Source organism: Streptomyces sp. NPDC001532, from assembly GCF_040298625.1.
Classification (GTDB): Bacteria; Actinomycetota; Actinomycetes; order Streptomycetales; family Streptomycetaceae; genus Streptomyces.
Map to the genome: position 1 here is coordinate 1 of NZ_JBEPAL010000018.1, position 56,448 is coordinate 56,448.

The 56,448-nt window shown below is 71.3% G+C and carries 53 protein-coding genes, 1 rRNA gene, 1 pseudogene and 1 riboswitch (1 of these 56 only partly in view); of the genes and pseudogenes, 36 read left to right on the plus strand and 19 right to left on the minus strand.

The features are described 5' to 3' along the window. The 11 genes from rrf to ABT232_RS18175 form a co-directional block, all read left to right on the plus strand. A 5S ribosomal RNA gene (rrf, locus tag ABT232_RS18125) occupies positions 1–105 on the plus strand; the annotation flags it as partial. Positions 106–217: 112 nt separating this feature from the next. Then, complete coding sequence (gene clsA / locus ABT232_RS18130) at positions 218–826, plus strand: cardiolipin synthase ClsA (protein WP_351840943.1); 609 nt, start codon at positions 218–220, stop codon at positions 824–826. A 115-nt stretch (positions 827–941) separates the two neighbouring features. After that, the gene (locus ABT232_RS18135; protein WP_351840945.1) at positions 942–3,437 is read left to right on the plus strand and encodes a sugar phosphate nucleotidyltransferase; all 2,496 of its coding nucleotides are present in this window, start codon (positions 942–944) and stop codon (positions 3,435–3,437) included. Between the two features lie 99 nt (positions 3,438–3,536). Continuing rightward, positions 3,537–4,466 carry a DUF881 domain-containing protein gene (locus ABT232_RS18140; RefSeq protein ID WP_351840947.1) on the plus strand — a complete coding sequence of 310 codons (930 nt, stop codon included), beginning with the start codon at positions 3,537–3,539 and terminating at the stop codon, positions 4,464–4,466. Beyond that, positions 4,463–4,795 carry a small basic family protein gene (locus ABT232_RS18145; protein WP_003988855.1) on the plus strand — a complete coding sequence of 111 codons (333 nt, stop codon included), beginning with the start codon at positions 4,463–4,465 and terminating at the stop codon, positions 4,793–4,795. Before ABT232_RS18140 ends, ABT232_RS18145 begins: the two co-directional genes overlap by 4 nt. 5 nt (positions 4,796–4,800) lie before the next feature. After that, the gene (locus tag ABT232_RS18150; protein WP_351840949.1) at positions 4,801–5,634 is read left to right on the plus strand and encodes a DUF881 domain-containing protein; all 834 of its coding nucleotides are present in this window, start codon (positions 4,801–4,803) and stop codon (positions 5,632–5,634) included. 62 nt (positions 5,635–5,696) lie between these two features. After that, the gene (locus tag ABT232_RS18155) at positions 5,697–6,659 is read left to right on the plus strand and encodes a zinc-ribbon and FHA domain-containing protein (protein WP_351841191.1); all 963 of its coding nucleotides are present in this window, start codon (positions 5,697–5,699) and stop codon (positions 6,657–6,659) included. Positions 6,660–6,703: 44 nt separating this feature from the next. Further along, complete coding sequence (gene ftsR / locus ABT232_RS18160) at positions 6,704–7,441, plus strand: transcriptional regulator FtsR (RefSeq protein ID WP_351840951.1); 738 nt, start codon at positions 6,704–6,706, stop codon at positions 7,439–7,441. Positions 7,442–7,596: 155 nt separating this feature from the next. After that, entirely contained in the window at positions 7,597–8,070 is a 474-nt protein-coding gene (locus ABT232_RS18165; protein WP_026281837.1) for a bifunctional nuclease family protein, read from the plus strand. A 252-nt stretch (positions 8,071–8,322) separates the two neighbouring features. Then, entirely contained in the window at positions 8,323–9,006 is a 684-nt protein-coding gene (locus ABT232_RS18170) for a MerR family transcriptional regulator (protein WP_351840953.1), read from the plus strand. Between the two features lie 131 nt (positions 9,007–9,137). Next, positions 9,138–10,535 (plus strand): DNA polymerase IV, encoded by a 1,398-nt coding sequence (locus tag ABT232_RS18175; RefSeq protein ID WP_351840955.1) that lies wholly within the window; start codon positions 9,138–9,140, stop codon positions 10,533–10,535. A 582-nt stretch (positions 10,536–11,117) separates the two neighbouring features. Here the strand turns inward: ABT232_RS18175 and ABT232_RS18180 are convergent. Next, positions 11,118–11,489 (minus strand): PRC-barrel domain-containing protein, encoded by a 372-nt coding sequence (locus ABT232_RS18180; RefSeq protein ID WP_351840957.1) that lies wholly within the window; start codon positions 11,487–11,489, stop codon positions 11,118–11,120. Between the two features lie 113 nt (positions 11,490–11,602). After that, positions 11,603–11,698, plus strand: a riboswitch (glycine riboswitch). A gap of 178 nt (positions 11,699–11,876) precedes the next feature. On the opposite strand from ABT232_RS18180, the gene gcvP reads away from it, so the two are divergent. Next, positions 11,877–14,762, plus strand: coding sequence for an aminomethyl-transferring glycine dehydrogenase (gene gcvP, locus ABT232_RS18185; protein ID WP_351840959.1), 2,886 nt, complete (start codon positions 11,877–11,879; stop codon positions 14,760–14,762). A 189-nt stretch (positions 14,763–14,951) separates the two neighbouring features. Here gcvP and ABT232_RS18190 read toward each other — a convergent pair whose 3' ends face one another. The 3 genes from ABT232_RS18190 to ABT232_RS18200 form a co-directional block, all read right to left on the minus strand. Further along, positions 14,952–15,509, minus strand: a complete 558-nt coding sequence (locus tag ABT232_RS18190) for a hypothetical protein (protein ID WP_351840961.1) — start codon at positions 15,507–15,509, stop codon at positions 14,952–14,954. Positions 15,510–15,680: 171 nt separating this feature from the next. After that, complete coding sequence (locus tag ABT232_RS18195) at positions 15,681–15,887, minus strand: DUF5999 family protein (RefSeq protein WP_351840963.1); 207 nt, start codon at positions 15,885–15,887, stop codon at positions 15,681–15,683. A 293-nt stretch (positions 15,888–16,180) separates the two neighbouring features. Continuing rightward, positions 16,181–16,774 (minus strand): hypothetical protein, encoded by a 594-nt coding sequence (locus ABT232_RS18200; RefSeq protein ID WP_351840965.1) that lies wholly within the window; start codon positions 16,772–16,774, stop codon positions 16,181–16,183. A 587-nt stretch (positions 16,775–17,361) separates the two neighbouring features. Here ABT232_RS18200 and ABT232_RS18205 point away from each other — a divergent pair. Next, positions 17,362–18,879, plus strand: coding sequence for a glutamate-cysteine ligase family protein (locus tag ABT232_RS18205; RefSeq protein ID WP_351840967.1), 1,518 nt, complete (start codon positions 17,362–17,364; stop codon positions 18,877–18,879). A 148-nt stretch (positions 18,880–19,027) separates the two neighbouring features. Then, positions 19,028–19,828, plus strand: coding sequence for a CPBP family intramembrane glutamic endopeptidase (locus ABT232_RS18210; RefSeq protein WP_450871819.1), 801 nt, complete (start codon positions 19,028–19,030; stop codon positions 19,826–19,828). A gap of 159 nt (positions 19,829–19,987) precedes the next feature. Here ABT232_RS18210 and ABT232_RS18215 read toward each other — a convergent pair whose 3' ends face one another. Then, the gene (locus ABT232_RS18215) at positions 19,988–20,815 is read right to left on the minus strand and encodes a PhzF family phenazine biosynthesis protein (protein ID WP_351840969.1); all 828 of its coding nucleotides are present in this window, start codon (positions 20,813–20,815) and stop codon (positions 19,988–19,990) included. Positions 20,816–21,009: 194 nt separating this feature from the next. Between ABT232_RS18215 and ABT232_RS18220 the strand changes: the two genes are divergently transcribed. The 4 genes from ABT232_RS18220 (at position 21,010) to ABT232_RS38470 (ending at position 24,393) form a co-directional block, all read left to right on the plus strand. After that, entirely contained in the window at positions 21,010–21,642 is a 633-nt protein-coding gene (locus ABT232_RS18220; protein WP_351840971.1) for a helix-turn-helix transcriptional regulator, read from the plus strand. Positions 21,643–21,901: 259 nt separating this feature from the next. Next, the gene (locus ABT232_RS18225) at positions 21,902–22,486 is read left to right on the plus strand and encodes a Clp protease N-terminal domain-containing protein (RefSeq protein WP_351840973.1); all 585 of its coding nucleotides are present in this window, start codon (positions 21,902–21,904) and stop codon (positions 22,484–22,486) included. A gap of 60 nt (positions 22,487–22,546) precedes the next feature. Further along, the gene (locus ABT232_RS18230) at positions 22,547–23,566 is read left to right on the plus strand and encodes an EamA family transporter (RefSeq protein ID WP_351840975.1); all 1,020 of its coding nucleotides are present in this window, start codon (positions 22,547–22,549) and stop codon (positions 23,564–23,566) included. Positions 23,567–23,973: 407 nt separating this feature from the next. Continuing rightward, the gene (locus ABT232_RS38470) at positions 23,974–24,393 is read left to right on the plus strand and encodes a LysR family transcriptional regulator (RefSeq protein WP_502975418.1); all 420 of its coding nucleotides are present in this window, start codon (positions 23,974–23,976) and stop codon (positions 24,391–24,393) included. Positions 24,394–24,836: 443 nt separating this feature from the next. Here the strand turns inward: ABT232_RS38470 and ABT232_RS18245 are convergent, their stop codons facing one another. Beyond that, positions 24,837–25,520: a pyridoxamine 5'-phosphate oxidase family protein gene (locus tag ABT232_RS18245; protein ID WP_351840977.1), complete on the minus strand. Its 684-nt coding sequence runs from the start codon at positions 25,518–25,520 to the stop codon at positions 24,837–24,839. Between the two features lie 35 nt (positions 25,521–25,555). Between ABT232_RS18245 and ABT232_RS18250 the strand changes: the two genes are divergently transcribed. From ABT232_RS18250 to ABT232_RS18260, 3 genes are all read left to right on the plus strand, one after another. Beyond that, positions 25,556–26,887 carry an aminotransferase class I/II-fold pyridoxal phosphate-dependent enzyme gene (locus tag ABT232_RS18250; protein ID WP_351840979.1) on the plus strand — a complete coding sequence of 444 codons (1,332 nt, stop codon included), beginning with the start codon at positions 25,556–25,558 and terminating at the stop codon, positions 26,885–26,887. A 381-nt stretch (positions 26,888–27,268) separates the two neighbouring features. Continuing rightward, positions 27,269–27,442: a hypothetical protein gene (locus ABT232_RS18255; protein ID WP_351840981.1), complete on the plus strand. Its 174-nt coding sequence runs from the start codon at positions 27,269–27,271 to the stop codon at positions 27,440–27,442. Positions 27,443–27,517: 75 nt separating this feature from the next. Continuing rightward, a complete protein-coding gene (locus tag ABT232_RS18260; protein WP_351840983.1) occupies positions 27,518–27,697 on the plus strand; it encodes a hypothetical protein in 180 nt (59 codons plus the stop codon). Between the two features lie 1,383 nt (positions 27,698–29,080). Here ABT232_RS18260 and ABT232_RS18270 read toward each other — a convergent pair. After that, entirely contained in the window at positions 29,081–29,437 is a 357-nt protein-coding gene (locus ABT232_RS18270) for a hypothetical protein (RefSeq protein ID WP_351841205.1), read from the minus strand. Between the two features lie 77 nt (positions 29,438–29,514). Further along, positions 29,515–30,447, minus strand: a complete 933-nt coding sequence (locus ABT232_RS18275) for a DMT family transporter (RefSeq protein WP_351840985.1) — start codon at positions 30,445–30,447, stop codon at positions 29,515–29,517. 97 nt (positions 30,448–30,544) lie between these two features. On the opposite strand from ABT232_RS18275, the gene ABT232_RS18280 reads away from it, so the two are divergent. Beyond that, entirely contained in the window at positions 30,545–31,498 is a 954-nt protein-coding gene (locus tag ABT232_RS18280; RefSeq protein WP_351840987.1) for a LysR family transcriptional regulator, read from the plus strand. Here ABT232_RS18280 and ABT232_RS18285 read toward each other — a convergent pair. Together ABT232_RS18285 and ABT232_RS18290 are read right to left on the minus strand one after the other, a co-directional pair. After that, complete coding sequence (locus ABT232_RS18285; protein WP_351840989.1) at positions 31,440–31,928, minus strand: pyridoxamine 5'-phosphate oxidase family protein; 489 nt, start codon at positions 31,926–31,928, stop codon at positions 31,440–31,442. The two genes, ABT232_RS18280 and ABT232_RS18285, sit on opposite strands and share 59 nt — an antisense overlap. Positions 31,929–32,057: 129 nt before the next feature. Beyond that, positions 32,058–32,468, minus strand: coding sequence for a Rieske (2Fe-2S) protein (locus tag ABT232_RS18290; protein ID WP_351840991.1), 411 nt, complete (start codon positions 32,466–32,468; stop codon positions 32,058–32,060). A gap of 169 nt (positions 32,469–32,637) precedes the next feature. Between ABT232_RS18290 and ABT232_RS18295 the strand changes: the two genes are divergently transcribed. Both ABT232_RS18295 and ABT232_RS18300 read left to right on the plus strand, forming a co-directional pair. Continuing rightward, positions 32,638–33,411 carry a HipA family kinase gene (locus ABT232_RS18295; RefSeq protein WP_351840993.1) on the plus strand — a complete coding sequence of 258 codons (774 nt, stop codon included), beginning with the start codon at positions 32,638–32,640 and terminating at the stop codon, positions 33,409–33,411. Then, a complete protein-coding gene (locus tag ABT232_RS18300; protein WP_351840995.1) occupies positions 33,408–33,824 on the plus strand; it encodes a DUF3037 domain-containing protein in 417 nt (138 codons plus the stop codon). Before ABT232_RS18295 ends, ABT232_RS18300 begins: the two co-directional genes overlap by 4 nt. Before the next feature lie 331 nt (positions 33,825–34,155). On the opposite strand, the gene ABT232_RS18305 is transcribed toward ABT232_RS18300, so the two are convergent. Continuing rightward, on the minus strand, positions 34,156–34,635 hold the full coding sequence (locus tag ABT232_RS18305; protein WP_351840997.1) for an excalibur calcium-binding protein: 480 nt from the start codon (positions 34,633–34,635) through the stop codon (positions 34,156–34,158). 237 nt (positions 34,636–34,872) lie between these two features. Between ABT232_RS18305 and fabG the strand changes: the two genes are divergently transcribed. The 5 genes from fabG (at position 34,873) to ABT232_RS18330 (ending at position 39,636) form a co-directional block, all read left to right on the plus strand. After that, positions 34,873–35,634 carry a 3-oxoacyl-ACP reductase FabG gene (gene fabG / locus ABT232_RS18310; protein ID WP_351840999.1) on the plus strand — a complete coding sequence of 254 codons (762 nt, stop codon included), beginning with the start codon at positions 34,873–34,875 and terminating at the stop codon, positions 35,632–35,634. A 13-nt stretch (positions 35,635–35,647) separates the two neighbouring features. Then, positions 35,648–36,400: an SDR family oxidoreductase gene (locus tag ABT232_RS18315; RefSeq protein WP_351841001.1), complete on the plus strand. Its 753-nt coding sequence runs from the start codon at positions 35,648–35,650 to the stop codon at positions 36,398–36,400. A 241-nt stretch (positions 36,401–36,641) separates the two neighbouring features. Continuing rightward, on the plus strand, positions 36,642–38,222 hold the full coding sequence (locus tag ABT232_RS18320; RefSeq protein ID WP_351841003.1) for an ABC transporter substrate-binding protein: 1,581 nt from the start codon (positions 36,642–36,644) through the stop codon (positions 38,220–38,222). Between the two features lie 81 nt (positions 38,223–38,303). Then, entirely contained in the window at positions 38,304–38,987 is a 684-nt protein-coding gene (locus ABT232_RS18325; RefSeq protein ID WP_351841005.1) for a uracil-DNA glycosylase, read from the plus strand. A gap of 112 nt (positions 38,988–39,099) precedes the next feature. After that, on the plus strand, positions 39,100–39,636 hold the full coding sequence (locus tag ABT232_RS18330; RefSeq protein WP_351841007.1) for a hypothetical protein: 537 nt from the start codon (positions 39,100–39,102) through the stop codon (positions 39,634–39,636). Positions 39,637–40,679: 1,043 nt separating this feature from the next. Here ABT232_RS18330 and ABT232_RS18335 read toward each other — a convergent pair. Further along, positions 40,680–41,189 carry a hypothetical protein gene (locus tag ABT232_RS18335; protein ID WP_351841009.1) on the minus strand — a complete coding sequence of 170 codons (510 nt, stop codon included), beginning with the start codon at positions 41,187–41,189 and terminating at the stop codon, positions 40,680–40,682. Between the two features lie 198 nt (positions 41,190–41,387). Continuing rightward, entirely contained in the window at positions 41,388–42,023 is a 636-nt protein-coding gene (locus ABT232_RS18340) for a TetR/AcrR family transcriptional regulator (protein ID WP_351841011.1), read from the minus strand. Between the two features lie 103 nt (positions 42,024–42,126). Between ABT232_RS18340 and ABT232_RS18345 the strand changes: the two genes are divergently transcribed. Both ABT232_RS18345 and ABT232_RS18350 read left to right on the plus strand, forming a co-directional pair. Next, positions 42,127–43,308 carry an FAD-dependent monooxygenase gene (locus ABT232_RS18345; RefSeq protein ID WP_351841013.1) on the plus strand — a complete coding sequence of 394 codons (1,182 nt, stop codon included), beginning with the start codon at positions 42,127–42,129 and terminating at the stop codon, positions 43,306–43,308. A 10-nt stretch (positions 43,309–43,318) separates the two neighbouring features. Beyond that, positions 43,319–44,233, plus strand: coding sequence for a Gfo/Idh/MocA family protein (locus tag ABT232_RS18350; RefSeq protein ID WP_351841015.1), 915 nt, complete (start codon positions 43,319–43,321; stop codon positions 44,231–44,233). On the opposite strand, the gene lnt is transcribed toward ABT232_RS18350, so the two are convergent. The 4 genes from lnt to ABT232_RS18370 form a co-directional block, all read right to left on the minus strand. Further along, positions 44,148–45,734 carry an apolipoprotein N-acyltransferase gene (lnt, locus tag ABT232_RS18355; protein ID WP_351841017.1) on the minus strand — a complete coding sequence of 529 codons (1,587 nt, stop codon included), beginning with the start codon at positions 45,732–45,734 and terminating at the stop codon, positions 44,148–44,150. The genes ABT232_RS18350 and lnt overlap by 86 nt on opposite strands. 67 nt (positions 45,735–45,801) lie before the next feature. Further along, the gene (locus ABT232_RS18360) at positions 45,802–46,278 is read right to left on the minus strand and encodes a nuclear transport factor 2 family protein (protein ID WP_351841019.1); all 477 of its coding nucleotides are present in this window, start codon (positions 46,276–46,278) and stop codon (positions 45,802–45,804) included. Positions 46,279–46,451: 173 nt separating this feature from the next. After that, on the minus strand, positions 46,452–48,512 hold the full coding sequence (locus tag ABT232_RS18365; RefSeq protein ID WP_351841021.1) for a restriction endonuclease: 2,061 nt from the start codon (positions 48,510–48,512) through the stop codon (positions 46,452–46,454). A gap of 494 nt (positions 48,513–49,006) precedes the next feature. Beyond that, on the minus strand, positions 49,007–49,186 hold the full coding sequence (locus ABT232_RS18370) for a hypothetical protein (protein ID WP_351841023.1): 180 nt from the start codon (positions 49,184–49,186) through the stop codon (positions 49,007–49,009). Between the two features lie 469 nt (positions 49,187–49,655). On the opposite strand from ABT232_RS18370, the gene ABT232_RS18375 reads away from it, so the two are divergent. After that, complete coding sequence (locus ABT232_RS18375; RefSeq protein ID WP_351841025.1) at positions 49,656–50,213, plus strand: hypothetical protein; 558 nt, start codon at positions 49,656–49,658, stop codon at positions 50,211–50,213. Between the two features lie 170 nt (positions 50,214–50,383). On the opposite strand, the gene ABT232_RS18380 is transcribed toward ABT232_RS18375, so the two are convergent. Beyond that, positions 50,384–51,259 (minus strand): undecaprenyl-diphosphate phosphatase, encoded by an 876-nt coding sequence (locus tag ABT232_RS18380; protein ID WP_351841027.1) that lies wholly within the window; start codon positions 51,257–51,259, stop codon positions 50,384–50,386. Positions 51,260–51,577: 318 nt separating this feature from the next. On the opposite strand from ABT232_RS18380, the gene ABT232_RS18385 reads away from it, so the two are divergent. The 3 genes and pseudogenes from ABT232_RS18385 to ABT232_RS18395 all read left to right on the plus strand — a co-directional run bounded on the left by ABT232_RS18385 (position 51,578) and on the right by ABT232_RS18395 (position 54,583). Further along, entirely contained in the window at positions 51,578–52,903 is a 1,326-nt protein-coding gene (locus ABT232_RS18385) for a Gfo/Idh/MocA family protein (protein WP_351841029.1), read from the plus strand. Continuing rightward, positions 52,900–53,835, plus strand: a complete 936-nt coding sequence (locus tag ABT232_RS18390; protein ID WP_351841031.1) for a DUF6807 domain-containing protein — start codon at positions 52,900–52,902, stop codon at positions 53,833–53,835. The genes ABT232_RS18385 and ABT232_RS18390 overlap by 4 nt, the downstream gene beginning before the upstream one ends. Continuing rightward, positions 53,829–54,583 (plus strand): annotated as a pseudogene (locus ABT232_RS18395) (cupin domain-containing protein). The gene ABT232_RS18390 and the pseudogene ABT232_RS18395 overlap by 7 nt, the downstream one beginning before the upstream one ends. A gap of 269 nt (positions 54,584–54,852) precedes the next feature. Here ABT232_RS18395 and ABT232_RS18400 read toward each other — a convergent pair. Continuing rightward, the gene (locus ABT232_RS18400) at positions 54,853–55,323 is read right to left on the minus strand and encodes a winged helix-turn-helix transcriptional regulator (protein WP_351841033.1); all 471 of its coding nucleotides are present in this window, start codon (positions 55,321–55,323) and stop codon (positions 54,853–54,855) included. 106 nt (positions 55,324–55,429) lie between these two features. Between ABT232_RS18400 and ABT232_RS18405 the strand changes: the two genes are divergently transcribed. Further along, on the plus strand, positions 55,430–56,448 hold the 5' portion of the coding sequence (locus ABT232_RS18405) for a thiolase family protein (protein ID WP_351841035.1). Its footprint extends 151 nt past the window's final position; 1,019 of the gene's 1,170 nt are visible here — the first part of the coding sequence; its start codon is at positions 55,430–55,432; its stop codon lies beyond the right edge, outside the window.

Sequence of the window (56,448 nt, forward strand, 5' to 3'; positions counted from 1 at the left end):
AGCGTGAGGGAAACGCCCGGTTACATTCCGAACCCGGAAGCTAAGCCTCACAGCGCCGATGGTACTGCAGGGGGGACCCTGTGGGAGAGTAGGACACCGCCGAACTCCTCTTGATAAAGCTCCGGTTCTTGGGCAGACAGCCCGAGAACCGGAGCTTTTTTGCGTTGCGGTAAGGTCAGGGGGCATCGTCGGTACGTTTCCCACAGGAGGCCCCCGGGTGGAGGTCCAAGAGACCCGTGTTCAGACAGACCGGGTACTCACCATCCCGAACATCCTCAGCATGGCGCGGCTCGTCGGCGTGCCCGTCTTCCTGGGGCTGATCCTCTGGCCCGAGTTCGGCGGTCCGAAGAGTGACGGCTGGGCGCTGCTGGTGCTGGCTCTCAGCGGGGTCAGTGACTATCTGGACGGCAAGCTGGCGCGGCGCTGGAACCAGATCAGCAGCCTTGGCCGGCTTCTGGATCCCGCGGCGGACCGGCTCTACATTCTCTCGACACTGGTCGGTCTCACCTGGCGGGAGATCCTGCCGCTGTGGTTGACCGCTGTACTGCTGGCGCGGGAACTGGTCCTGCTGGTGATGGTGGGCATCCTCCGCCGACACGGCTATCCGCCGCCCCAGGTGAACTTCCTCGGCAAGGCCGCCACCTTCAACCTGATGTACGCCTTCCCCTTGCTGTTGCTCAGTGACGGAACTGGATGGATCTCGTCACTCGCTGCTATTTTCGGATGGGCGTTCGCCGGATGGGGTACAACGCTGTACTGGTGGGCAGGAGTTCTCTACGTGGTCCAAGTCCGCCGTCTCGTTCGCGCGGACGTCAAGGCCGATTGAGCTCACTGATTGCTGCGGTCGCAACGGTGCGATGGCCCGCCGGGGGAAAGTGCGGGACAATTCGGGTGGGTGAAGTCGGCTAGACCGTCGTCTCTTCGAGGAGGACGCTTCCGACATGAAGGCCGTCGTGATGGCCGGAGGCGAAGGCACGCGCCTTCGTCCTATGACCTCAAGCATGCCCAAGCCGCTCCTGCCGGTGGCCAACCGGCCGATCATGGAGCACGTTCTGCGGCTGCTCAAAAGGCATGGGCTCAACGAGACCGTCGTCACCGTGCAGTTCCTCGCCTCACTGGTGAAGAACTACTTCGGTGACGGCGAGGAGCTCGGAATGGAGCTCACCTATGCCAACGAGGAGAAGCCACTCGGTACCGCGGGAAGCGTGAAGAACGCCGAGGAGGCGCTGAAGGACGACACCTTCCTCGTCATCTCCGGTGACGCTCTCACCGACTTCGACCTCACGGACCTGATCAACTTCCACAAGGAAAAGGGCGCGCTCGTCACGGTCTGCCTGACGCGCGTGCCGAATCCTCTGGAATTCGGCATCACCATCGTCGACGAAGAGGGCCGGGTCGAGCGTTTCCTGGAGAAGCCGACCTGGGGTCAGGTCTTCTCGGACACGGTGAACACCGGCATCTACGTGATGGAGCCCGAGGTCTTCAACTACGTCGAGCCCGATGTGCCGGTCGACTGGTCGGGCGATGTCTTCCCCCAGTTGATGAAGGAAGGCAAGCCGATCTACGGCTATGTCGCCGAGGGCTACTGGGAGGACGTCGGCACCCACGAGAGCTATGTGAAGGCGCAGGCCGACGTCCTTGAGGGCAAGGTCGACGTCGAGCTCGACGGCTTCGAGATCTCTCCCGGCGTGTGGGTGGCCGAGGGTGCCGAGGTGCATCCCGACGCCGTTCTGCGAGGGCCGCTCTACGTCGGTGACTACGCCAAGGTGGAGGCCGGCGCGGAGATCCGCGAGCACACCGTGGTGGGCTCGAACGTCGTCGTCAAGAGCGGTGCGTTCCTCCACAAGGCCGTGGTGCACGACAACGTGTACGTCGGGCAGCACAGCAATCTGCGGGGCTGCGTGGTCGGTAAGAACACCGACATCATGCGGGCCGCGCGGATCGAGGACGGCGCCGTCATCGGCGACGAGTGCCTCATCGGCGAAGAATCGATCGTGCAGGGGAACGTCCGGGTCTACCCGTTCAAGACGATCGAGGCCGGCGCCTTCGTCAACACCTCGGTCATATGGGAATCGCGGGGACAGGCGCATCTCTTCGGTGCCCGCGGCGTCTCCGGCATCCTGAACGTCGAGATCACCCCCGAGCTGGCGGTCCGGCTGGCCGGTGCCTACGCCACCACGCTGAAGAAGGGCTCGACCGTCACCACGGCCCGTGACCACTCCCGAGGCGCCCGAGCACTGAAGCGGGCGGTCATCTCCGCGCTCCAGGCCAGCGCCATCGACGTACGGGACCTGGAGAACGTGCCGCTGCCGGTCGCCCGGCAGCAGACGGCGCGAGGGAGCGCCGGCGGCATCATGATCCGGACCACGCCCGGAGTGCCGGACTCCGTGGACATCATGTTCTTCGACGGCCAGGGCGCGGACCTCTCGCAGGGCAGTCAGCGCAAGCTCGACCGGGTGTTCGCGCGGCAGGAGTACCGGCGTGCGTTCCCGGGTGAGATCGGCGATCTGCACTTCCCGGCGAGCGTCTTCGACTCGTACACCGGATCCCTGCTGCGGAACGTCGACACGACCGGGATCGCCGAGTCCGGGCTGAAGGTCGTCGTCGACGCGTCGAACGGCAGCGCGGGACTGGTGCTGCCGAGCCTGCTGGGCAAGCTCGGTGTGGACTCGCTGACCATCAACCCCGGTCTCGACGAGTCGAGGCCCACCGAGTCCGCGGAGACGCGGCGCAAGGGCCTGGTGCGGCTCGGAGAGATCGTCGCGTCCGCGCGAGCGGCGTTCGGCGTGCGTTTCGACCCGGTCGGCGAGCGGCTGTCGCTGGTCGACGAGAAGGGGCGGATCGTCGAGGACGACCGCGCGCTGCTGGTGATGCTGGACCTGGTGGCCGCCGAGCGGCGCAGTGGGCGGGTGGCCCTGCCGGTGACCACGACTCGGATCGCCGAGCAGGTGGCGGCCTATCACGGGACCCAGGTGGAGTGGACCACGACCTCGCCCGACGATCTGACGCGGGTCGGGGCCGAGGAGTCGACCATCTTCGGCGGTGACGGCAAGGGCGGATTCATCGTCCCGGAGTTCAGCAGCGTCTTCGACGGCACGGCCGCCTTCGTACGGCTGATCGGGCTGGTGGCGCGGACCCAGCTCACGCTGAGCCAGATCGACGCCCGGATCCCGCGGGCGCACGTCCTCAAGCGGGACCTGGCGACTCCGTGGGCCGTCAAGGGCCTGGTCATGCGGCGGGTCGTCGAGGCGGCCGGAGACCGCTTCGTGGACACCACCGACGGCGTCCGCGTGGTGGAGGCCGACGGGCGCTGGGTCATGGTGCTGCCCGACCCGGCCGAGGCCGTCACCCATCTGTGGGCCGAAGGGCCGGACGACGCCTCTGCGCAGGCACTGCTCGACGAGTGGTCGGCCGTCGTGGACAGCGCCGGACGGTAGGAACACCCGCACACGCGTAATCCCGGACAGGCCTCCCAGCGGGGGCCTGTCCGGCACGTGGGCAGGGCCATTCGGAGGTAGTGGGCGCGACGTGCGACGATGTGCGGCATGCCGCAGCAGCCCCCCGTTCGGAGCACGTCCACGCGCCCACCCTCGCGTCCGGACGCTTCCATGTCGCTGCTCAACAACGTCATGGATCACAGCCTCGACGACGGGTACGCCGAGGCGGCGGCCCGCAAGAAGGCCGCGGGTGACGGGGGCATGCCCAAGACGCTCCGGGCGCGGCTCGGTCTCGCCGCCGGCCTGGTGCTGGCGGCGCTCGTCGTCACCGTGGGGGCCGCCCAGGCCCGGGTGGCCGCTCCCGCTCTGGCCAAGGAGCGCGAGGAGCTGATCGACCGCATCGACCGCGAGACCGAGGCCGCCGACGAGCTGGAGACCGCCGTCGACAAATTGCGCGACGAGGTCGGCGCGCGGCAGCGGGAGGCGCTGAAGGAGAGCGGCGGCGGGGACCGGACGGAGCTGATGGGCATCCTGTCGGGTGCCGCCGAGGTGCACGGCCCCGGCGTACAGCTGGTCGTGAACGACGCGAAGGAGGCCGGCACCGACAGTGACGGCAATCCTCGCGGGGCCTCGGGTTTCTCCGACACCGGACGGGTGCGCGACCGGGACATGCAGCGGGTGGTCAACGGGCTGTGGGAGTCCGGTGCCGAGGCCGTCTCGATCAACGGCCAGCGGCTGACCGCGCTGTCGGCGATCAGGGCCGCGGGCGACGCCATACTGGTCGACAACCGGCCGCTCGTGCCGCCGTACACGGTCCTCGCGGTGGGGGACGGCGAAGAGCTGAGCAACCGCTTCCAGAACAGTGCGGACGGGCTCTATCTGCATGCCCTCCAGGAGAACTTCGGCATCCGTACCGGAATCTCCGTGGAGGACGACCTCCGGCTGCCGGCCGCGCCGAGCGTGACCGTGCGCACCGCACAGCCGAGATCCGAGTCAGCAAAGCCGACAAGTGAGAAGGGCACATCGTGATCGCCGTACTGGGCCTCGTCGTGGGAGTCGTGGCCGGCCTCTTGGTCCGGCCCGAGGTTCCGGCGGTCGTCGAGCCTTACCTGCCGATCGCCGTCGTCGCGGCACTCGACGCCGTCTTCGGCGGCCTGCGGGCCATGCTCGACGGCATCTTCGACGACAAGGTCTTCGTGGTGTCGTTCCTGTCGAACGTGGTCGTCGCCGCGCTGATCGTGTTCCTGGGCGACAAGTTGGGCGTCGGTGCCCAGCTGTCGACGGGTGTCGTGGTCGTGCTCGGCATCCGTATCTTCTCCAACGCCGCGGCGATCCGCCGGCACGTGTTCCGGGCGTGAGGCCGATGAGCACCCAGGACGAGACGGGCGAGAACCGGCTGCGCAAGGAACTGCCCGAGGAGGCGCCGGCGGCGGCGCCGCAGGCCGAAGCACCCCGGCCGACGGCCGAGCCCGGACTGACCGGCCGGCAGCGGCTGGTGAAGGGGCTGTGGCCGCCGCGCGTCACGCGGGCCCAACTCATCGTGGCCCTGCTGCTGTTCGGGCTGGGCTTCGGTCTGGCCGTCCAGGTCGCCTCGAACAGCGACGGTGACAGTGCTCTGCGCGGAGCGCGCCAGGAGGATCTGGTCCGCATCCTCGATGAACTCGACGACCGTACTCAGCGTCTTGAAGACGAGAAGCGAGGGCTCGAGGAGCAGCGGGACGAGCTGGAGAACAGCTCGAACCAGGCCGAGGAGGCCCGCAGGCAGACGATCGAGAAGGAACGGCAACTGGGCATCCTCGCGGGCACCGTGGCGGCGGAGGGCCCCGGCATCACCATCACCATCGAGGACACGAAGGGAACGGTCGAATCGGACATGCTGCTCGACGCGATCCAGGAGCTGCGCGCCGCCGGCGCGGAGGCGATCCAGGTGAACGGCGTGCGGGTGGTCGCGAGCACCTTCCTGACGGATTCCGGCAAAAGCGTGAGTGTCGACGGGAACAAGATCAACGCGCCCTATCGTTTCAAGGTCATCGGCAAGCCGCAGGACCTCGAACCGGCCCTCAACATCCCTGGAGGCGTGGTGCAGACGCTGGAGAAGGAGCAGGCCACCGTGACGGTGCAGCGGTCGAGCAAGATCGTCGTGGACGCCTTGCGAGCCGCGGAGCGACCTGACTACGCTCGGTCGTCCTCCCAGTGAACCGGCGGTGCATGCCGACCGTCCGGCGAGGGCATGAGGTTGCGGGGGGGTCGCCGCACCGATTGGGTGGTGCGTGGTGGAAACTGTCTGGTGGACACGGACGTTGTGAGGATGTCCGGCTCGGCCAGTGTGTGCAATCAGGGTTCGTCCTGCCCCACGGGCGGGTCTGTTTCGGTCAAGGGGAATCGCCCGTGAAGTTGTTTGCGAAGTTGTTCGGCAAGAGCGCGCGAGAGGGTAGCGACAGCAACGCGACCGCTCGGCATCGCGCGCAGCCTGACGCGGAGGGCCAGCGCCCGCTGTTCCGGGACCAGGTGGCTGGTCCGGGCGGTGACATTTCGGGAGGTCAGGGCGCGCCGTCTGTTGACCCTGCCCAGTCCGGCGGCATAGGTTTCGGGCAACCGTCAACCTCAAGTACGGGTGGAGGGTTCTCCTCTGGTCCGTACGCGTCCAATGCCCCGGCGGGGCAGCCGCGGCAGGAGGATCCGTCCATGTCGGTCCTGGTGTGTACGAGGTGCGGTAACCGCAACGCGGAGAGCAGCCGCTTCTGTTCCAACTGTGGCGCGCCGCTGCGGGCGGGCGCGACGCCGGAGCGTCCGTCGGAGACGACCTCCACAATCTCGATCAGCGGTCTGGAGGCCTACGACGCCGAGGCCACCGGCCAGACGCCGATGCCCACCCTCTCCCCGGAGGCGCAGGCCGCCGTCGACGCGCTGCCGCTGGGCTCCGCGCTGCTGGTGGTGCGCCGGGGGCCGAACTCGGGCAGTCGCTTCCTGCTGGACAGCGACCTGACCACGGCCGGGCGGCACCCGCAGAGCGACATCTTCCTGGACGACGTGACGGTCTCCAGGCGGCACGTGGAGTTCCGGCGCAGCCCGGACGGGTCGTTCACGGTGGCCGACGTGGGCAGCCTCAACGGCACGTACGTCAACCGCGAGCGGATCGACCAGGTCGCCCTGTCCAACGGTGACGAGGTGCAGATCGGCAAGTACCGGCTGGTCTTCTACGCGAGCCGGCAGGGCATCTGACCCTCCCCCAGACGCAGTCCGGGGGGAAACCCCAGGGAAGGTCCATGCTTCAAACACCGAGCGGCGGTGCCGGGAGCGGTACCGCCGCCGCGGACAGTGGGCTGATGAGCATCGGCACGGTGCTGAACACGCTGCGCGAGGAGTTCCCCGAAGTCACCATCTCCAAGATCCGTTTCCTGGAGTCGGAGGGGCTGATCGAGCCGCAGCGGACCCCCTCGGGGTATCGCAAGTTCAGCCCCGGTGACGTCGAGCGTCTCGGCCATGTCCTGAGGATGCAGCGGGACCACTATCTGCCGCTCAAGGTGATTCGTGAGCACCTGGACGCGGTGGAGCGCGGCGAGGAGGTACGCCTGCCCACGGTCGGCCGGCAGCGCGACGGGGAAGCGGGACCGGAGCCGGCCGAGGCGCCCACGGCGGCGAGGATCGGGCGGGCGGAGTTGCTCGCCGCCGCCGGGATCGACGACCGGCAACTGGCCGAGTGGGAGTCGTACGGGCTGATCACGGCGCTGGCGGAGGGCGTGTACGACGCCGAGACGGTCACCGTGGCCGGGCTGGTGGCCGAACTGGGGCGGTTCGGGATCGAGCCGCGGCATCTGCGGTCGATGAAGGCCGCCGCCGACCGTGAGGCCGGGCTGGTGGACCAGGTGGTGGCCCCGCTGAAGCGTCACCGCAATCCGCAGACCAGGACGCTCGCGGAGGCCCGCACGAAGGAGCTGGCGGGGCTCGCGGTGAAGCTGCACGCGGCCTTGGTGCAGATCGCGCTCGGAGTGCGGCTGCCCTGACCTGGGGCGCACCGCGCGGTGGGATGGATCGGGCGCTGTCGCGGGAGGCGACAGGGGCCTACGGGCGGATGTGCCGGGAGGCTCGGACGGCCGGATCGGGAGCCTGATACCGGCCCGACTACCCAAACATCCCGAGCACGGCCTAGGGTTGCTGTGTGAACGAGCTCGATGTCGTAGGTGTCCGGGTCGAGATGCCCTCCAACCAACCGATCGTGCTCCTGCGTGAAGTGGGAGGCGACCGCTACCTCCCCATCTGGATCGGGCCGGGGGAGGCGACGGCGATCGCCTTCGCCCAGCAGGGCATGGCCCCCGCACGACCGCTGACCCACGACCTGTTCAAGGACGTGCTGGAGGCCGTCGGCCAGGAGCTCACCGAAGTGCGCATCACCGATCTGCGTGAGGGCGTCTTCTATGCCGAGCTGGTGTTCGCCAGCGGCGTCGAGGTGAGCGCCCGCCCATCCGATGCCATAGCGCTGGCCCTGCGCACCGGAACGCCGATCTACGGCAGTGACGGGGTGCTCGACGACGCCGGTATCGCGATCCCGGACGAGCAGGAGGACGAGGTGGAGAAATTCCGCGAGTTCCTGGACCAGATCTCGCCCGAGGACTTCGGCAGCAGCAGCCAGTGAAATGGGGGCGGCCCGGCGGACTTTCGGTCGGCCGGGCCGCACTCCGCCCTGTGCCGACGTCGGCAATTGCCAGCGGCGAGTGAGAGCGTCCTGCGGCTCCGGCCGAGAGCATTCGGCTAGCCTTTCCCCGCGGTGGGGTGCGGGAAACCACTCCTAGGGTGATTATCACTCGGCGTGCCGAGTGTGGCGATCGTTGACGCACCCTTGGTGACTGCCTACCGTCGAGAAGGCAGGTCAAGGACGGAGGTCGGCGTGAGAAGCAGCGGCGACGGTACGGCTGGGGGTGCCCCCGGACGCAGTCTCGGGGAGAGCGGTCCGTACCCTCCCCCCGGTTCTCAGCTGCGGTCGGGCAGGGGGTATCCGCAACCCGGCAGGGCGACCGACCGCGTTCCCCAGCGGCCCACGGTGGTGCCCGGCGGTGAGGGCGCGGCGTCCGAGGAGCCCGAGGAGGTCGGCTACCGAGGTCCGACGGCCTGTGCGGCCGCCGGAATCACCTATCGGCAACTGGACTACTGGGCGCGCACCGGACTGGTCGAGCCGAGCGTACGACCCGCCTACGGGTCGGGGACCCAGCGGCTGTACAGCTTCCGGGACGTCGTGGTCCTGAAGATCGTGAAGCGGTTTCTCGACACGGGGGTGTCGCTCCAGAACATTCGCACCGCCGTGCAGCATCTCAGAGAACGCGGTTTCCGTGATCTCGAGCGTATGACCCTGATGAGCGACGGTGCGACGGTGTACGAGTGCACCTCGCCCGACGAGGTCCACGCGCTGCTCCAGGGCGGGCAGGGGATCTTCGGGATCGCGGTCGGCGTCGTGTGGCGGGACGTCGAGAGCGCCTTGTCGCAGCTGCACGGGGAGCGCATCGACACCGGAGAGACGCTGGTCGGGCACAACCCGGCCGACGAACTGGCCCGGCGTCGCAACCGGGCGGTCTGAGGGGCCGCCGGAGCCCCACGCGGGTCCGGGACGCGCTGCACGGGGCGCGAGAGGCCTGGTGAGGGCCCCGGCGTGCGGTGGGTCAGCGGTGTACCGCCGCATTGTCAGTGGCGTGGTGCAGCATCGGAGATGTGAGAACCGCGCCCACGATCCTGCATCTCGACATGGATGCCTTCTTCGCCTCGGTGGAGCAGGCGTCGAAGCCGAGCCTGCGCGGGAAGGCCGTCGTCGTGGGCGGGCTGGGACCGCGCGGAGTGGTCGCCACCGCGTCCTACGAGGCCCGGGTCTTCGGGGTGCATTCGGCGATGCCGATGGGGCAGGCGCGGCGGCTGGCGCCGAACGCCGCGTATCTGGTGCCGCGCTTCGGGTTCTACCGGTCGATCAGCGAGCAGGTGATGGCGCTGCTGCGGTCGCTGTCGCCGCTGGTGGAGCCGCTGAGTCTCGATGAGGCTTTCGTGGATCTGGAGGCCGGGGGAGCGGCCTGGGACGAGATGTCGGCGCGGCTGGCGGGGACGAAGCTGCGCGCGGACATCCGGGAGGTCACCGGGTTGACCGGGTCGGTCGGGCTGGCCGCCTCCAAGATGCTCGCGAAGATCGCCTCGGAGGAGGCCAAGCCGGACGGGCTGCTCGTGATCGAACCGGGAACGGAGCGGGCACTGCTCGGGCCGATGTCGGTGCGGACGCTGCCGGGGGTGGGGCCGGCGACGGGAGACCATCTGCGGCGGGCCGGGATCACCACGGTCGAGGAGCTCGCCGAGGCGGGTGAGGACGAGCTGGTGCGCCTGGTGGGCAAGGCGCATGGGCATGCCCTGTACGCGATGGCGCTGGCGCGGGACGAGCGGCCGGTGGTCGCCGAGCGCGAGACGAAGTCGGTGTCGGTCGAGGACACCTACGACGTGGACATCCACGACCGGCTCCGGGTGGGGCTCGAGGTGCAGCGGCTCGCGGACCGGTGCGTGCGGCGGCTGCGGGGGGCGGGGCTGTCCGGGCGGACCATCGTGCTGAAGGTGCGCCGATACGACTTCTCGACGCTGACGCGCTCCGAGACGCTGCGCGGGCCCACGGACGACCCGGCGGTGGTCCGTGAGGCCGCGGCGCGGCTGCTGGAGGCCGTGGACACGACGGGCGGCGTCCGGCTGCTCGGGGTCGGCGTCAGCGGACTCGCGGACTACACGCAGGAAGACCTGTTCGCCCAGGCCGCGGGGGAACGGGAGGATGGGCCCGCGGAGGAGGCGGCGGCCGAGGAGCACGCGCCCGGGGAGGTGGAGCCGGTCGAGCGGCGCTGGTCGGCGGGGCACGATGTGCGGCACGCCGAGTACGGGCACGGCTGGGTGCAGGGCAGCGGGCTCGGGAGGGTGACCGTGCGGTTCGAGACGCCCTGGTCGGAGCCGGGGCGGGTGCGGACGTTCCGGGTGGACGATCCGGCGCTGGAGCCGGCGGAGCCGTTGCCGCTGGTGCCGGTGAGGCCTGAGCGGGGTGGTGTGGTGCCGGGGGACGGCGCGAGGGTGGTGCCGGGAGTGCGTGAGTGAGTGGCTAAGCGGCTGTGGAGCGTGGTCGAGCGGGCTGGGTGGGTGCGGTCGGGGTGTGCGGCTCGGTGGGGCTGAGTAGGGGGACGGCGGGGTGCGGGGCAGTGGGCCGGGGAGGGTGCCTGTGCGGTGCTCGGCGGCCTCGTCCGGGCCGGGGCGGGTCGGGTCGGATGCGGACGTTCCGGGTGGGCGATTCGGTGCTGGAGTCGGCGGAGCCGTTGTCGCTGGTGCCGGTGAGGATCGAGCGAGGTGAGGTGGTGCCGGGGGCGGCGCGACGGTGGTGCCGGGAGTGAGTGGGTGAAGTCGGGGTGTGCGGCTCGGCCGGGCCGAGTAGGGGTACGGCCGGGGAGGGTGCGCCTGTGCGGTTCTCGGTGCCCTCCGGGCCGGGTCGGTGCGGACGTTTCGGGTGGGCGATTCGGTGTTGGAGTCGGCGGAGCCGTTGTCGCTGGGGCTGCTGAGGCCTGAGCGTGGTGAGGCAGGCGGTGCCGGGTGTGCATTGCTGAGGGACTGGGGAGGCCGAGCGGGCTGGGTGGGTGAAGTCGGGGTGCGCGGCTCGGCCGGGCTGGTGGCTCTCCTTCGGTCGGGTCAGGGCTCGTCCGTGCCCGCCAGCTTGCCGAAATCGTGGTCCGGCAGGGCGGGTGGGGCCGCGATGTCCAGACCGTAGTGGTGGTAGAGCTGCAGTTCCTGCTCCGGGGAGAGATGACGGCCCACGCCGAAGTCCGGGGCGTCCTTGATCAGGGCGCGGTCGAAAGGCACGTGGAGGCTGCCCTCGATCATTTCGCTGGGTTCCAGCGGGACGAAGGCATCCCTGCTGAACAGGCCGGTCCGTATGGCGGCCCACTCCGGCACGCCGGTCGCGTCGTCGAGATAGACCTCGTCGATGGTGCCGATCTTGGTGCCGTTGCGGTCGAACGCCTTGCGGCCGATCAGGTTGCGCGGATCGATATCGGTCAGCACGGGCCCTCCACGTCGTCGCAACTCATCCGTAAGCACTACGAAAGAGCACAATGGTGAACCCGGCCACTCGAACGCCTGGGCGTTGACCTCGCTGGTAGGCTGACAACGGCTGCTGACCCCGTGCGGGAGAGTCCTCCGGAGATCACCGGAGGCGCCGAAGGAGCAAATCCTCCCCGGAATCTCTCAGGCCCATGTACCGCACGGACGAGGTCACTCTGGAAAGCAGGGCGGGTGTCGACGGCTTCCGCTCTCACCGACGGTGAAAGCCGGATCCCCCTAGGGCGGGTCCGGTGAAACTCTCAGGTTGAGATGACAGAGGGGGAGGCCGTCCGGGCACCCGCGCCGTGGTGCCCCTCGCAGGTCGCGTCAGACCAGGAGGCCTCCGCAATGACCGAGCATCGCATTCCGCTCTCCGAGCTCGAACAGGGCACACCGTTCGAGCAGCGCCACATCGGACCCGACCACGAGGCTCGGGCGAAGATGCTCGCGCAGGTCGGTTACGGCTCGCTGGACGAGCTCACCGCCGCCGCGGTCCCGGATGTGATCAAGAACGCCGACGCCCTGGACCTGCCGGGTGCGCGGACCGAGGCCGAGGTGCTGGCCGAGCTGCGAGGGCTGGCCGACCGCAACCAGGTCCTCGACTCCATGATCGGACTCGGGTACTACGGCACCTTCACGCCGCCCGTGATCCTGCGCAATGTGATGGAGAACCCGGCCTGGTACACGGCCTACACGCCGTACCAGCCCGAGATCTCCCAGGGGCGCCTGGAGGCGCTGCTGAACTTCCAGACCGTGGTCGCCGACCTCACCGGCCTGCCGACCTCCGGCGCCTCGCTGCTCGACGAGGGCACGGCCGCGGCCGAGGCGATGGCGCTGTCCCGGCGCATGGGCAAGAACAAGAAGGGCCTGTTCCTGGTCGACGCGGACGCGCTGCCGCAGACCATCGCCGTGATCCAGACCCGCGCCGAGCCGACCGGCGTCGAGGTCGTCGTCGCCGACCTCGACGAGGGCATCCCGGCCGAGCTGGACGGGCGGGAGATCAACGGCGTGCTCGTCCAGTACCCCGGCGCCTCCGGTGCCGTACGGGACATCAAGCCGCTCATCGACCAGGCCCACGAGCGGGGCGCGCTCGTCACCGTCGCCGCCGACCTGCTCGCGCTGACGCTGCTGAAGTCGCCCGGTGAGCTGGGTGCCGACATCGCCGTCGGGACCACGCAGCGCTTCGGTGTGCCGATGGGCTTCGGCGGGCCGCACGCCGGCTACATGGCCGTCCAGGAGAAGATGGCCCGCAGCCTGCCCGGGCGGCTCGTGGGTGTGTCCGTGGACGCCGACGGGAACAAGGCGTACCGGCTGGCGCTGCAGACCCGCGAGCAGCACATCCGCCGTGAGAAGGCGACCAGCAACATCTGCACCGCGCAGGTGCTGCTCGCGGTGATGGCCGGTATGTACGCCGTCTACCACGGCCCCGAGGGGCTGCGGGGCATCGCGCGGCGCACCCACCGGTACGCGTCGATCCTGGCCGCGGGCCTGGCGAAGGGCGGGGCCGAGATCGTCCACGGCGCCTTCTTCGACACCCTGACCGTGCGGGTGCCGGGCCGGGCCGCCGAGATCGTGGCCGCCGCCCGGGTGAACGGCGTCAACCTGCGGCTCGTCGACGCCGACCAGGTGTCGATCGCCTGCGACGAGACCACCTCGCGGGCCCAGCTGGCCGCGGTGTGGAACGCCTTCGGCGTCGAGGGCACCATCGACGCGCTGGACGCGACCACCGAGGACGCCCTGCCGGACGCCCTGCTGCGCACCGACGACTTCCTCACCCACCCGGTCTTCCAGCAGTACCGCTCCGAGACCGCGATGCTGCGCTACCTGCGTCGGCTCGCCGACCGGGACTACGCGCTGGACCGCGGCATGATCCCGCTGGGCTCCTGCACCATGAAGCTCAACGCGACCACCGAGATGGAGCCGGTCACCTGGCCGGAGTTCGGGCAGCTGCACCCGTTCGCGCCCGAGGAGCAGGCGCAGGGCTACCTCACGCTCATCCGCGAGCTGGAGGAACGTCTCGCCGAGGTCACCGGCTACGACAAGGTGTCGCTCCAGCCGAACGCCGGATCGCAGGGCGAGCTGGCCGGTCTGCTGGCCGTGCGCGGCTACCACCGGGCCAACGGCGACGAGCAGCGGACCGTGTGTCTGATCCCGTCCTCCGCGCACGGCACCAACGCCGCCAGCGCCGTGATGGCCGGGATGAAGGTCGTCGTGGTGAAGACCGCCGAGGACGGCGAGATCGACGTCGACGACCTGCGGGCGAAGATCGAGCAGTACCGCGACGAGCTGTCGGTGCTGATGATCACCTACCCGTCGACGCACGGTGTGTTCGAGGAGCACGTCTCCGACATCTGCGCGCAGGTCCACGAGGCCGGCGGTCAGGTGTACGTGGACGGCGCCAACCTCAACGCGCTGGTCGGCCTGGCCAAGCCGGGTCACTTCGGCGGTGACGTCTCGCACCTGAACCTGCACAAGACGTTCTGCATCCCGCACGGCGGTGGCGGTCCCGGCGTCGGCCCGGTGGCCGTGCGCGAGCACCTGGCGCCGTACCTGCCGAACCACCCGCTCCAGCCGGCGGCCGGTCCGGAGACGGGCGTCGGCCCCATCTCGGCCGCGCCCTGGGGCTCCGCGGGCATCCTGCCGATCTCGTGGGCGTACGTCCGGCTGATGGGCGGCGAGGGGCTGAAGCGGGCCACGCAGGTGGCGGTGCTCAGCGCCAACTACATCGCCAAGCGCCTGGAGCCGCACTACCCCGTGCTCTACACCGGCCCCGGCGGGCTGGTCGCGCACGAGTGCATCATCGATCTGCGCCCGCTCACCAAGGCGACCGGCGTGAGCGTCGACGACGTCGCCAAGCGGCTGATCGACTACGGCTTCCACGCGCCGACGATGTCGTTCCCGGTGGCCGGGACGCTGATGATCGAGCCGACCGAGTCCGAGGACCTGAGCGAGCTGGACCGGTTCTGCGAGGCGATGATCGCCATCCGTGCGGAGATCGAGAAGGTCGGCTCCGGCGAGTGGCCCGCCGAGGACAACCCGCTGCGCAACGCGCCGCACACCGCGGCCGCGCTCGGCGGGGAGTGGGAGCACGCGTACGGCCGTGACACGGCGGTCTTCCCGGCCGGGGTGTCCGTCGCCGACAAGTACTGGCCGCCGGTGCGCCGGATCGACCAGGCGTTCGGTGACCGGAACCTGGTGTGCTCGTGCCCGCCGCTGGACGCGTACGAGGACTGAGCGAGTGTAGGGAGCCGGAGCCCCCTTCGGGCACGGCTCCTTCGGGCACGGCTCCTTCGGGCAGGGCCCCGCTTCGGCTTGACGGCCGGGGCGGGGCCCTCGCCGTTCTCCAGCCCTCGACGAGCCCCCGACTTCGCGAGTGCCGCCGGTGCGGCTGCCGCCGTGCGGGGCGGTGGCGCGTTCGCCCGGCTAGTCGAGGTTCGACACCCGGAACACGGCCAGGGCGGTCTCCTGGTCGACGCGTCTGCACAGGTGGCGCAGCGCGGTGCGGCCGCAGAGCAGGGCGCCGGAGGCCTCCGCGCGGTGGGCGTCCTCGTCGAGGCGGTGCCACAGTTCTGGGTTGTCGAGGAGGACGCGGGGGTCGAGGTCGACGCGGGCGCCGAAGGTGTCGCGCAGCACCAGGCGCTCGGCGACGCCGTCGCAGCAGCGCACCGAGACCAGCAGATCGGTGCGGACCCGCCGGGTGCGCAGCAGGAAACGCGACTCCAGCCAGCCGGGGCCGGCGGCGACGCGCGGTGGGCAGAGCATCAGGAAGACCAGGGCGGCCAGGGCCGGCCAGAGGGCGCCGCGCCAGGGGCTGAGGGTGGCGGCGGCCCAGTCGATGAGGAACAGCGCCGCGAGGAGTACGGCCGCACAGCCCAGTGCGCTGTGCAGGTGCCGCGCCCAGTGGCGGTCGTACGCCGTGGGGCAGTGGTGCCGCTCGGGTAAGCGGGACAGGTCGGGTCGCGCTTCGTCGGAGGGCGTCATGTGTTCGACGCTAGGGTCCGGGCGGGCCGGGCCGGTGCGGCTTGACGTGACTCTGACGGGCGGAGGGGCGTTTCTTGACGCGCTCCGGGCCGCTGATGGGTGGATGGGCGGGTCCGGACAGGCAGCGGGGCCGGTTCGGGAACCGGCCCCTGTGTTCGTGTTCGGTCGTGCTCAGGCGGCCGTCATCACCTGGCTGGTCTCCACAGGACGGTGCGGGGCGATGATCTGGCCGTCCGGCAGGAGCTCACCGGTGTCCTCGAAGAGCACGACGCCGTTGCACAGCAGGCTCCATCCCTGCTCCGGGTGGTGTGCCGCGAGCCGGGCGCCTTCCCGGTCGGCGGAGTCGGCGGTCGGGCACGGTGGCTGGTGCTGGCACATTGGTGGGATCTCTCGCTCTGTCGTCTTCATGGCCGCCCCCCGTTGCGATAAGTCGGTCGGAACCCAGTGTTGCCCTACGGGCGTCGTTCCGCAGGGATTTCGCAGCACCGCTTCTCATAGGTTGATGACGCATCACCCGCGCGGACGGTTCATCTCAACTGCACTGTCCCTTTGGGTGGTTCGGGGTGGCCGGAAGGGGCTAGTCCGGACGGGGGGTACGGCGGAACGGACGTACCCCGCCGCGGAGATCCGGGGCGGGGTACGAGGCGGGGTGGTGCGCCGATGGGCGGCCGTCAGGCCGGGGCGCCGGAGCCCAGCAGGGGCGGCGCGGGTGTCGCACGGAGGGTCAGCACCGGCAGCAGATCGGCGACCCGGTGCGGCCGGTGGGCCGCGATGCCGGGCGGGGCCGGGGCCAGGGGCACCAGCAGATCGGTGGCCGCGGGATGACCGTCGGCTCCGTCGGCGGTGCGGTCGCCGTGCAGCCACAGCGTCAGCATGTACAGGCTGGGCACGGACAGCAGGCGCGGCTGGTAGGGATGGGTGAGCGTCTCGGCCTGGCGCAGTGCGCGCTCGGTGGAGACGATGTACGGCCCCTCGAAGAAGTGGGAGAACGCCCAGCCGTCGGGCGTCAGCATGGTGTCGGCCGCGGCCACGGCGCGATCGCCGCAGCGGATCAGGAACCGCCATCCGGCCAGCCGGGTGACGGCCGTGCCTTGGGCGGTGACGCTGTCGAGGACGTGCACGGGCAGGGGCAGCTCCGGGGTGACAGGGCCCTGGGCGGTGCGCAGGGAGGGAGTTCGGGCCTCGCGGACGGCGGTGGGGGAACCGAGTGCCGTGAGGACGGAACGCAGTGCGGGCGCGGGAGCCTCGGGGACATGCAGCGGCATGGTGGGTCGCCTCTCGTTCGACAGGCACGCTGGCGCGGGGGCTGGGCGGACGGCGCTGTCAGCTCACATGGTCAGAGAGGCGGGGGCCGGGGTCTGTGCGCGAGGGGTGAATGAGGGCTGCCGTGTTCGTCTCGACGGCAGGCTCGGGCGACCGGGCGCCAGCCTTCTCTGCCTTGTGCGCGAAGTTTATACGACACATGTTCAGGCGGTGTTTCGCCTAGCTGTTTGCGGGCACTCCGGCCAGAAGTGATTCAGCCGGTGTAGCGTCGACGATACGCGCGGAAACATCCCGATTCCAGGCCGCGAGCGCCACGGTGACCTCGGGAAATGCCCGGGCCGCGGTCGGCCATTTCTCGTCGGCGTTTTTCACTAGGGATGCGCGTGCGGATGCCGGGTACAGAAAATGCCTCCTGCGCCATGCCCCGTGAATGTGCCATCGGTCATCTTCGGCGGTGTGACCAGAGTAGCCGTCCGGGGCGTCGGCCGGGGACGTTATGGATCGCTCGGGCGGGGCATCATCCACCCTGCACCCGGAACACCCCGGCGGCCGGATCGCCGGCCCGCCGCCACCGAGGAGGGACGCTTCGATGGGGGAGAAGGTCGTGGCAGGCGCGTTCGACCTGTCCGATCGGCAGCGCTACCGGGACAAGCTCGGGCAGTGCCTGACTGGCCTGGAGCGACTCCTGGAGGAGAAGCGGTTCGATCGGCCCAAGAACCTCATGGGCCTGGAGATCGAGCTGAATCTCGCGGGCGCCGACGGCATGCCGAGAATGCTGAACGGTCAAGTTCTGGAAAGGATCGCCAGTAGGGATTTCCAAACAGAACTCGCCATGTTCAACCTGGAAGTGAACATCGCCCCCCACCGGCTGGGCGGGCGGGTATTCGATCGGCTCGCCGAGGAACTCCGTACGTCACTGGCATATGCGCATCGGAAGGCCGGAGAAGTCGACGCCGGAATCGTGATGATCGGTATTCTGCCGACGCTGGAGCGCGACGACCTGGTCTCGACCAACCTCTCCGAGGTCGACCGTTACACCTTGTTGAACGATCAGATCGTGGCGGCGCGCGGTGAGGAGTTCACGCTCGACATCGACGGTGTGGAGCACCTGGTGTGCACGTCGAAGTCGATCGCGCCGGAGGCCGCCTGCACCTCCGTGCAGCTGCACCTCCAGGTCACGCCGGGCCGCTTCGCCGATGTGTGGAACGCGGCGCAGGCCGCGTCGGCCGCGCAGATAGCCGTCGGCGCCAACTCGCCCTTCCTGTTCGGCAGGGAGCTGTGGCGGGAGTCCAGGCCGCCGCTGTTCCAGCAGTCCACCGACACCCGCCCGCCCGAGCTCCAGGCGCAGGGGGTGCGGCCGCGGACCTGGTTCGGCGAGCGGTGGATCTCCTCGGCGTTCGACCTCTTCGAGGAGAACCTGCGCTACTTCCCGGCGCTGCTGCCGATCTGCGACGACGAGGACCCGCTGGCCGTGCTGGACGCGGGCGGTGTGCCGTCGCTGGCCGAGCTGGTGCTGCACAACGGCACGGTCTACCGCTGGAACCGGCCGGTGTACGACATCGCCGACGGCGTTCCGCATCTGCGGGTGGAGAACCGGGTGCTGCCCGCGGGGCCGACGGTGACCGACGTCGTCGCCAACGCGGCCTTCTACTACGGACTGGTGCGGGCGCTGGCCGAGGAGTCGCGGCCGGTGTGGACCCGGATGCCGTTCGAGGCGGCCGCCGCCAACTTCGACGCCGCCTGCCGGTACGGCATCGAGGCGCGGTTCACCTGGCCGCGGCGCGGACGGCTCGGCGGGCTCGCCGAGGTCGACGCCGTCAGCCTCGTACGCGACGAACTGCTGCCGCTGGCCGAGGCGGGGCTGGACGCGTGGGGAGTGGAACCGGCGGACCGCGATCTCTACCTCGGGGTGATCGAGGAGCGGTGCCGGCGGCGGATGAACGGAGCCTCGTGGCAGGTCGCCACGTTCCACCAGGCGCTGGAGGCGGGGCTGCCGCGGGACGCGGCGCTGGCCGCCACCACCCGGCGGTACGCCGAGCTGATGCGCGTGGGCGAGCCCGTGCATGTCTGGCCGGTCGGACTGCCGAACCTGGTGCCGACGCGGTGACCGCCGGAACACCCGGAAGCAACGGCCAAGGTCGTCGCGGGCGCGGCGACGGGAGGGGTGAGGTGTGAGACCGGCCGCTCCGGCTTCGTAAGCTCTGCCCGTAGTCCGTCGCCGATGTGGGGCGGGCGGTGACGCAACGGGAGGCAGAGTGCAGGCCGAGGCGGACGCGGTGGTCGGTCCATCGCCGCGGGAACAGCCCGGGCGGCGGATCCTGCGGGACGAGACGCTGCTGGTGCTGGGGTTCTCGCTGGGAGCCAGCGGGGTCTCCGCGCTGATCAGCTTCATCGGCTCGGTGACGAAACCGGGCGGGCTCAGGGACCAGGCGGCCACACTCAACGCCTCGGCCGCGCCGGGCCGGCCCTGGCTCGACCTGGCCTGGCAGCTCTTCGGCATCACCTCCGCGCTGGTGCCGGTCGCGCTCGTCGCGCATCTGCTGATGCGCGAGGGGCAGAGCATGCGCACGCTCGGCTTCGACCGCTCCCGGCCCTGGCCCGACCTCGGCCGCGGCGCCGCCGTCGCCGCGGTGATCGGCAGCACCGGCATCGCCTTCTACCTCGCCGCGCGCGGACTCGGCTTCAACCTCACCGTGGTGCCCGAGGCGCTGCCCGAGGTGTGGTGGAAGTACCCGGTGCTGATCCTCTCGGCGTTGCAGAACGCGATCGTGGAGGAAGTCATCGTCGTCGGCTATCTGCTCCGCCGGCTCGGCCAGTTGGGCTGGTCGCCCGGCAGCGCGCTGATGGCCAGTTCCGTACTGCGCGGCTCGTACCACCTCTACCAGGGCATCGGCGGCTTCGTCGGCAACCTCGTGATGGGCGTCGTCTTCGTCTACCTGTACCGGCGCTGGGGCCGGGTGGGCCCCCTGGTCGTCGCGCACTCGCTGCTCGACATCGGGGCGTTCGTGGGCTACTCGCTGCTGGCGGGCAAGGTGGACTGGCTGCCGACGGCTTGAGCGACGGGGGCCGTCGGCAGCGACGACGGCCGTCGGCAGGGCGGCTGAGAAGAGCCGGGAAGACCCGAGGAGAGCCGGGAGGACCCGAGGAGAGCCGGGAAGAGGGGCGTACGAGAATGTCGTACGCCCCTTCTTCGTGCGCCCCTCTTCCCGTGCCGTTCACCGCTGCGCTGTCGGCTCCGCGCGCAGCTCGCCCTCGATGACGGTGACCGCGTGTCCGCTGAGCAGGGTGCGGTCGCCGCGCAGTTCGACGTGGACGCGGCCGGAGCGCCGCGAGGCCTGGAGGCCGGTCAGGGCCGGGCGGCCGAGGCGGTCGCACCAGAACGGGGCGAGGGCCGTGTGGGCGCTGCCGGTGACCGGGTCCTCGTCGATGCCGACGTTCGGGAAGAAGCAGCGGGAGACGAAGTCGTGACCAGCCGCCGGGTCCTTGGCGCGGGCGGTCGCGATGATGCCGCGCCGGGAGAACGCGGCGAGCGCCTTGTGGTCCGGGGCCAGGGCGTGGACGGTCTCCTCGTCGGCCAGCTCCAGCAGCAGGTCTCCGACGTTGGGTCCGGTGTCGAAGGCCGCGAGGGGCTGCGCGCCCAGGGCCTCGGCGACCCCGTCCGGAGCCTCGACCGGGGTGAGCGGGGCGGTGGGGAAGTCGAGGGTGATCGAGCCGTCCTCGCCGGGTGCGGCGATCAGGATTCCGCTGCGGGTGGCGAAGCGGACGGGGCCCTCATGGGCGCCGGTGGTGTGCAGGACGTGGGCGGCGGCCAGGGTGGCGTGGCCGCACAGGTTGACCTCGGCGACCGGCGTGAACCAGCGAAGCGCCCAGTCGGCCTCGCCGCCCTCGGGCAGGCGGTGGGCGAAGGCCGTCTCGGCGTGGTTGACCTCCAGGGCCACCTGCTGGAGCCAGGTGTCGTCCGGGAAGGCGTCGAGGAGCAGGACCCCGGCCGGGTTGCCGGCGAAGGGGCGGTCGGTGAAGGCGTCGACGATTCGAATCCGCATGGCATGACGCTAGGGGCTGCGCAAAGCCGCAGGCCAAGGCCAATCGGCGAGTCCTGGCCCGATTCGCCGCACGGCGATCTCCGGTGCGGCCGACGGAGGAGTCGGAGGGGGCTTGCCAGCCGAAGACTTCCGATATATCGTTGAAGCATCGCGAACGATACGCGACAGATCAACGAATGAGTGGAGTGATTGTGATGCGTACGCATGGATTCGAGCGTGGACACGGTGGTCCCGGCGGCGCCGGACGGCACGGCCACGGCGGCGGTTTCGGTGGGTTCGACGGGCGGCGGGCCGCCTTCGGTCCCTTCGGGCCGGGTGGCCCGGGCTTCGGCGGACCGGGATTCGGTGGCGGCCCCTGGGGTCGAGGGCGCGGCGGACCGCGCGGCAGGGCACGGCGCGGTGATGTACGGGCGTCGATCCTGGCCCTGCTGAAGGACCGGCCGATGCACGGCTACGAGATGATCCAGGAGATCGCCGAGCGCAGCGGCGGCGCGTGGAAGCCCAGCCCCGGCTCGGTGTACCCCACCCTCCAGCTGCTGGAGGACGAGGGCCTGATCTCCAGTGAGTCCGAGGGCGGCAAGAAGCTCTTCGCGCTCACCGAGGCGGGTCGCGCGGCGGCCGAGGAAGGCCCGGAGGCGCCCTGGGAGGAGGCCTCGCGAACGGTCGACTGGGAGGCGCTGAACGACATCCGGCAGGCCGGTTTCGGTCTGATGGAGGCCTTCGGCCAGGTCTGGAAGACCGGCACCCCCGAGCAGCGCGAGAAGGCGCTGGCCGTCATCAACGACGCCCGCAAGAAGCTGTATCTGATCCTCGCCGACGAGGACTGAGCGGCGGCCGGCCGCCCTCCCGGCGCCCCTGCCGCACCCTTGCCGCGACCCGACGTACCCCTGGCGCCCCGTGGACTTCTCCACGGGGCGCTTCGGTGTCGGGGGCGTGAGGCAAGGCGGCGCGCGCCCCTGGGGAAGATACGGCGTGATCTCATCCGCAGGGAGGAGATTCCGGCCGTGGATGTCCGCTCTGTGTGGGACGAGAAGATGCGTCCTGCCGGGGATGTCACGCTCCGCGCGGACTGATGGGGTGGGGGATGTGCAATCCCGTATTCCCCGGCAGTCGGGCCAGGACCTGGACGCCCACCGTGTGGACGACGATGCCGGGCTCAGTGCGGAGCTGGCATCGGTGCTCGCCGCTGCCCGCAGAAGGGCCGTGCGGGACCGGGACCCGCAGATCGACACCGCCCATCTGCTCCACTCGCTGCTGGAGTACGACCCCGAGGCGCGCGCCGCGCTCGAGGGCGGACCGCAGCTCGCCCGGCTGCTCGGCTACCTGGTGCAGCGCAGCATCGGCTACGGACTGCGCTGGCAGGGCGGCGTCGAGGACTCGGCGGCCCTGCCCGTGGCGCCCGGCGCGGAGGGGTACTCGCCGGTGGCCGCGGCGGCGATGGCGTACGCCTGCGGGCGGGCCAAGGGGCGCGGTGACGTCCGGGCGTGCGGGCTCGACCTGCTGGCCGGCATCGTCGTGGACCCGGCGGCGCGGGCGGTGGAGGTGCTGGACCGGGCGGGCGTCGACGTGGCGGAGCTGCGGACGCGGATCGACGGCCCGGGGCTGCCCGGCCCGCTGCTCTTCGAGGACTCGCCGCGGCACTACGTCCGGGACGGCGAGGCCGGCCTGTGAGGTCCAGCCGGTGAGACAGGTGTCAACAGGGATGACGCTCATGTCATCGCCTGTCATCATGTGCCGGTGCAGAAGTCTCAAAGCAGTCAGGGCAGCCGCGGCAAGGGCCTCGGGCTCGGCCTCGCGCTGATGTCGGCGGTCGCCTTCGGCGGGTCCGGAGTCGCGGCCAAGCCGCTGATCGAGGCCGGCCTCGACCCGCTGCACGTGGTGTGGCTGCGCGTCACCGGCGCCGCCCTGGTGATGCTGCCGCTCGCCGTACGGCACCGCGCGCTGCTGCGCCGCCGCCCCGCGCTGCTCGCCGGGTTCGGCCTGCTGGCCGTGGCGGGCGTGCAGGCCTGCTACTTCGCGGCGATCTCCCGCATCCCGGTCGGGGTCGCGCTGCTCGTCGAGTATCTGGCGCCCGCGCTGGTCCTCGGCTGGGTGCGGTTCATGCAGCGGCGGCCGGTGACGCGGGCGGCGGCGCTCGGCGTGGTGCTCGCGGTCGGCGGGCTCGCCTGTGTCGTCGAGGTGTGGTCGGGGCTGCGCTTCGACGCGCTCGGCCTGCTGCTCGCGCTCGGCGCCGCCTGCTGCCAGGTCGGCTACTTCGTCCTGTCCGACCAGGGCAGCGACTCCGGCGACGACGCCCCCGACCCCCTCGGTGTGATCGCCTACGGGCTGCTCGTGGGCGCCGCCGTGCTGACCGTCGTCGCCCGGCCGTGGGGCATGGACTGGCAGGTGCTCACCGGTACCGCGCGCATGGACGGCACTCCGGTCGCGGCCTGGCTGCTGCTCGCCTGGATCGTCCTCGTCGCCACCGTCGTCGCCTACGTCACCGGGGTGCTGTCGGTGCGTCGGCTGTCGCCGGCGGTCGCGGGGGTCGTGGCGTGCCTCGAAGCGGTCGTCGCCACCGTGCTGGCCTGGGTGCTGCTCGGCGAGCACCTGTCGGCGCCGCAGGTGGTGGGCGGCGCGGTGGTGCTGGTGGGCGCCTTCATCGCGCAGTCCTCGACGCCCGCCCGCTCGACGCCCGCCCGCTCCGGCACCGAGCCGGTGGCGAGCGGTGCGCCGGAACGGGAGATGTCCGCTCGCGGAACGTCCGCCTGAGCGCCGCTCCCGGCGCCGTCAGGGGGCTCTTGCGGCCTCCCGGCCGGTCGGGCCGTGGAAGCGGCACGCCATAGCGGTCCTGTTCGGGCAGGAGGCTGTTGAAGGACTTCGCGCCCGGCGCGATCCGGCCCAGGGCACGGAAACAGCCGAACGGACGAGGAGGGGGCCGCGGTCGGGCGCCGTCGGCGTCCTCGGGGAGGGTGAGGCGACGCCCAGCGCCCCCGCCCCGCCTCGGTCGCGTCAGCCGTCAGCCGTCAGCCGTCGGCCGTCGGCCGTCGGCCGTCGGCCGGCAGTCGGAAGCCGCCGCCGTGCGGCAGCGGTACGTGCTCGGGTTCCTCGGGCCGGACGATCGGCGCGTCGTGAGGGGTGCCGGTCCTGCTGGTGTCTCCGGTGCGGCCGTCGTGGCGGTGGCCGAGGAAGGTGGATCCGGCCGGGCCGCGGAACGGCTGGGCGTCGTCCAGTCGGCGGTGAGCCGGCGGGTCCGCCGCGTGGAGCGGCAGCTCGGTGTCCCTCTTCGAGCGGTCCACCAGCAGGGTGCGGCCCTCCGGCGCGGGCGAGCGGTTGCCGCCCGAGGCGCGCGCCGCGTTCGCCGCAGCGCAGCGGGTGCGGCAGGTGGCCGCGGACGTCGTGGCCGGGGCGGACGGAGTGCTGCGGCTGTGCACGGGCCCGGGGGCCGGGTTCACCGGATCGTGGAGGATCTGGCGGCGGCGGCCCCACGGTTGCGGGTCCGGCTGCGGCGACTGCCGCTCGCCGACCGGCTGCTCGCGGTGCGGGAGGGTGAGCTGGATGCCGCACTGGTGCGCGGGCCGCTGACGGACTTGGGCTGACGCTGCTGCCGTTGTGGCGGGACCCGCTGTGCGTCGTGCTGCCCGGCGACCATCCGTTCTCGGCCGCGCCCGCCCTGGGCCTGGAACAGTCGGCGGGCCTGACGCTGCGGCTCGCCCCGCGCGAGCGCGACCGGCCCTCCCACGACCTGGTGACCGGCGCCCTGCGCGCCGCCGAAGCGGAGCCGGTGCCGGGGTCGCCGTTCACCCCCTCCGGGAGACGCTCACCGAGATCAGGACCGGGGGGCCTTCCCGGAGCGTTTTCTACGACGTGGTCGGAGCGCCGTCGGTGCCTCGCGTGGCCGTGCGGCCGCTGGTCACCTCGGCGGACGTGCCGTCCGGTCCGCCGTCCGCGCCGCTGCGGCTCCTGCTGGGCGCGGTGGCTCGCACGGACGAGGAGCGGCGGGCGACGGCGCGATCCGGGAGGCGGTGACCGGCCGGTGGGGTCAGAGCGCCGAGAGGTAGTCGGGCACCGGCGTGTCGGCGGCGAGGGCGGCGTCGGCGACCGGGGTGTCGTAGCCCTTGCGGAGCGGGACGACGCCGGCCCAGTGCGGCAGGTCCAGGTCCTCGGGCTCGTCGTTCACCCCGCCGGTGCGCAGCTTGGCGGAGACCTCGTCCAGGTCCAGGCGGATCACCGCGGTGGCGGCGAGTTCCTTCTTGTTGGCGGGGCGGGAGTCCTGGGCCCGGCCCGGCACCACGTGGTTCACCAGCGCGTCCAGGGCCTCCCGCTTCTCGTCGGGGTCCGTGACGTCGTAGGCGAGGCCGTGCACCACGACCGACCGGTAGTTGATCGAGTGGTGGAAGGCGGAGCGGGCCAGGATCAGCGCGTCGACATGGGTGACCGTCAGGCAGACCGGCAGGCCCGGGTCGGTCTGGCCGGTCATCCGCAGCGGGCGCGAGCCGGTCGAGCCGTGCACGTAGAGCCGCTCGCCGACCCGGCCGAAGAGCGTCGGCAGGACGACCGGGGCGCCGTCGCGGACGAAGCCGAGGTGGCAGACGTAGGCCTCGTCGAGTATCGCGTGCACCAGTTCCTTGTCGTACCGGGCGCGGTCGGCGGAGCGCGTGGGGACGGTGCGGTCGGTCGGGGTGTACGCGGTGGGCAGCGACGGCGTCTGCTGAGTCCCCTGCATGGCGCTCTCCATTGCACTAGTGCATAATTGGCTTTGTGCTAGGAGAATATCCGATCAGAGGTCGGCGCGCAGCAGAGATTTCCGCGAGCGTCGAGGAAGCGGTGGCGGGCGGCGACCTGGAACCGGGTCAACTCCTGCCTCCTATGCGGGAGTTGGCGGCACGGCTCGGCGTGAACCCGAACACCGTCGCGGCCGCCTATCGCGTCCTGCGCGAGCGCGGGGTCATCGAGACCGACGGGCGCCGGGGCAGCCGGGTGCGCGCCAAGCCCGCCACCACCGGGCGCGAGTACATCCGGGTGGAGGTGCCGGAAGGGGTGCGCGACGTGGCCGCCGGCAACCCCGACCCGGCGCTGCTGCCCCCGCTGGCGGCGGCCTTCGCGGCGGCGGCCGAGCTGGGCGACCGGCAGCCGGTGCTGTACGGCGAGACGGCGGTGGAACCGGAGCTGGCCCGCATCGCGCGCGCCGACCTCGACGCCGACGGGGTGCCCGGCGGGCCGGTGGCGGTCACCTCCGGATCGCTCGACGCGATCGAGCGCGTCCTCGCCGCGCATCTCAAACCCGGTGACGCGGTCGCCGTCGAGGACCCCGGATGGGGCAGCCTCCTCGATCTCGTCCCGGCGCTCGGCCTGCGCACGGTCCCCGTCGGCGTCGACGACGACGGACCGCTCCCCGACGACGTCCGCGCCGCCCTCACCGCCGGGGCCCGCGCGCTGATCGTCACCGACCGGGCGCAGAACCCCACCGGTGCCGCGGTGACCGCCGCCCGCGCGCGTGCCCTGCGGTCCGTGCTCCGCGAGTACCCGGACACCCTCCTCGTCGAGGACGACCACGGGTACCGGATCGTCGACCTGCCGCTGCACCCGCTGGCCGGTGTCACCCGGCACTGGGCCGTGGTGCGTTCGGTCGCCAAGGCCTACGGCCCCGATCTGAGGCTCGCCGTGCTCACCGGCGACGAGATCACCGTGGACCGCGTGCGCGGCCGGCAGCGGCTCGGGCCCGGCTGGGTCAGCCGGATCGTCCAGCGGGCGGTGGCGCGGCTGTGGGCCGACGGCGCGGTGGACGCGCGGGCCGTGGCGGCGGCGTACGGGCGGCGCCGCAACGCGCTCATCGGCGCGCTGCGGGAACGCGGGATAGCGGCGTACGGGCGCAGCGGGATGAATGTGTGGATCCCGGTGCCCGACGAGACCGGAGCCGTCGCCCGGCTGCTGCACGCGGGCTGGGCGGTCGCACCCGGTGCCCGGTTCCGGATGAACGCCCGGCCCGGGATCCGGGTGACCGTCTCGGGGCTGACCGAGCCGGAGACGCTCGCGCTGGCGGAGGCGGTCGCCGCGGCGGTGGGGCCGGGAGCGGGGCGCGGTCACATGTGAGGCGAGGCGGCGGGCTCACCGTCGGGCGGCAACTGCCGATCACGGGACGGCAGTTGCCGCTTTCTCATGCGAAGTGCGGTCGCGTACCGGCGCCCGTCGGCACCGGACAAGCGCCGCTTTCCCGACATCGGGTCAACAGCCCCAGGAGGGCCCAACTCCACGCGCACGAGCCACATTTCAGCAGATCAGAGCCGTTCGGAAAGGGTCTCGGCAAACTGTGACGAAATGGTGGGGACCTGTGGCCCGGCGGAATGAGCGAGGACGCCGCCAGGGACGGTCTCCGGCAGTTCTCCCACAAGGGGCATCTGGAGCGGGTCGTGATCACCGGCAGGGACTTCGTGATCGACGAGGACTTCTAACCCAACCCGGAGAAAGATTCCGATGACAGATTTCGCGCAGTACGACGGTTACAAGCTTGACTTCGACTTCTATGTCGGGCCCGCGCGGCAGGACGACTTCCGAAGCAGGGAGTTCGGCGACCGCCTGTGGGCGGACGTGTCCCGCATCCTGGGGACGCCTTTCGACGGCGGGACGATCACACCCGACAGGTACTAGGGATACAAATACTGGTTCGACAACGACGACCTGAGCTCCTCCCTGTACTCGGGTCCGCGGGAACCGGATTCGGGCGTGCTGGATCACGTGCCCGCGATGCTCACCGTGATCTCACGGTCGGACGACGTCGCGAGTTCGGAGCTGGCGGAGCGGCTCTACGCCGGGCTGACCGCGTCGGACGACTACGTCGTGGTGGTGTTCGCGTACGACGGCATGCCGATCGCCGCCAACTTCGACATCGGCGACGACTGGTGAACCTGGCCGGCGGTGATCCTGGTCATGACGGCGCCCGTGACCGGGGCTCCGTCAAGTTTCGTGCTTGCGCAACAACCCAGAAACTCACGGAACCTGATCAAGTCCTGGCCGGGCTGGGATGGCACGCGGAATGCCAACGAGTTACCATTCGATGCGGACGTGGACAGTATTATTGGAGCTGGGGTCGCCGCTGATCGTAATCTTGTAGTGCAGGTTAACAGCGGCCGGCACGGCAAACGACAAGCCCGCATCATCGGTACCGTTCGTAGCCGTTTCTTGCCTATCGGCGTAGGTTGCGCCTTGGTCATCCTCAGACCATATGTCGACGCTGATATGTGTTGCGTATGCGCTAGAGAATGAGAACGATACAGAGGTCGAGTTCTGATTGACAATCTTGCCATCGACGGGAGTGAAGCTCGACATTTGAAATGACGAAGTAGACATGATCTCCCCGCTGACTCCGGACGGGACCGCCATTTACCCCAGGCCTGATGATGCGCCAGTGCCCCTCCATGCAGGATCGGCGCAGTTATGACCAGTCGGAGTCAAATATGGAGAATCGGACTCCTGCGATTCCTTCTGGATTTTCACCGGTTCCTCCTGAGCAGCCCCCGCCTCCTTCCGCTGAAAGGAAATAGTGGGCGGCCGTCGGATATGGGGTATGTCCCACATCGTCTTGCTCCAGATCCCAATTGATGAGCTGTGTCTCTTGTCCCCCTGGCGCGATCGAGCCGAAAGTCCCATCAGTGAAATTTCCGGTCCCGAAGGGAGCTGCCGTAAGTCGCACTGTGCCGCCCGTGGCGATAGTGCGACTTGATTTGTTGAATATCGTTGCCGGTATCGTAGCGCTGGACGCGTTCGAGTCCACTACGGCCGCGTCGATCTCTGTCATCGCGCATATCCAATCTCGCGGTTCTCAGCAGGTGCGGCGGCGATACGCCGTGCTGGCGCGGTGGTCGTGCGTTACTTCCAGGATGAGCCATATGACCGGTCCCGCAACTTCGCGCAACCATGCCATTTGGTTTCTGTCAACCTGTTCGAGAACAGCGCGAGTTGACGTGGGTGCTGTGAACCTCAGGTAGTGGTGTGGGTGATGCGCCGGTGCGGGAAGTGCGTAAGGGACATCCCGTATCTCCCCGTCGGCGACGGTCAGTTCCCCTATCCGGCGACGCTGCTGGACCTGCACTCCAAGCGGCTGGTGGGCTGGTGGATCGCCGCCCCATATGCGCACCGAACTGGTCATCGACGCCCTCAGGACGGGAGCCTGCGCGGAGCGATCATGCACTATCAAAGGGGGAACCCCTGTGAAGTCCCGAATAAAGCGTCGGTTCGCGCGCATGGCGCCGATGGTCTTCCGGGGATGGCTGTGCAGGGCTCATCAAGTTACGTGCGTTTTTGGGTTGTTGGTGACGCCCAGGGCGGCGAGAGCTCGTTCGGGTTCGTGGCGAATGGCGCGGGTGATCTTGGCGATGTGGCGGCGGCGAGGTCGACGGGGCGGGTTTGACGGGCGGCGAGGCTGGTGACCGCGTAGACGTTCTCGCGGGTTTCGGGCCGGCCGGTGGGCTTGCGGCGGCGGTGGACCCGGATGGCGAGGTGGGCATGGGGGAAAGCGATGCCACCGAGGTTGTCGGCGATGGTGCAGGTTTTGATCGAGCGGGAGTCGCGGCGGCCGTGGGCGGTGGCGGAGGCGGTGTGCTGGACCTTGAACGAGGTCGCGAACCCCCGTGCCTGCTCTGCCATCCGCCCCTACCGGCCTGATCGTCAACCCTCCACGCAAGCACGGAACTTGACGGAGCCCTGGCTCGTGACGCCGCCCGTCACTTCGGACGGACCTGCGTCAGCGCCGCGCCCGCCAGCACGATCGCCGCGCCGACCGGGGTCGACCAGGTCAGGGACTCGCCGAGGAGGGCGACTCCGGCGGCGGTGGCGATGACCGGGATGAAGTAGGTGACCATCTGGGCGGTCGTCGGGCCCACCTCGGCGACCAGGCCGTACTGGATGAGGACGGCGACGCCCGTGCCGAGCGCGCCGAGCGCCGCGACCGCCAGCAGCGGAACCACCGGGAAGGTGGCCGGGAGGGTGGTGAACAGCGGCGTGACGACGGCCAGTTGTGCCGTCGCGAGCAGCAGCTGCGCACCGGTCAGCGACAGGTTCGAGTGGCCCGAGCCGGCCAGCGTGCGGCGGACGTAGATCCAGCCGACCGGGTAGCTCAGCGAGGCCAGCAGGGCCATCGCCGTGCCGCCCGCGTCCAGTCCCGCGAAGCCCTGCCAGGCGCCGAGCACCGTGAGGACACCGAGGAAGCCGAGGCCGAGCCCCGCGACCCGCACCCGGGTCGGCCGGTCCTCGGAGAGCGCCACCAGGGACAGCACCATGCCCCACAGCGGCGAGGTGGCGTTGCAGATGCCGGCGAGCGTGGACGGGATGGTCAGCTCGGAGTAGGCGAACAGCGAGAACGGCAGGGCGTTCAGCAGGAACGCGGCCACCGTCAGATGGAGCCAGGTCCGCGCGCCGCGCGGCAGCCGCTCCCGCTTCACCGCCATCGCCGCCGCCAGCACCGCCGTCCCGAACACCAGGCGCCCGAGGGTGACCTGGAAGGGGGCGTACCCGTCGGTGCCCACCTTGATGAGCAGGAAGCTGAATCCCCAGATCAGCGACAGCACGCCGAAGCGGATACGCCAGTCGAGGGCGCGGCGGGGGCGGGGGAGCGCGGGGGGCGACGGGACGCGGGTGATGGAGGCGACGGTGGTCATGGACCCCACGATGCTGGAGATGATCTCGTAGCACAATCGAGATTTCGCACCCGATATCTCGTAGCGGAGCTTAAATGTCCGGCCGTAGCATCGCCGCATGCTGAACCTGGACCGACTGCGCACCCTCGACGCCCTCGCCCGGCACGGCTCGGTGAGCGGTGCCGCGGAGGGACTGCACATCACGACCTCGGCCGTCTCCCAGCAGATGGCCAAACTGGAGCGGGAGGTCGGACAGCGGCTGCTCGCCAAGCACGGCCGGGGTGTGCGGCTGACCGACGCCGGCCGGCTGCTCGCCGAGCACGCGGCGCGGATCCTGTCCCAGGTGGCGCTCGCCCAGTCCGATCTGGAGGCGCAGCGCGGGCAGGTCGTCGGCGAGCTGCGGCTGTCGGCGTTCCCCACCGCCGCGCGCGGCCTCTTCCCGGCCGCGCTGGCCGCGCTGCGCGCCGAGCACCCGGCGCTGCGGCTGCGGTCGTGCGAGCGGGAACCCGAGTACGGCGTCCGGGGCGTGATCCGCGGCGACCTCGACCTCGCCGTCGTCCTCGACTGGTACAACAAGCCGATGCCGCTGCCAGACGGCCTCGTCAAGGCGTCGATCCTGGACGATCCGGCGGACGTCGCCGTCCCGGCCGGCCATCCGCTCGCCGGGCGCGACGAGGTGGACCTCGCGGAGTTCACCGAGGACGAGTGGATCACCTGGGGCGAGGGCGAGTTCTGTCACGAGTGGCTGATGTTCACCCTGCGCTCCAAGGGCATCGAGCCGATCGTCGGCCACCGCGCCGCCGAGACCCACACCCAGCTCGGGCTGGTCGCCGCCGGACTCGGGGTGTGCGTGATCCCGCTGCTGGGACGGCAGCCGATGCCGCCTGGCGTGGTCGCCCTCCCGCTGCGGCAGCGGGTGCGGCGGCACGTGTACGTCGTCTGGCGCTCGGACGCCGACCGCCGCCCCTCGATCCGGGCGGCGGTGCGGGCGCTGCGGGCGGCGGGGGAGCGGGTCACCGGGCAGACGGATCAGCAGGCGGGGAGGCCAGTTTCCGGAAGTCCCACGACCTGACCGCGTCCGGCGTCAGCCGCAGCCAGGCGTGCCGGCCGTCGTGCGGCAGCGTGTCCAGGCCGAAGTACTTCCGCGCGAACAGCGCCTCGACCGAGGCCAGTTCGGGGTGCGGCTCGCCGGTGCGCGGGACCTCGCCCACGAACTCCGCGGCACCGGACAGCTCGGCGCCGCGCAGCTCGTCGTACTCGTGCCCGGCGTCGACCACCACCGCCAGCCGGGCGTGACGGCGCAGGTCGGCCCAGCGCTTGCTGCGGGTGAGCGAGTACAGCCACAGCGAGGTGCCGTCCCAGACGAACCAGAGCGGGCTCACATGCGGGGTGCCGTCGGCGGAGACGGTGGCGACACGGCAGGTGCGCTCGGCGGTCAGGAACGCGTCCAGCTCGCCGGGCGCCATCATGATCTTCCGGCCCCGGCGCTGAGTGGCGGTCATCGAGAACCCTTTCGCAGGACGGCACCTGAGAACACCCCAGAGGTTGCCGGCCAAGGATGGGGGCGGCGGGCCGCCGACGGCAAGACGACCGGCGGAGTCCGGCCGTCCCGGCGGCGCCCGCGCCGCCGCTCACGCCAGCGTGATCTCGTCACCGTCCACGGTGATCTTCTCGGCGGGCAGCGGCTTGGTCGCGGGGCCCTTCTTGACACTGCCGTCGGTGGCCGAGAAGTGGCTGTCGTGGCAGGGGCAGATGATCAGCCCGTCCCGGACGTCCTTCACCGCGCAGCCCTGATGGGTGCACTTCGACGAGAACGCCTTGAACTCGCCCGCCGACGGCTGGGTGACCACCACACCCTCGTCGGCGAAGACCTTCCCGCCGCCCTCGGGGATGTCGGCGGTCCTGCCGAGCACGGTGCCGGACGCGCCGCCGTCGTCCGACCCGCACCCGGCCGCCGTGACGGCGAGGCCCGCCGCCCCGGCCGCCGCCAGCACGGTGCGGCGGGCCGGACCCGACCCGGGGTGAAGCGATTCCGTGGGCATGTGAGGTTCCCTTCCGCGGATTTCCTGAGCCGTTCGGCCGTCGTGACGTCCAGCAGTACGGCCGCCGGGCGGGTCCGGTTCAGCCGCCACGCGGGTCTTCACCCGATAGAGACCCGCGGCCGTGCCGGGCCGGGTCCGGCGACCTCGAACGCCCCAGTAACCTGGGGCGATGCTCAAGGAAGTCATCGCGACCCGCTTCATCACGCCGCTGCGTGAGGGCGGCTCGCTGCCGGGACTCGTCGAGGCCGACGACTTCGGGACGTACGTCCTCAAGTTCACCGGAGCCGGCCAGGGACGCAAGACCCTCGTCGCGGAGGTGGTCTGCGGGGAGCTGGCCCGCCGCCTCGGCCTCCGGATGCCCCGGCTGGTCACCGTCGACCTCGACCCGGACCTCGGGCTCGGCGAGCCCGACCCGCAGGTGCAGGAACTGCTGAAGGGCAGCGGCGGGACCAACCTCGGCATGGACTTCCTCTCCGGCGCGCTCGGTTTCGACCCGCTCGCCTTCACGGTCGGCCCCGAGGAGGCCGGGCGGATCGTCTGGTTCGACGCGCTCGTCAACAACGTCGACCGCTCCTGGCGCAACCCCAACCTGCTGATGTGGCAGGGCGACCTCTGGCTGATCGACCACGGCGCCACGATGATCTGGCACCACAACTGGCCGTCCGCCGACACCTCCGCCGCCCGCCCCTACGACGCCACCGACCACGCCCTGCGGTCCTTCGCGCCGGACGTCCGGGCGGCCGCCGCCGAGCTCGCCCCGCGCGTCACCGAGGACCTGCTCGCCGAGGTCACCGCCGAGATCCCGGACGCCTGGCTGGCCGACGAGCCCGGCTTCGCGACACCGGACGACCTGAGGAAGGCGTACGCCCGGCCGCTGCTCGCACGCGCCGCCGTCGTCCACGAGCGCATCAACGGCATCAGCGGCATGGAGGGGACCAAGTGACCGAGCGCCACATCATCAAGGGCAGCCGGCGCAGCGACCGGGACGTCTTCGAGTACGCCCTGCTGCGGGTCGTGCCGCGGATCGAGCGCGGCGAGTGCATCAACGCCGGCGTGCTCGTCTACTGCCGGGCCAAGGCCTACGTCGGGGCCCGCACCCACCTCGACGAGGCGCGGCTGCTCGCGCTGGACCCGCGGGCCGACGTGGCCGGCGTACGGGCCGCGCTGCGCGCGGTCGAGGGGGTCTGCGCCGGCGGCGAGGCGGCGGGCCAGGCCGCGGCCGACGACGCGGGCCGGCGCTTCCGCTGGCTGATCGCACCCCGCTCGACGGTGGTACAGCCGGGCCCGGTGCACACGGGACTGACCACCGACCCGGCGGCGGAGGCGGGGCGACTGCTGGAGTTGCTGGTGCGGTGACCGGGTCGGCTCTGGGGCGGTGCTGACCGGCCAGCGGAGGTGCGGCAGTGCCATGTCCGGCCGCCGTCCAGCGTCGGTGCGTGCCGGCAGCCGGGCTGTGCCGGTGCGCTGACTGGTTGTTGTACTCGTGCCGCTGCGCTGACCGGTTGCCGTACCTGTGCCGGTGCGCTGGCCGCTGCCGTACCTGTGCCGGTGCGCTGACCGGTGGCTGTACCTGTGCCGGTGCACTGACCCGCTGCCGGACCTGTGCCGGTGCGCTGGCCCGCTGCCGGACCTGTGCCGCCGTGCCGGCCCATGGCCTCGCCTTGCCGTCGGCAGTGCCGCGTGGGAGTCAGCTTCTGCGGCGGCGCTTCACCAGGTACGCGGTGGTGAACAGGGCGCCGGCGACGAAGATCGCGCCGACGCCGACCTCGCGGGCGCTCGGGCCGGAGTCCGAGGCGCCGCCCAGCCCGCCCCGTACACCGCGCGTCGGCGTGGGCGTAGGGGCCGGTGGTGTCGGCGCCGCGGTGGTGGGGGCGGCGGTGGCGGTCGGGACGGCCGGTGCGGGGGTCGTGGGCCGGCGCGGGGCGTACGTCGAGGACGTGAGGGCGTCGGAGCGCCGGGGCAGCGCCTCGCAGGCGATGTTGTCGTCCGGGCCGGGGTCCTCGTCGAGGCGGTGGGGGTCGCTGCGGTCCGCGTCGAAGACGGCCTGCGCGTCCTCCTGGTAGGCGAAGTTGCTGCAGTCCACGTCCTGCGCGTGAGCGGGTTCGGCCAGGGGCACGAGCGCGAGGAACGCGATCAGCGTGCCGGCGGCTCCGGTGCGACGGCGCATGGAGCGCCTCCTTTCCGGCCAGGAATGGCCACCCGTTCGACGCTAGGGGCCACGGCGCGGGGTGGCGCGCAGCCGTAGGCCGATCGGATGGCCGGGGGGAATCGATCACACCCGCGCCGTCGGACGTTGACACCGGGTGCCAGGGCTTCTAGCGTCACGTCTGCTGAAGGTACTAAGCGGTCGCTCACCGAGTGGACGACCGTCAGAGCCGCATCCCAAGGGCGAGGAGAAGCAGCAATGTCCACCACTGAGCAGCGGGTCGCGGTCGTCACCGGTGCCGCGCGCGGCATCGGCGCCGCCACCGCCGTACGACTGGCGGCCGAGGGTCACAAGGTCGCCGTGATCGACCTGGACGAGGCCGCCTGCAAGGACACCGTCGAGAAGATCACCGCGGCGGGCGGCGAGGCCCTCGCGATCGGCTGCGACGTCTCCGACGAGGCGCAGGTCGAGGCGGCCGTCGCGCGGATCGCCGAGGAGCTGGGCGGGCCCACGATCCTCGTCAACAACGCGGGCGTGCTCCGCGACAACCTGCTGTTCAAGATGAGCGTCTCCGACTGGGACACCGTCATGAACGTGCACCTGCGCGGCACCTTCCTGATGTCGAAGGCCTGCCAGAAGCACATGGTCGACGCCGGCTTCGGACGGATCGTCAACCTCTCCTCGTCCTCCGCGCTCGGCAACCGCGGCCAGGCCAACTACTCGGCCGCCAAGGCCGGTCTGCAGGGCTTCACCAAGACCCTCGCCAAGGAGCTCGGCAAGTTCGGCATCACCGCCAACGCCGTCGCCCCCGGCTTCATCGCCACCGACATGACCGCCGCCACCGCCGAGCGGGTCGGCATGGGCTTCGAGGACTTCAAGGCCGCCGCCGCCACCCAGATCCCCGTGCAGCGCGTCGGTGAGCCCGAGGACATCGCCAACGCCGTCGCCTTCTTCGCCGGCGAGGCCGCCGGATTCGTCTCCGGCCAGGTGCTGTACGTGGCCGGCGGCCCGCTCGACTAGGGAACACATCACCATGACTGAACTCTCCGGCAAGGTCGCGCTCATCACGGGCGCCAGCCGCGGCATCGGATACGGCGTGGCCGAGGCGCTGGTCGCCCGCGGCGACCGGGTCTGCATCACCGGCCGCAACGAGGACGCCCTCAAGGAGGCCGTCGAGAAGCTCGGCGCCGACCGGGTCATCGGCGTCGCGGGCAAGGCCCACGACGAGGCCCACCAGGCGCTCGCCGTCGAGCGCACGATGGAGGCCTTCGGCCGGGTCGACTACCTGGTCAACAACGCCGGCACCAACCCGGTCTTCGGGCCGATCGCCGACCTCGACCTGAACGTGGCCCGCAAGGTCTTCGAGACCAACGTCGTCTCGGCGCTCGGCTTCGCCCAGCGCACCTGGCACGCCTGGCAGAAGGACAACGGCGGCGCGATCGTCAACATCGCCTCCGTCGCGGGCCTCGCGCCCTCGCCGTTCATCGGCGCGTACGGCGTCAGCAAGGCCGCGCTGATCAACCTGACGGTGCAGCTCGCGCACGAGTTCGCGCCCAAGGTGCGGGTCAACGCCATCGCCCCGGCGGTGGTCAAGACCAAGTTCGCGCAGGCGCTGTACGAGGGCCGCGAGGAGGAGGCGGCCGCGGCCTACCCGCTGGCCCGGCTCGGCGTGCCGTCGGACATCGGTGGCGCCGCCGCGTTCCTCACCTCCGGGCAGTCCGACTGGATCACCGGTCAGACCCTCGTGGTGGACGGCGGCATCTTCCTCAACGCGGGTGTCGCCTGACGGGGTTAAATTCCTCGCAGAACGGGCGTCGTCTCCCGTCGATATCCATTCGTGCTCCGCGCGTGACGGGATCGATGTTGACGGAGACGGCGCCCGTGTCGAGTTTTGATGGGTACACAGGGGGCTGACAACGTCGTCACGGGAAAGGTGATCAACTACCTCCCGCAGAGACGGTTCGCCGGAGCGTAGTGCTGCGGTACTGTCTGCCGACCTTTGGTGTGGCAGATCGAGGAGCGTGCGCGTGTTCAACCGGAACCGATGCCTGCGGCAAGTGGCGGCGATCGCTTCCATATCCCTGGTGACCGGCTGCGGGCTGTTCTCCGACAGTGGCGAGGCCGATGACGGCCCCATCGTCGTCGGGACCACCAGCGCGCCCAGCACCCTGGACCCCGCCGCGTCCTGGGACGGCTCCTGGGAGCTGTTCCGGAACATCTACCAGACGCTGCTCAGCTACCCGAACGGCTCGACCACCCCGCAGCCCGACGCCGCCGAGAACTGCGCGTTCACCGACACCACCAACCGCACCTACCGGTGCGAGCTGCGCAAGGGTCTGAAGTTCTCCGACGGCAGCACGCTCGACGCGCAGGCCGTCAAGCACTCGATCGACCGCATCCTCAGCATCAAGGCGCCCAGCGGACCCGCCGGGCTGCTCGGCAGCCTGGCCCGGGTGCAGGTGCGCGGCGAGCGCGAGGTGGTCTTCCACCTCAAGACCGCGGACGCCACCTTCCCGTTCGTGCTCGCCACCCCGGCGATGTCCATCGTCGACCCGGACAAGTACCCCGCCGACGCGCTGCGCGAGGGCACCGAGGTCACCGGCTCCGGTCCGTACACCCTGCAGGCGTACAAGGAGAACGACCGGGCCGAACTGGTCCGCAACGACCACTACGACGGCTTCGCGGAGCGCCGTAACGACGCGGTGACCATCCGGTACTTCCAGGACTCCGGCGCCATGGTCAAGGCGCTGAACGACCAGGAGATCGACCTCACCTACCGAGGTCTGGCCGCCGACGACATCCTCAAGCTGCAGAACCGGGACGCCGACCAGACCGTGCAGCTGGTCGAGGGCTCCGGCATCGACATCAGCTACCTGGTGTTCAACCCCAGCGACCCGTGGGCCGGGAAGGCCGCGGTCCGCAAGGCGATCGCGCAGATCGTGGACCGGCCGACCATCGCCCACAAGATCTACAAGGACACCGTGGACCCGCTGTACTCCATGGTCCCCAACGGCATCAACGGCCACACCACGGGCTTCTTCGACGACTACGGCGACCCCGACGCCGAGAAGGCCGGCGCGATCCTCGCCGAGGCGGGCATCACCGAGCCGGTCCCGCTCACCTTCTGGTACACCACCGACCGCTACGGCTCCGAGACCGCGGTGCTCTTCCAGGAGCTGAAGCGGCAGCTGGAGGCCTCGGGCCTGTTCAAGATCACGCTGAAGAGCCGGCCCTGGAAGACCTACGTCGAGGGCTACCAGAAGGGCGAGTACGCGGTGTTCGGGCGCGGCTGGTTCCCCGACTTCCCCGACGCGGACAACTACATCGCGCCGTTCGTCGGCAAGGAGAACGCCCTCGGTACGCCCTACTCGGCGCCCGAGATCACCGAGGACCTGCTGCCCCGCTCCCGCCGCGAGAGCGACCGCGCGCAGGTGGAGGGCGAGTTCGAGGAGGCCCAGCAGGTCCTCGTCGACGACGTGCGGCTGCTGCCGCTGTGGCAGGGCAAGCAGTACGTCGCGGCGAGCGAGGAGATCTCCGGTGGCGAGCGCGCGCTCGACCCGTCGACGATCATGATGATGTGGGAGCTGGACCGCAAGACCAGCTGGTGAACAGGCCCGCGGAGCCGGTTGTCAGTGGTCGCCTGTAGGTTCTGAGAACTGCAAGCGACCGCACACCGTAAGGAAGTTGACGTGACCGACATCGCCATGCTGCCCGAGTCCTGGCGCGGGGTCCTGGGCGACGAACTCCAGAAGCCCTACTTCAAGGAGCTGACGGAGTTCGTGGAGGAGGAGCGGGCGAAGGGTCCCGTCTACCCGCCGCGCGAGGAGGTCTTCGCCGCGCTGGACGCCACACCGTACGAGCGGGTGAAGGTCCTGGTCCTCGGCCAGGACCCGTACCACGGCGAGGGCCAGGGCCACGGCCTGTGCTTCTCCGTGCGTCCCGGGGTGAAGACCCCGCCGTCGCTGCGGAACATCTACAAGGAGATGCAGCAGGAGCTGGACCTGCCGGTCCCCGACAACGGCTATCTGATGCCGTGGGCCCAGCAGGGTGTCCTGCTGCTCAACGCGGTGCTCACCGTCCGCGCGGGCGAGGCCAACTCGCACAAGGGCAAGGGCTGGGAGAAGTTCACCGACGCGGTGATCCGCGCGGTGGCCGAGCGGCCCGACCCGGCGGTCTTCGTCCTGTGGGGCAACTACGCGCAGAAGAAGCTCCCCCTGATCGACGAGACCCGCCACGTCGTGGTCAAGGGCGCCCACCCCTCCCCGCTGTCCGCCAAGAAGTTCTTCGGCTCCCGCCCCTTCACCCAGATCAACGAGGCGATCGCCCAGCAGGGCCACGAGCCGATCGACTGGCGGATCCCGAACCTCGGCTGACGCCGCCGGCCACGATCCCCTCGTGTCGTACGGAGCCGCCTCGGGGGGATTGTCCGCGGGTGCGGTTAGCGTCGGGTGCGACGGGACCGGCGGCGAGCGGGCGGAGGGCGCGGTGGTGGAACGGCGGGAGCAGGCGGTGCCGGACACGCTGATGGGGCGGATCGGGCAGGTCGTCATGCTGCATCACGCGGGCGACCGGGAAGAGGCGCGGCTGCGGTTCCTCCAGCTCTGGGCGGAGATCGGGGAGGACGGGGACCCGCTGCACCGCTGCACGCTGGCGCACTACATGGCCGACGCCCAGGACGACCCCTCGGACGAGCTGGCCTGGGACCTGCGTGCCCTCACCGCGGCGGAGGAACTGAGCGACGACCGGCTCGCCCTGCACGAGGGCACCCTCGCCGTGCGGGCGCTCTACCCCTCGCTGCACCTCAACCTCGCCGCGGACTACGTGAAGCTCGGCCACTCCGACGCCGCCCGCACCCACCTGCGCCGAGCCCGCCGCGCGGCCGACGCCCTGGCCGACGACAGCTACGGCGACGGGGTGCGCGCGGCGATCGGGCGCCTGGAGTCGAGACTGGGGGAGGGGGACTTTGACGAGGGCCCGCCGGGCGGCGGAACCTGGGGCCCGCCACCACAACACCGGCCCTGACGGCCTGGACGCCCACCTCGCCGAGTACGTCTTGGCGGAGGGTTGTCGACCAGTGCCTGGCGGACGCCCGCCGACCAGGTCCCGGCGGACTTCCGAGGACCAGGACCAGGACCAGGTCCTGGCGGACCCCCGCCACGGCTCCCGGCTCACCGGCACTACTGAGGGCTGCCGGATCAGCGCACTGTCGGCGGCTGCGGTACAGCGGCATCGCCGCCGATCGCCGCGCGGCGGTGCGGTGCATGGCTTCGCGATCGGCGGGTGCGCCTGCGTGTGCCCGGGTCATCGCACCGCTCGCGGCTGCCGCCGGCTGAGTGGCATCGCTGACGAGTGCCGCGCTCTGCGATGCCGCCGATCGCTCTGGCTCGGCGGGAGCGCCTTCGAAGCTCGGCTCAGCGGCGTCGTCGGCGCAGACCGCGTGCGGTGCCGCGGATGGCTTCGCGTTCGGCGGTAGTGCGTTCGATTGCCGCGCCTCAGCGGCATTGCCGGTGGCTGCCGGTTCAGCGGCGTCGCTGCTGAGTGCCGCGCTCTGCGATGCCGCCGATCGCTCTCGCGGCACTGCCGGTGGCTCCCGGTTCAGCGGCCTCGCTGCCGAATGCCGCGCTCTGCGGCACCGCCCATGGCTTCCTCGCCCGGCGGTACCGCTTTCAAGTGCCCGGTGCGGCGGCACCGTTCCCGCGGCTCCCGGCTCAGCAGCATCGCCGCCGATCGCCGCGCCCAGCGGTACCGCCGACGGCTCCCGGCTGAGCGGCAGGTCGAGCGCGCCGCTGCCGACAGCCCCCGACAGACCCGCTCACCGGCATTGCTCCCCACTGGCCCGCGCACCGGCACCGCTCCCGACCGCCCCGCGAACCGGCACCGCTCCCGAGCCCCCGCTCACCGGCACCACCCCCGCCGCCCCACTCAGCGGCACCGTCCCCCACCTCGCTCAGCGGCACCGTCCCCCACCTCGCTCAGCGGCACCGTCCCCCACCTCGCTCAGCGGCACCGCTACCACCACCCCGCTCACCGGCACCGCCGCTATCAACCGCGCCGCCGCCCCCGTCTCACCGCCCGTACGTCTCGCCGCAGATCACGGACTCGGGGCTGTCGGCGCGCCAGCCGCCGTATTTTCTGCCCAGGGCGCAGACGTCCTCCTGGCTCTTGGGTACGTCCTTCGCGATCTCCCGGCCGACGGATTCCGGGACGTCGGGAACCCTGGTTCGCGGCGGGTCGGTGCGGCGGGGTTCCGGGCGACGGGGGCTCGGCGGGTGCGGGGCGGGCTTCGCTGGGGACGGGGGCGGCTCCGCGGTGGGCGCGGGGGTGTGTGAGGTGGGGCGGTGCGGCTCGGAGGTGGGGCGTTCCCGCTGTCGGGGCGGCCCGACGCGTTCCAGTGCCTCCAGGGCCGGCGCCTGCACGATCTGCGGTTCGGCGTGCGGTGCGGGCGGCGGAGGCGCCGGCTGGGACGGCGCGGTCGGCGGACCCGGCACGGGCGGGCGCTGGACCGTCACACAGCCGGCGAGGGCCGAGACAGCCACGGTGACCAGGAGGGTTGCGGTGGTCGTCGTTCGATGCACCCGCGCAACAATGCTGGCTCGGGCGCACCCGGGCACGACGGACCGGCGGAGCTTACGCCGTACGGGTGATCTCCGCCCCCGCAGGGAGGGGCAGGGGCCCGCGCGGGTGACGGCCCGCTCGCCGGTGGCGCCGAAGTGTCGTGCGCTGATCGAGCCATCGAGCCATCGAGCCGGGCACGGCCGCGGCTGCCGACCGCCTCACACCGCCGTCTCCGGGCCGCCGCTCAGCATCCCGTGCAGCAGTTCCCGCAGCCCCGCCCGCACCTCGTCCAGGTTCGGCACCCGGGTGCCGTACGCGCCCGCGACACAGCTGAACATCAGCCCGTCCGCCCAGGCGACCAGGGACAGCACATGGCGGTCGGGGTGGGTGGAGCCCATCGCGGTGACGAGGGCGAGGAGCTGGTCGCGGAAGCGGGCGCCGGCCGCGTCGAAGTAGGCGCGCAGCTCCGGGCGCCGGGTGGCCTCCAGGGCCAGTTCGTAGCGGGCGAGGGTGAGTTCGCGGTTGCGGGTGAGGGCGCGGTGCGCCGCGAGGGCGAGTCCGTCCACCAGCGCGTCGAGGCCCTTGCCGGGGTCCGGCATCTCGTGCAGCGCCAGCACCCGCGCCTCGCGGTCGGCGAGCCGGCGCACCGCGAGCTCCAGCAGCGCCTGCCGGGTGCGCGCCAGGTTGGACGTGGAGCCCTGGGGCAGCCCGGCGGCCTCGTCGACCGCCCGGTGGGTCAGCCCGCGCATCCCGCGCTCGGCGAGCAGGGCGAGGGCGGCGTCGGCGACGAGGTCGGCGCGCGAGGCGCCGGTGGACGAGTCGGCGGAGGTGCCGGTGGAGGCGCGTACGGACATGGAGGTCAACCTACCCGCACCCTCCCGCCTTCACTACGCCTGTAGTACAGTCGGCGGCAGGTCGCACTACACTTGTAGTCGACGTCCGTGACGAGGAGGAGCCATGGCACAGTCGAGGCACGCCGTCGTGATCGGCGGCGGCATCGGAGGCCTGACCGCGGCCGTCGCCCTGCACCGCGCAGGCCGCCGGGTCACCGTCCTGGAGCGGGCCCGTTCACTGGAACCGGTCGGCGCGGCCATCTCGCTGGCCCCCAACGCCCTGCGCGCCCTGGACGTCATCGGCCTCGGCGACACCGTCCGCGACCTCGCCGCCTGGCAGGGCGACGGAGGCCTGCGCACCCCGAGTGGCCGCTGGCTCGCCCGCACCGGCGCCGCCGAGGCGCAGCGGCGCTTCGGCGGCCCCCTGGTCCTGCTGCACCGGGCCACCCTGATCGACCACCTGGCCGCGCTGCTCCCCGAAGGCACCGTCCGCACCGCCGCCGAGGCCACCCTCGCCGACCCCGGCGACGCCCGCCGCCCGGCCCGCGTGACCACCCCCGACGGCGAGCTGGAGGCCGGCCTGGTGGTCGCCGCCGACGGCATCCACTCCGCCGTACGCAGCAGCCTGTTCCCGCACCATCCCGGGCCCGTCTACGCCGGCTTCACCACCTGGCGGATCGTGATCCCCGTGCCCGGCGTCGCCTTCGCCTCGCACGAGAGCTGGGGGCGCGGCCGGATCTGGGGCACCCATCCGCTCAAGGACGGCCGGGTCTACGCCTACGCCGCCGCCGTCACCCCGGCGGGCGGGCGCGCGGACGACGAGCGGGCCGAACTGCTGCGCCGCTACGGCGACTGGCACGACCCCATCCCCGCCGTGCTCGCCGCCGCCCGGCCCGAGGACGTGCTGCGCCACGACGTGTTCCACCTCGCCGAACCGCTGCCCGCCCTCCACCGCGGCCGGGTCGCCCTCCTCGGCGACGCCGCGCACGCCATGCCGCCGACCCTCGGCCAGGGCGGCAACCAGGCCATCGAGGACGCGATCGTCCTCGCGCACCACGCCGACGACCTCCCCGCCTACACGGCGGCCCGCCTCCCGCGCACCGCCGCCATCGCCCGCCAGGCCGTCAAGGTCGCCCGGCTGAACATGACGGACAACCGTGCGCTGATGGCCGTACGCGACTTCGGCCTCTCCGTCCTGTCCAAGGCCGGGCCCGCGTTGTTGCTGCGCGGCTTCGACGGGATCGCCGACTGGCGGCCGCCGCAGCCGCCGTATGCTTCCGTCGGGACGGACGCGAGCACGCGGTAGAGGAGCGCCAGTGAAGGTCGGTTGTATCGGACTCGGAGACATCGCGCAGAAGGCGTATCTGCCGGTGCTCGGCACCCTGCCCGGGGTCGAGCTGCATCTGCAGACCCGTACGCCCGCGACGCTCGTCCGGGTCGCCGACGGCCTGCACCTGCCCGAGGGGCAGCGGCACACGGACCTCGACTCCCTCCTCGCGCAGGACCTCGACGCCGCCTTCGTGCACGCACCGACCGCCGTCCACCCGGAGATCGTCACCCGGCTGCTGGAGGCGGGCGTACCGACGTACGTCGACAAGCCGCTCGCCTACGAACTCGCCGACTCCGAACGGCTGGTGACGCTCGCCGAGGACCGCGGAGTGAGCCTGGCCGTCGGCTTCAACCGGCGTTACGCGCCCGCCTACGCGCAGTGCGCCGACCATCCGCGCGAGCTGATCCTGATGCAGAAGAACCGGGTCGGGCTGCCCGAAGAGCCGCGGTCGATGATTCTCGACGACTTCATCCACGTCGTGGACACCCTGCGGTTCCTGGTGCCGGGGCCGATCGACGACGTCACCGTGCGCGCCCGGCTCCAGGACGGGCTGCTGCACCACGTGGTGCTCCAGCTCGCCGGGGACGGCTTCACCGCGCTCGGTGTCATGAACCGGCTGAACGGCTCCACGGAGGAGATCCTGGAGGTCGCCGGGCAGGACACCAAGCGGCAGGTGGTCAACCTCGCCGAGGTCATCGACCACAAGGGCCAGCCGACCGTGCGGCGGCGCGGCGACTGGGTGCCGGTGGCCCGGCAGCGCGGCATCGAGCAGGTCGTCCTGGCCTTCCTCGACGCCGTCCGCGCGGGCAAGGTGCTCAGTGCCCGGGACGCGCTGGCGACTCACGAACTGTGCGAGCGGGTGGTACACGCGGTTCTGGAGCGTTCCGGCCCGGCCGCCTGACCGCCCTCGCGATCTCGGCGGCGGCGAACCCGGCGAGCACCAGCAGCGCCGCGTACACCGGCCAGTCGCCGTAGCGGACGTACGGCGTCGTCCCGTCGGCCAGCGGCACCTCGTACACCCGGGCGGCGCTCTCGTCGGTGCCGAGCCAGGCCCCGATCCGCTGACCCTCCGGTCCGTACACCGCGGAGATCCCGGTCAGCGTCGCATGGGCCATCGGGCGGCCGGTCTCCGCGGCCCGCAGCGCGGCCAGCGAGGCGTGCTGCGCGGGCGCCCAGCTCTGCTGGAACGTGGAGGTCGCCGACTGGGCGATCAGCAGGTCGGCACCGGCACCGGCGTCGGCTCCGGCGGCGGCGAGCTTCCGGCTCATGTCCGGGAACGCCGACTCGAAGCAGACCATCGGGCCGACCCGCAGCCCGTCGCCCACGTCCATCACCACCTGCTCGGTGCCGCGCCGCCGGTCCTCGCCGGCCGCCTCGCCGACCGAGGTGGCCCAGCCCAGCAGCGACCGGGCCGGGACGTACTCGCCGAACGGCACCAGCCGCATCTTGTCGTACCGGTCGCCGGTGACCCCGCCCGGTCCGACCAGCACCGAACTCTTGTAGATCCCCGGCCGGTCCGAACGCCGCGCGTCCACGTTCACCAGGACCTGGGCGCCCGTCTCCCGCGACAGGCCCGCCAGGCGCTTCGCCAGATCGGGCCGCGCCGCCAGATCATGGCCGACGCTGCTCTCGCCCCAGACGATCAGATCGAGGTCCTGCCCGGCCAGCCCGCGGGTCAGCTCCTCCTCGCGGTCGAACCGCTGCCCGGGGCCGGCGATCACGCCCGGCTGCACCAGCGCCACCCGGGCCTCGCCGCGCACCTCGGGACGCGGCGACCACGACCAGGCCGCCGAGGTGGCCGCCGCCGTCGCCAGCAGCCCGGCCAGCGCGGGCACCCGCGCGGCACGCACCGCGATCAGCACCGCGACGGCCGTGTTGACCGCCACCACCAGGAAGCTCAGCAGCCACACCCCGCCCACCGAGGCCAGCCGCAGCGCCGGTTCCACCTGCCACTGGCTGGCGCCGATCACACCCCACGGGCCGCCCAGCCCGTGCCAGGAGCGGACCAGCTCCACCGCCAGCCAGCCCGACGGCAGCACCAGCAGCGCGGCCGCGACCCGGCCCGGCGCGGGCGCCCCGCCCAGGAAGCGGCGCACCAGCAGGCCCCAGGGCGCCCAGAGCGCGCCGAGCAGCGCCGCGAGCACGAAGGTGAACACATGCAGGTTCGGCAGCAGCCAGTGGTGCACGGCCAGCATGAAACCGAACCCGCCGCACCAGCCGTCGTACAGCGCCCGCCGCCGCGTCGGCGCCGACCGGGTCAGCAGGATCCACGGCACCAGGGCGACGTAGGCGAACCACCACAGGGCCGGGCCGGGGAAGGCGAACATCGGCAGCGCGCCCGCCGCGACGGCCAGCAGCGAGCGCCGCCACGGGCTGACGAGCCACTGCCCGAACGTCTTCATACGGCGCCTCCCTGCCCGTTTGTCCAGTGTGCGCGCTGCGAACGATCTCGGTACAGAGGGCGCCCGCTCAGTTGATCACAGGCGCCACGGTCCGCTCGGGCAGGCGACGCCACTTCTCCCTCATGATCACCTCGCTCAGCCGCCAGCCGTCGTCCGTCCGCAGCAGTGCGAACGAGTAACGGCCGCCGCACACGAGATCGAGTGCCCCGGGAACGCCGTCGGATCCCAGGGGATTCAGGTAGTCGGCCTCCACCCGGGCCGTGTCGCCGGTGTCCCGCTCCAGGACCCCGAACCGCACCCGGCGATTGACGATCAGATGCTGCCGCACCGGGAACGCCCGCATGCTCTCGGCGAGCCACCCGGCGACCCGGCTCGCCTCGCCCTCCATCCCGCCGGCCGAGCGGTAGTCCGCCCGCCCGTCCGGGGTGAACAGCCCCCGGTACGCCTCCCAGTCGCCGTCGTCCACGGCCACCGCGTAGTCGGTGACCAGCTCGTCCACGGCCAGCCGGTCCATCACGGTCGCGAGCTCCACGCGCTGCGTCATCGGCTCAGTGTTGGGCACGCGACCGGTCCCGCCAAGAGGGCGTGCGGCACGCACCGCCCGGTGGCTCCGACCGGGTGGCGGGGCGCGACCGGCGCCGTGAACGATCAGCGGAGGGACATCAGCCGCCTTCGCAGCACCGGCCGTTTCGAAGGATCAGAGCGCCGGCCGGCCGCTCACTCGACGTCGATGCCGTAGTCCTGCACCAGCTCTGCCAAGCCGCCCGGGTAGCCCTTGCCGCCGAGGACGAAGTCCCAGTCGCCGTTGGACCTGAGGCGGAAGGAGCCGAGTACCAAGGCGGTCTCGTGCGGCCGTCCGTCGGAAACCTCAAGACGTCCCAGCTCGGTCATCCCCGGATCAAGAAGCCGGATGCGCGCATCGGTGAAGCCCGAGAGATCGGCGTTCGGGTCGACCTCTGGGTCGATGGCGGCCACGAGCACAAGCCGGTCCGCCGCGTCCGGCAACCCGTCGAAGGACACGCAGATCGCCGCCTTGTCCGGCGCCGCCGCGGGAAGGGCCCGCACTGAGCCGTCCGGCGTCCGAGGGTTGTTGTAAAAGACGAAATGTTCGTCGCTCAGGACGCGGTTGCCCTGACAGACGAGAGCGCAGACGTCCAAGGCGACACTGCCGGTCCACGCCATGCCCAAGACGTTGTAGTCGTCCGGCAGCCGACTGTCCGGCACCGCGGGCGTCGGCTGCGCCGAGACGTGTCGGTCACCCGCGCCCAGCCGGCCGCTCAGCCCATGACGATGCAGGAGATCCACCAGCTCAGGGCCTGAGATCAGTTCCAGGGGTTTGCCGTTGGCGAAGGTGTGTGAGCCGGGGCCGAACCCGGAAGTCGTCACGAGAACACCCTTGTTGGCGCCGATGTCCTGCACTGTTCCGTACAGGTCGCGCACGGCGGTGGGAGGCACCGTGTTGCGGTAGCGCTTAACCTGCACGACGATCTTGCCGCCCCGGATCGGTGTCGGATCGAGCGCGTCGACGTCCACACCGCCGTCGTTGGAGCGCTGAGTGGTCACCGCTTGCATCCCCATGGCCCGGAAGAGATCGGCGACGAGATTCTCGAAGGCGATCGGATCCATGGCGAACAGGTCCGGTTCCTCCTCGCTGCCGTGGGCGACGACGCGGCTCCCGACATCCTGTGGCCGTCTGGCCGGCCGCACTGGGGCGAGCTGGTCCGGCCGGGCCGAGAGCTGTCCGCGCAGCGCGTCAGCCAGGCAACTCTCCGCGTCCACCTGCGCGAGGTGCAGGTCATGGAACGAAGAGCGCGATGCCATCACGGTCGCGAGGAAGATGTGGCCCGGTCGGCCTGTCGTGGGGTTGTGCCCGTCGACGAAGCCGTTCGCAGCCACCGACTCCAGCGCACCGTGCTCATCCGCGGCGAACAGCTCGTGCAGGACCAGCAGCATGCACTGGGCGAGGACCTCCCGGTACAGAGCACGGCGCTGGCCCACCGGGCGGGGAGTCTCCTTGTCCTGGTCGACACCGGACAGGTACCGAACGGCCTTGACCTCCGGCACGACGCTGTAGGCGGGCAGCTCCCAATCCAGTACCAGTTGCCGGGCTGCCGGGTCGTAGGCTGCTGCCACCTGGCGCGGGAAACCCTCCGGCCACGCTGTCGATGCGTAGAGAGCGGCGGAGAAGTACTCGATCACGGAATCAGGATCCCTGCGCCTCACGCCGTCGGAAATCGCGACGACCCCGGCGTTGTGCCGGCGCACCTCGGCCAGTTGGGCATCGGCCCACTGCTGGTAGTCCCGCTGGTACGAGGCCAACTGCTGTTGTCGGTGGGCCTCCGCGGCCTGGGCAGCCTGCCAGTCGTGCTCGAAGCGCGCTCGTGCTTCGGCCTGAGCCTGGGCCCGGCGACTCGCGGTCCAGCCACTCTGCGTCTGGTAGTGACTGAGATCGGGCATGGGCACGGGTCGCGCCAGGGGTCCGGGAGCGAAGGGTTGGACCTCCTCAGGTCGTATGAGTGAGGCAGCTCTGAAACCAGGGGTCCGGCAACCGGAGGACAGGAGACCTTGCAACGACACAACCTGCGCCTCCAACTCCTCCGTACGCCGAAGAGCCTCTGCCTGCCTGTACTCCCGGTGGCTCTGGGCAGCTCGGCGCTGGTAGGCCCGAGCTTGCTGTGCCTGCTCTCTCCGCCGTCGGGCTTCGGCTTCCAGTTGGCGCTGCTGCTGCCGTTGCATCTCGGCCCAGACGCCGACAAAACCAGTGGATCGACGACTCATGTGCCGCAAGCCCTCCCCAAGGCGGTTTGGTTGCCCCCGCAACCATGTGTGACCAGTCGACTCTAGTCAGCAATCACTCTTCCGGCCGTCCATCCGGCAAACGAGGCGCCATCGTTCCGTCGGCGCAGACCGGCTGCCGACCTGAACCGCTCCGGACCGGGGCCGATCACCGGGATGCGTAGGCACATCGCAGGGCTCTTCGGCGACAGCCCAAGCATCAGCGCGCGTCCCGCAAGGTTCGGAACGCGGTTCGGGTGGGGCGGGCGGCGGTCAGAAAGGCGTGGATCCGGAGGGCGCACTCGGTGGGATCGTCGGCGCCGGTCTCGATCTCAATGTCGTAGACCTCGTCAGGGACGGGCAGTCCACCAGTCGCCGCTCGGCGCCGAGCACATGGTCCTTCGCGGTGCTCGACTCGCCAGAACTCGATGTGCCGTTGGGGAGGATGATCAGGCCGCGGCCGGCCGCTACGTCGGTCAGGTGCCGAACGCCGTTCTTCAGGCCGCCTCGATGATCTCGCCCCGCACGGCGGCGGCCCACTCGACCACCAACAGCTCGTACTCCGCGCGCTCCAGGGCCGACAAGGTGCCGCCCGCGCGCAGCCACAGGGCCCGGATCCGCTCGTTCACCTCGGCGGCGGACCGCACGGAACCACGGGTGGCGAAGTCAGGGGACATGCGGGCAAGCCTAAGCGGTAGCACTGACACTGCGCTACCGCACGGCTACTCGACGGGTAGGAGGTCGGTCACAGGTCGCCACGGGGCAACTGCCGTTCCCCCGGAGCAGATTCGACGGCGTGGCCAGAGGGCTGTGCGGTGGTTCCCCGCGTGCGGAGTCAGGGTGCCGGCGCGACCGCGATCAGGGGCAGGTCCGTGTGCGCGGCGAGCGACCCGTCACTCGTAGGCGTCAATCCGTCCGAAACGGCCGCACTGTGCCGGCAACGTGCCTGCACACTTCCTCCATCGCCACCGGACACAACGGGAGAACCCATGGCCAACCCTTACTTCGGCACTGGCACGGCCGCGCACGTTCCCCGACGTGCTCGCCAAGGTCATTTGAGGGGGGCCGCATGACCATACAGACGATCCGAAGGGCCTCGAAACCGCGGGGGGATCGTCCCGCAGCACATGTCGACCGAGGGGGACCATGACCGATACGCCACCACCGCCGGAGTTTCCTCCGCCCTTGCCGCCAGAGCCGCCGGCTCCGAAGCGGAACCGCACCAACGCGATCATCATCGGCGCGGCTGCCGCCGTCATCGTCGCGGTTGTCACTACTGGCGTCGTCGTCGTGCAGTCCCGGGAGAACGGAGCCGAGCCGGCCGCCACCGCCAAGCCGAGCGCCTCGAACGAGGGCGCCGTGACCGCCGCGTCGGAGGTGCCGGACCCTGAGCCGACGTATGACGAGGTCGATGCCGACAGCTTCACGATCGAGCTGCGCACCACGGAGCGGCAGTGTTTCGGGTCCGCTGGCTGCAATGTGACGGTCGAGCCGGAGCTGACCTACCTGGGCCTCAGTGAAGCCATCGACCCGGCTGCGGTGTACGAGATCACCTACAAGATCAGCGGAGACGAGTCCGGCCCGGTCATCGAGACGGCCGAGCTGTCTGACCGGACAAGCCTGAACTACACGCCGTCTTTGATCAGCACGGCTTCGTCGGGCGTGAAGGTGTCCGTGGAGATCGTCGACGTCATGAGGCGATGAGATCGCTCCTCATGCCCTGCCGGATCCCGTGCCGGAGGCGTGATGCATCGAGGCCCCTGTCAGCTCCTCGCCGACGGGGGCCTCTGAACTCTTTCACGCGCGAGAGTGGGAGACGGCTGGGAGACGATCATGAGCATCGAGCTCTGAGACCCGGATGCCGGAGTCGCCCGTCAGTGCGCCAGTTCGCCCGCGTGGGGACTGAGCACACCCATCATCACCAGCACGATCAGCACGATGCCGAGGGCCAGCCGGTACCAGACGAACGGCATGAAGCTCTTGGTGGAGATGAACTTCATGAACCAGGCGATCACGGCGTATCCGACGCCGAACGCGATGATCGTCGCGAAGATCGTCGGGCCCCACGACACATGGCCGCCCTCCATCGCGTCCTTCAGCTCGAACAGGCCGGAGGCGAGCACCGCCGGGATGGCGAGCAGGAAGGAGTAGCGGGCCGCGGCCTCGCGCTGGTAGCCCATGAAGAGGCCGCCGCTGATGGTCGCGCCGGAGCGGGAGACGCCCGGGATCAGGGCGCAGGCCTGGCAGAGGCCGAAGATCAGGCCGTCCTTGACGCTCAGGTCCTTCAGGCCCTTGCGCTCCTTGACCGCGCGGTGCCGGCCGCCCGTCTCGTCGCGTGCCGCCAGGCGGTCGGCGACGCCGATGACCACACCGATCACGATCAGCATCGTCGCGGTGACGCGCAGGTCGCGGAACGGGCCCTCGATCTGGTCCTTGAGCGTGACACCCAGTACACCGATCGGGATCGAGCCGACGATCACCAGCCAGCCCATCTGCGCGTCGTGGTCCTTGCGCCACGTCTTGTCGTAGAGCGAGCGGGTCCATGCCGAGAGGATGCGTCCGATGTCCTCGCGGAAGTAGATCAGCACGGCGGCCTCGGTGCCGATCTGGGTGATCGCCGTGAACGCGGCGCCCGGGTCCTCCCAGCCGGAGAACGCGGCGGTGAGGCGCAGATGGGCGCTGGAGGACACGGGAAGGAACTCGGTCAGCCCCTGGACGAGTCCGAGGATGAGTGATTCGAACCAAGACATGGAAGTTACGGAGTCCAAGTGCCGATCGTGGGACGGACGACGGACACGCCCGTGCCCCGCACGCGGCCACGACGGCCACGCCGGGCGCTAGCGCGCGGTGATCAGGTGTGTCGAGGGGCAGCGTAGCGCCCCGAGGTGAAGGGCCGGACACAGGGGCTTCGCAGGAGATCCGCGGCGATCGCCCCGGGGTGTTGACCGGCCGGTGTGCGGGCACCTACGTTGCCAGCCGAGGGAAAGCGCTTGCTATGCGGCTCGTCACGGGCTCGTCGCACGACGCTCTCCTGGCTCGCCACCTCCTGAGGAGTGCTGATCAGGTCCATGTCCACAGCCGCCACAGCCGCCGCATCCGACGCGTCCGAGGCGTCCGCCCCCGCCACCGACCGCCCCGCCCCGCTCGCCGGCCGCCGCGTCCGGGCCGCCCTCATCGGCACCGGCGCCATCGCGCGCGGCGAGCACCTGCCCGCGCTCGCCCGGCTCGCCGAGGAGGGCGAGACCGAGGTGGTCGCGGCGGTCGACATCGACGCGGGCGCCGTCGAGGCGTTCTGCGCGGAGAGCGGCATCCCGCACGCCTACACCGACCTGGAGCGGATGCTCCGCGAGCAGCGCCCCGACCTGGTCTGCGTCTGCACCCCGCCCACCCTCCACCGCGAGCAGACGAGCGCCGCCCTGCGGGCCGGGGCCTGGGTGTGGTGCGAGAAGCCTCCCGTGCCCTCGCTCGCCGACTTCGACGCCGTGGAGGCCGAGGAGGGCGAGGACGGCGGACCGTACGCCGCGATCGTCTTCCAGCACCGCTTCGGCTCGGGCGCCGCCCATGTCCGCCGGCTGCTCGCCGAGGGCGCTCTGGGCCGTCCGCTGGTGGCGCACTGCCAGACCACCTGGTACCGCGACACCGCCTACTACGCCGTGCCCTGGCGCGGCCGCTGGCGGACCGAGGGCGGTGGCCCGGCCATGGGGCACGGCATCCACCAGATGGACCTGCTGCTGGACGTGCTCGGTCCGTGGAGCGAGGTGCGTGCCATGGCCGGCCGCCTGGTGCACGACGTGGAGACCGAGGACGTCTCCACGGCCCTGGTCCGCTTCGAGAGCGGCGCCATGGGGACCGTCGTCAACAGCGTGCTCAGTCCCGACGAGGTCAGCCGCATCCGTATCGACTGCGAGCGCGCCACCGTCGAGCTGACCCACCTCTACGGGTACAGCAACGCCTCCTGGCGGATCGTCCCGGCGCGGGACGTCCCGGAGGCGGAGGCCGCCGCCTGGCAGGACTTCGGCGCGGACGTGCCCAGCTCGCACCTGGCCCAGCTGCGCGAACTGGTCGCCAGCATGCGTGCCGGGGAGCGGCCGCGCAGCAGCGGGGCGGACGGGCGCAAGAGCCTGGAGCTGGTCACCGCGCTGTACAAGTCGGCGTTCACCGACAGCACCGTGCGGCGCGGGGAGATCGGGCCCGGCGACCCGTACTACACCGAGCTGCACGGGGGCGCGCCGGGCTGGGCGCCGGCCGTCGCCGAATCGGCGTCCGCGTCCGCTGGGCCCGCATCCGCCGGGCCCGTATCCGCCGGGCCCGCGTCCGCTGGGCCCGCATCCGCTGGGCCCGCGTCCGCCGGGACCGTGTCCGCGTCCGCCGAGGGCCAGGAGGTGGCCGTATGACCCGCGCCGGCGGTCCGCGCGTCGTCCACGCGCACGGCGACCGCATCACCGTCACCGAACCGGAGAGCGGCGTCGAACTGCTCGCCTACGTCTACCGGCCCGAGGCGGCCTGGGAGGCCCCGAAGCCGTACCTGCACCCGCTGCGCACCCTGTCCGGCGCCGTCGTCACCGACTACCGGCCCAACGACCACCGCTGGCACAAGGGGCTGCAACTGACGGCCTCGCACCTGTCCGGCGCGAATCTGTGGGGCGGCAACTCGTACGTCCACGGGCAGGGGTACCTCGAACTCCCCGAGCGGGTCGGCTCGATGGCGCACGTGGCCTTCGACGAGGTCACCGCCGACGGCGAACGGGTCGTCATAGCCGAACGGCTCACCTGGCATCCGCACAGCGGCGAGCTGTGGGCCGAGGAGCGGCGGCGGATCGAGGTGCACGACGTCGACCCGGCGGCCGGATCCTGGGCGCTGACCTGGACCAGCGCCATCACCAACCGGCGGGCCGAGCCGCTGCTCTTCGGCAGCCCGACCACCGCCGGACGCGAGATGGCCGGCTACACCGGGCTGTTCTGGCGCGGCCCGCGCGCCTTCCGGGACGGGCGGATCACCGGTCCCGAAGGCGAGGGGCCCGCGCTGATGGGCGGGCAGGCGCCCTGGCTCGCCTACTCCGGCGAGCACGACGGCGGGGACGGCCACGCGACGCTGGTCTTCGCGCACGCGCCGGAGAACGACCACGCCGGGCGGCACGGGGCCCACCCCGCCCACTGGTTCGTGCGCAACGAGCCGTTCGCGGCGGTCGCCCCGTCCTGGGCGTTCTTCGACGAACTGGAACTGGCGCCGGGCGACACGCTCACCCGCCGCTACCGGGTGGTGGTCGCCGACGGTGTGTGGGAGCGGAAGGAGATCGCCGAGTACCTGGAGGCGCATCCGTGGTGAGCGCCGGCGAGGAGGCCGGGACCGCGCTCCCGGAGAGCGCCGGCGGCTTCACGGGACTGCCCGGCGGGGTCGGGGTGTCGGGGCTGTCGGTGTACGACTGGCCGGCGGCGGACGGGGTGTGCGGGGGGACGCCCCATCTGCACCTGGTCTGTTCGGAGGCGTACGTCGTGACCGGCGGGCGCGGGGCGGTGCAGACGCTCACGGCGTCCGGCCACGAGGCCACGCGCTCGTGCCCGGGACGGTGGCCTGGTTCACGCCCGGCACCGTCCACCGGCTCGTGAACGAGGACGAGTTGCGCATCACCGTCCTGATGCAGAACAGCGGCCTGCCCGAGGCGGGCGACGCGGTGCTCACGCTGCCCCCGCGCCTCCTCGCCGATCCGCGGGCGTACGCCGCCGCGACCACGATCCCGGCCGACGCGCCGCAGGCCGAGCAGGAGCGGATCGCGCCGGCCCGGCGCGATCTGGCCCTGGAGGGCTACCGGGCGCTGCGCGCGGGCGGTCCCGAGGCGCTGGCCGCGTTCCACCGGGCCGCGGCCGCGTTGGTACGGCCCCGGATCGCCGAGTGGCGCGAGCGCTGGCGGCACGGTGCGGCGGCCGCCGCCGCGGTGACCGGGCGGCAGCTGGACCGGCTCGCGCGGGGTGACGCGTCCCACCTCGCCGAGGCGGTCGTCCAGGCGCGGCAGCCCTCCGCGCGGGGGCGGTTCGGGATGTGCGGACGGCTGGACGTCTACGAGCAGGGGACGTGACGGCCCGGACACGGTGCAGGCGCCGCCGCCCCTGTCCGTAACGCCCGGCGCGCGCTGCCGGCTCGCGCTGCCCGTGCCGGTGCGGTCCCGGCTCAACGCTGCCGGCTCAACGCTGCCCGTGCCGGTGCCGCCGCGGCTCGCGCTGCTCGTGCCGGTGCCGTCCCGGCGCGCTGCCGGTTCCGCTGCCCATGTCCGTACGCCCCGTGCCCATGTCCGTACGCCCCGGCTCACGCCGCCGGTTCCGCCGAGCATGCCCGTGACGTCCCGGCTCACGCCGCCGTCGGTCCCGACACCGTCCAGCCCGGGGACTGGGGGTGCGGGGTGAGGTCCTGGTGGTGGACCGGGTCGCCGCAGGCCTGGCAGGTGACGACCGGGACCAGTTCGTGGCCGCAGCGGTGCTCGTGCACCATCGGGCGGTCGCCCTCGGGGCGCAGATGGCGGTTGCCCCACTCCATGAGCGTCAGCAGGACCGGCACGAGTTCCAGGCCCGCCGGGGTCGGGCGGTACTCGAAGCGCTGGGGGCGCTCGCTGTAGGCCCGCTTGGTGAGGACCCCGGCGTCGACCAGGCGGCGCAGCCGGGTGGCCAGGACGTCGCGCGGAGCGCCGATGTTGCGCACCAGCTGGTCGAAGCGGCCGTTGCCGAGGCACACCTCCCGCATCACGAGCAGGGAGTACTTCTCGCCGACGAGCGCCAGGGCGTCGGCGATCGAGCAGGGGCGCGGGTCTTTGCGGGCTGCCATGGCGTCCAGTCTAAGTGAGGGTTTGTTTTTCCAACCCGCAGGGCTATGGTGAATCCAGATTTCCTACTCACTGGTAGATCGCCTGGCGGCCAGGGAGGCCCGCAGCATGCGAGACGCAGTCATCGTCGAAGCCGTACGCACTCCCGTGGGCAAGGGCAGGCCGAACGGCTCCCTCGCCCACGTCCACCCCGTCGAACTGCTCGCCCACACCCTGCGCACCCTCGTCGAGCGCTCCGGCGTCGACCCCGCGCGGATCGACGACGTGATCGGCGGCACCGTCGACCAGGTCGGCGAACAGGCCATGAACACCACCCGTTACGCCGTGCTCTCGGCGGGCTTTCCCGAGACGGTCCCGGCGACCACCGTGGACCGCCAGTGCGGTTCCTCCCAGCAGGCCGTGCACTTCGCGGCCCAGGGCGTCATGGCGGGCGCGTACGACCTCGTCGTGGCCTGCGGTGTGGAGTCGATGAGCCGGGTGCCGATGTGGTCCAACGTCCCGCCCGGCGCCGACCCCTTCGGCCCCGGTGTCGCCGAGCGCTACCCCGAGGGCCTGGTCCCGCAGGGCATCAGCGCCGAACTCATCGCGGCCAAATGGTCCATCACCCGCGACCAGATGGACGCCTTCGCCGTCTCCTCGCACCACAAAGCCGCCGAGGCCTGGAACAAGGGCCTCTTCGACGCCGAGGTGGCGCCCCTGGGCGGAGTCGCCCGCGACGAGTGCGTACGGCCCGGCAGCACCGTCGAGACCCTCGCCGGACTCAGGCCCGCCTACCACGACCCGGGCTTCGCCGAGCGCTTCCCGCAGATCGAGTGGAACATCACCGCCGGCAACGCCAGCCCCCTCAACGACGGCGCCTCGGCCGTGCTCATCACGTCGAGCGAGACCGCCGCCCGCCTCGGCCTGCGCCCCCTCGCCCGGCTGCACAGCTTCGCCGTCACCGGCTCGGACCCGCTGCTGATGCTCACCGGCGTCATCCCGGCCACCCAGAAGGTGCTGCGCAGGGCGTCCCTCACCCTCGACGACATCGACCTGTTCGAGGTGAACGAGGCGTTCGCCAGTGTCGTGCTGGCCTGGCAGCAGGAGACCGGCGCCGACCCCGCCAAGATCAACGTGCACGGCGGCGC

Coding starts and splice junctions, on each gene's coding strand:
- ABT232_RS18360 (WP_351841019.1), bottom strand. CDS start 46,278: ATGACGCAGCGCGTGGAGCTCGCGACCGTGATGGACCGGCTGGCCGTG.
- ABT232_RS18190 (WP_351840961.1), bottom strand. CDS start 15,509: ATGACGCCCTCCGACGAAGCGCGACCCGACCTGTCCCGCTTACCCGAG.
- ABT232_RS18205 (WP_351840967.1), top strand. CDS start 17,362: ATGGGGGAGAAGGTCGTGGCAGGCGCGTTCGACCTGTCCGATCGGCAG.
- ABT232_RS18370 (WP_351841023.1), bottom strand. CDS start 49,186: ATGTCCCCTGACTTCGCCACCCGTGGTTCCGTGCGGTCCGCCGCCGAG.
- ABT232_RS18305 (WP_351840997.1), bottom strand. CDS start 34,635: ATGCGCCGTCGCACCGGAGCCGCCGGCACGCTGATCGCGTTCCTCGCG.
- ABT232_RS18290 (WP_351840991.1), bottom strand. CDS start 32,468: ATGCCCACGGAATCGCTTCACCCCGGGTCGGGTCCGGCCCGCCGCACC.
- lnt (WP_351841017.1), bottom strand. CDS start 45,734: ATGAAGACGTTCGGGCAGTGGCTCGTCAGCCCGTGGCGGCGCTCGCTG.
- ABT232_RS18280 (WP_351840987.1), top strand. CDS start 30,545: ATGCTGAACCTGGACCGACTGCGCACCCTCGACGCCCTCGCCCGGCAC.
- ABT232_RS18285 (WP_351840989.1), bottom strand. CDS start 31,928: ATGACCGCCACTCAGCGCCGGGGCCGGAAGATCATGATGGCGCCCGGC.
- ABT232_RS18135 (WP_351840945.1), top strand. CDS start 942: ATGAAGGCCGTCGTGATGGCCGGAGGCGAAGGCACGCGCCTTCGTCCT.
- ABT232_RS18400 (WP_351841033.1), bottom strand. CDS start 55,323: ATGGCAGCCCGCAAAGACCCGCGCCCCTGCTCGATCGCCGACGCCCTG.
- ABT232_RS18140 (WP_351840947.1), top strand. CDS start 3,537: ATGTGCGGCATGCCGCAGCAGCCCCCCGTTCGGAGCACGTCCACGCGC.
- ABT232_RS18345 (WP_351841013.1), top strand. CDS start 42,127: ATGGCACAGTCGAGGCACGCCGTCGTGATCGGCGGCGGCATCGGAGGC.
- ABT232_RS18200 (WP_351840965.1), bottom strand. CDS start 16,774: ATGCCGCTGCATGTCCCCGAGGCTCCCGCGCCCGCACTGCGTTCCGTC.
- ABT232_RS18275 (WP_351840985.1), bottom strand. CDS start 30,447: ATGACCACCGTCGCCTCCATCACCCGCGTCCCGTCGCCCCCCGCGCTC.
- ftsR (WP_351840951.1), top strand. CDS start 6,704: ATGCTTCAAACACCGAGCGGCGGTGCCGGGAGCGGTACCGCCGCCGCG.
- ABT232_RS18390 (WP_351841031.1), top strand. CDS start 52,900: ATGACCCGCGCCGGCGGTCCGCGCGTCGTCCACGCGCACGGCGACCGC.
- ABT232_RS18255 (WP_351840981.1), top strand. CDS start 27,269: ATGACAGATTTCGCGCAGTACGACGGTTACAAGCTTGACTTCGACTTC.
- ABT232_RS18245 (WP_351840977.1), bottom strand. CDS start 25,520: ATGCAGGGGACTCAGCAGACGCCGTCGCTGCCCACCGCGTACACCCCG.
- ABT232_RS18365 (WP_351841021.1), bottom strand. CDS start 48,512: ATGAGTCGTCGATCCACTGGTTTTGTCGGCGTCTGGGCCGAGATGCAA.
- ABT232_RS18380 (WP_351841027.1), bottom strand. CDS start 51,259: ATGTCTTGGTTCGAATCACTCATCCTCGGACTCGTCCAGGGGCTGACC.
- ABT232_RS18215 (WP_351840969.1), bottom strand. CDS start 20,815: ATGCGGATTCGAATCGTCGACGCCTTCACCGACCGCCCCTTCGCCGGC.
- ABT232_RS18385 (WP_351841029.1), top strand. CDS start 51,578: ATGTCCACAGCCGCCACAGCCGCCGCATCCGACGCGTCCGAGGCGTCC.
- ABT232_RS18270 (WP_351841205.1), bottom strand. CDS start 29,437: ATGGCAGAGCAGGCACGGGGGTTCGCGACCTCGTTCAAGGTCCAGCAC.
- ABT232_RS18340 (WP_351841011.1), bottom strand. CDS start 42,023: ATGTCCGTACGCGCCTCCACCGGCACCTCCGCCGACTCGTCCACCGGC.
- gcvP (WP_351840959.1), top strand. CDS start 11,877: ATGACCGAGCATCGCATTCCGCTCTCCGAGCTCGAACAGGGCACACCG.
- fabG (WP_351840999.1), top strand. CDS start 34,873: ATGTCCACCACTGAGCAGCGGGTCGCGGTCGTCACCGGTGCCGCGCGC.
- ABT232_RS18195 (WP_351840963.1), bottom strand. CDS start 15,887: ATGTGCCAGCACCAGCCACCGTGCCCGACCGCCGACTCCGCCGACCGG.
- ABT232_RS18220 (WP_351840971.1), top strand. CDS start 21,010: ATGCGTACGCATGGATTCGAGCGTGGACACGGTGGTCCCGGCGGCGCC.
- ABT232_RS18295 (WP_351840993.1), top strand. CDS start 32,638: ATGCTCAAGGAAGTCATCGCGACCCGCTTCATCACGCCGCTGCGTGAG.
- ABT232_RS18150 (WP_351840949.1), top strand. CDS start 4,801: ATGAGCACCCAGGACGAGACGGGCGAGAACCGGCTGCGCAAGGAACTG.
- ABT232_RS18375 (WP_351841025.1), top strand. CDS start 49,656: ATGACCGATACGCCACCACCGCCGGAGTTTCCTCCGCCCTTGCCGCCA.
- ABT232_RS18315 (WP_351841001.1), top strand. CDS start 35,648: ATGACTGAACTCTCCGGCAAGGTCGCGCTCATCACGGGCGCCAGCCGC.